The organism is Pseudomonas sp. MD330_10, assembly GCF_042610415.1.
GTDB lineage: Bacteria > Pseudomonadota > Gammaproteobacteria > Pseudomonadales > Pseudomonadaceae > Aquipseudomonas > Aquipseudomonas rhodesiae.
Window position 1 is genome coordinate 281,476 of the sequence record NZ_JBHGZU010000007.1, and the last position, 57,671, is coordinate 339,146.

At 63.2% G+C, this 57,671-nt stretch carries 42 protein-coding genes (2 of these 42 only partly in view); 15 read left to right on the forward strand and 27 right to left on the reverse strand.

What is annotated here, in order from left to right:
• On the reverse strand, nucleotides 1-261 hold the 5' portion of the coding sequence (locus ACFZPT_RS14280) for a hypothetical protein (protein ID WP_177449820.1). 189 nt of this gene lie to the left of the window's left edge; 261 of the gene's 450 nt are visible here — the first part of the coding sequence; its start codon is at nucleotides 259-261; the stop codon falls past the left edge of the window.
• A 555-nt stretch (nucleotides 262-816) separates the two neighbouring features.
• On the opposite strand from ACFZPT_RS14280, the gene ACFZPT_RS14285 reads away from it, so the two are divergent.
• Both ACFZPT_RS14285 and ACFZPT_RS14290 read left to right on the forward strand, forming a co-directional pair.
• Nucleotides 817-1,752: a chemotaxis protein CheV gene (locus tag ACFZPT_RS14285; protein WP_034099439.1), complete on the forward strand. Its 936-nt coding sequence runs from the start codon at nucleotides 817-819 to the stop codon at nucleotides 1,750-1,752.
• Nucleotides 1,753-1,792: 40 nt separating this feature from the next.
• Nucleotides 1,793-2,599, forward strand: a complete 807-nt coding sequence (locus tag ACFZPT_RS14290) for an MOSC domain-containing protein (protein WP_034114714.1) — start codon at nucleotides 1,793-1,795, stop codon at nucleotides 2,597-2,599.
• Nucleotides 2,600-2,665: 66 nt separating this feature from the next.
• Here ACFZPT_RS14290 and ACFZPT_RS14295 read toward each other — a convergent pair whose 3' ends face one another.
• The 8 genes from ACFZPT_RS14295 to ACFZPT_RS14330 all read right to left on the reverse strand — a co-directional run bounded on the left by ACFZPT_RS14295 (nucleotide 2,666) and on the right by ACFZPT_RS14330 (nucleotide 11,906).
• On the reverse strand, nucleotides 2,666-2,950 hold the full coding sequence (locus tag ACFZPT_RS14295) for a pyrimidine/purine nucleoside phosphorylase (protein ID WP_034099437.1): 285 nt from the start codon (nucleotides 2,948-2,950) through the stop codon (nucleotides 2,666-2,668).
• Between the two features lie 93 nt (nucleotides 2,951-3,043).
• On the reverse strand, nucleotides 3,044-3,586 hold the full coding sequence (locus ACFZPT_RS14300) for an exonuclease domain-containing protein (protein ID WP_379555402.1): 543 nt from the start codon (nucleotides 3,584-3,586) through the stop codon (nucleotides 3,044-3,046).
• A 90-nt stretch (nucleotides 3,587-3,676) separates the two neighbouring features.
• Entirely contained in the window at nucleotides 3,677-5,599 is a 1,923-nt protein-coding gene (locus ACFZPT_RS14305) for an acetyl/propionyl/methylcrotonyl-CoA carboxylase subunit alpha (protein WP_034114712.1), read from the reverse strand.
• Between the two features lie 89 nt (nucleotides 5,600-5,688).
• On the reverse strand, nucleotides 5,689-6,450 hold the full coding sequence (locus tag ACFZPT_RS14310; RefSeq protein WP_034099432.1) for an enoyl-CoA hydratase/isomerase family protein: 762 nt from the start codon (nucleotides 6,448-6,450) through the stop codon (nucleotides 5,689-5,691).
• A complete protein-coding gene (gene atuD, locus ACFZPT_RS14315; protein ID WP_034099430.1) occupies nucleotides 6,447-7,604 on the reverse strand; it encodes a citronellyl-CoA dehydrogenase in 1,158 nt (385 codons plus the stop codon). Before atuD ends, ACFZPT_RS14310 begins: the two co-directional genes overlap by 4 nt.
• A gap of 16 nt (nucleotides 7,605-7,620) precedes the next feature.
• The gene (locus ACFZPT_RS14320; protein ID WP_034114710.1) at nucleotides 7,621-9,237 is read right to left on the reverse strand and encodes an acyl-CoA carboxylase subunit beta; all 1,617 of its coding nucleotides are present in this window, start codon (nucleotides 9,235-9,237) and stop codon (nucleotides 7,621-7,623) included.
• 4 nt (nucleotides 9,238-9,241) lie between these two features.
• On the reverse strand, nucleotides 9,242-10,114 hold the full coding sequence (locus ACFZPT_RS14325; RefSeq protein WP_034114709.1) for an SDR family oxidoreductase: 873 nt from the start codon (nucleotides 10,112-10,114) through the stop codon (nucleotides 9,242-9,244).
• A gap of 13 nt (nucleotides 10,115-10,127) precedes the next feature.
• Nucleotides 10,128-11,906: an acyclic terpene utilization AtuA family protein gene (locus ACFZPT_RS14330; protein WP_034114706.1), complete on the reverse strand. Its 1,779-nt coding sequence runs from the start codon at nucleotides 11,904-11,906 to the stop codon at nucleotides 10,128-10,130.
• 152 nt (nucleotides 11,907-12,058) lie between these two features.
• On the opposite strand from ACFZPT_RS14330, the gene ACFZPT_RS14335 reads away from it, so the two are divergent.
• Both ACFZPT_RS14335 and ACFZPT_RS14340 read left to right on the forward strand, forming a co-directional pair.
• A complete protein-coding gene (locus tag ACFZPT_RS14335; RefSeq protein WP_034099426.1) occupies nucleotides 12,059-12,685 on the forward strand; it encodes a TetR/AcrR family transcriptional regulator in 627 nt (208 codons plus the stop codon).
• Between the two features lie 93 nt (nucleotides 12,686-12,778).
• Complete coding sequence (locus ACFZPT_RS14340) at nucleotides 12,779-13,567, forward strand: ABC transporter substrate-binding protein (protein WP_047881329.1); 789 nt, start codon at nucleotides 12,779-12,781, stop codon at nucleotides 13,565-13,567.
• Nucleotides 13,568-13,576: 9 nt separating this feature from the next.
• Here the strand turns inward: ACFZPT_RS14340 and ACFZPT_RS14345 are convergent, their stop codons facing one another.
• Complete coding sequence (locus ACFZPT_RS14345) at nucleotides 13,577-14,128, reverse strand: RNA polymerase factor sigma-70 (protein WP_034099424.1); 552 nt, start codon at nucleotides 14,126-14,128, stop codon at nucleotides 13,577-13,579.
• Nucleotides 14,129-14,430: 302 nt separating this feature from the next.
• Here ACFZPT_RS14345 and ACFZPT_RS14350 point away from each other — a divergent pair, with 302 nt between their 5' ends.
• Together ACFZPT_RS14350 and ACFZPT_RS14355 are read left to right on the forward strand one after the other, a co-directional pair.
• Nucleotides 14,431-15,183, forward strand: coding sequence for a thioesterase II family protein (locus ACFZPT_RS14350; protein WP_034114704.1), 753 nt, complete (start codon nucleotides 14,431-14,433; stop codon nucleotides 15,181-15,183).
• A 52-nt stretch (nucleotides 15,184-15,235) separates the two neighbouring features.
• Nucleotides 15,236-28,132 carry a non-ribosomal peptide synthetase gene (locus ACFZPT_RS14355; protein WP_034114702.1) on the forward strand — a complete coding sequence of 4,299 codons (12,897 nt, stop codon included), beginning with the start codon at nucleotides 15,236-15,238 and terminating at the stop codon, nucleotides 28,130-28,132.
• 61 nt (nucleotides 28,133-28,193) lie between these two features.
• Here ACFZPT_RS14355 and dsbG read toward each other — a convergent pair whose 3' ends face one another.
• From dsbG to dsbD, 3 genes are read right to left on the reverse strand one after another with little or no spacing between them, the layout of a single operon-like run.
• Nucleotides 28,194-28,955 carry a thiol:disulfide interchange protein DsbG gene (gene dsbG, locus ACFZPT_RS14360; RefSeq protein WP_034099418.1) on the reverse strand — a complete coding sequence of 254 codons (762 nt, stop codon included), beginning with the start codon at nucleotides 28,953-28,955 and terminating at the stop codon, nucleotides 28,194-28,196.
• On the reverse strand, nucleotides 28,931-29,782 hold the full coding sequence (locus tag ACFZPT_RS14365) for a TlpA disulfide reductase family protein (RefSeq protein WP_034099416.1): 852 nt from the start codon (nucleotides 29,780-29,782) through the stop codon (nucleotides 28,931-28,933). Before ACFZPT_RS14365 ends, dsbG begins: the two co-directional genes overlap by 25 nt.
• The gene (dsbD, locus tag ACFZPT_RS14370) at nucleotides 29,782-31,509 is read right to left on the reverse strand and encodes a protein-disulfide reductase DsbD (RefSeq protein WP_034114700.1); all 1,728 of its coding nucleotides are present in this window, start codon (nucleotides 31,507-31,509) and stop codon (nucleotides 29,782-29,784) included. The genes ACFZPT_RS14365 and dsbD overlap by 1 nt, the downstream gene beginning before the upstream one ends.
• Before the next feature lie 177 nt (nucleotides 31,510-31,686).
• On the opposite strand from dsbD, the gene ACFZPT_RS14375 reads away from it, so the two are divergent.
• The 5 genes from ACFZPT_RS14375 (at nucleotide 31,687) to ACFZPT_RS14395 (ending at nucleotide 36,663) form a co-directional block, all read left to right on the forward strand.
• Nucleotides 31,687-32,367: a response regulator gene (locus tag ACFZPT_RS14375; RefSeq protein WP_034099412.1), complete on the forward strand. Its 681-nt coding sequence runs from the start codon at nucleotides 31,687-31,689 to the stop codon at nucleotides 32,365-32,367.
• The gene (locus ACFZPT_RS14380; protein WP_034114698.1) at nucleotides 32,364-33,686 is read left to right on the forward strand and encodes an ATP-binding protein; all 1,323 of its coding nucleotides are present in this window, start codon (nucleotides 32,364-32,366) and stop codon (nucleotides 33,684-33,686) included. Before ACFZPT_RS14375 ends, ACFZPT_RS14380 begins: the two co-directional genes overlap by 4 nt.
• Nucleotides 33,687-33,810: 124 nt before the next feature.
• The gene (locus ACFZPT_RS14385; RefSeq protein WP_034114696.1) at nucleotides 33,811-34,578 is read left to right on the forward strand and encodes an N-acetylmuramoyl-L-alanine amidase; all 768 of its coding nucleotides are present in this window, start codon (nucleotides 33,811-33,813) and stop codon (nucleotides 34,576-34,578) included.
• 382 nt (nucleotides 34,579-34,960) lie between these two features.
• The gene (locus tag ACFZPT_RS14390; RefSeq protein WP_099312028.1) at nucleotides 34,961-36,355 is read left to right on the forward strand and encodes an aspartate aminotransferase family protein; all 1,395 of its coding nucleotides are present in this window, start codon (nucleotides 34,961-34,963) and stop codon (nucleotides 36,353-36,355) included.
• Between the two features lie 83 nt (nucleotides 36,356-36,438).
• Nucleotides 36,439-36,663: an MbtH family protein gene (locus ACFZPT_RS14395; protein WP_034099405.1), complete on the forward strand. Its 225-nt coding sequence runs from the start codon at nucleotides 36,439-36,441 to the stop codon at nucleotides 36,661-36,663.
• A 37-nt stretch (nucleotides 36,664-36,700) separates the two neighbouring features.
• On the opposite strand, the gene ACFZPT_RS14400 is transcribed toward ACFZPT_RS14395, so the two are convergent.
• The 7 genes from ACFZPT_RS14400 to minC form a co-directional block, all read right to left on the reverse strand.
• Entirely contained in the window at nucleotides 36,701-38,866 is a 2,166-nt protein-coding gene (locus tag ACFZPT_RS14400) for a mechanosensitive ion channel family protein (RefSeq protein ID WP_034114692.1), read from the reverse strand.
• A 72-nt stretch (nucleotides 38,867-38,938) separates the two neighbouring features.
• A complete protein-coding gene (locus ACFZPT_RS14405) occupies nucleotides 38,939-39,115 on the reverse strand; it encodes a hypothetical protein (RefSeq protein ID WP_016970148.1) in 177 nt (58 codons plus the stop codon).
• 124 nt (nucleotides 39,116-39,239) lie between these two features.
• The gene (locus ACFZPT_RS14410; RefSeq protein WP_034114690.1) at nucleotides 39,240-40,529 is read right to left on the reverse strand and encodes a M18 family aminopeptidase; all 1,290 of its coding nucleotides are present in this window, start codon (nucleotides 40,527-40,529) and stop codon (nucleotides 39,240-39,242) included.
• A 170-nt stretch (nucleotides 40,530-40,699) separates the two neighbouring features.
• Nucleotides 40,700-41,335, reverse strand: a complete 636-nt coding sequence (locus ACFZPT_RS14415) for an RluA family pseudouridine synthase (protein WP_034099399.1) — start codon at nucleotides 41,333-41,335, stop codon at nucleotides 40,700-40,702.
• Nucleotides 41,336-41,431: 96 nt separating this feature from the next.
• On the reverse strand, nucleotides 41,432-41,686 hold the full coding sequence (gene minE / locus ACFZPT_RS14420; protein ID WP_003175252.1) for a cell division topological specificity factor MinE: 255 nt from the start codon (nucleotides 41,684-41,686) through the stop codon (nucleotides 41,432-41,434).
• Nucleotides 41,687-41,689: 3 nt separating this feature from the next.
• The gene (gene minD / locus ACFZPT_RS14425) at nucleotides 41,690-42,502 is read right to left on the reverse strand and encodes a septum site-determining protein MinD (RefSeq protein WP_034099397.1); all 813 of its coding nucleotides are present in this window, start codon (nucleotides 42,500-42,502) and stop codon (nucleotides 41,690-41,692) included.
• A gap of 200 nt (nucleotides 42,503-42,702) precedes the next feature.
• The gene (gene minC, locus ACFZPT_RS14430) at nucleotides 42,703-43,440 is read right to left on the reverse strand and encodes a septum site-determining protein MinC (protein ID WP_034099395.1); all 738 of its coding nucleotides are present in this window, start codon (nucleotides 43,438-43,440) and stop codon (nucleotides 42,703-42,705) included.
• A 119-nt stretch (nucleotides 43,441-43,559) separates the two neighbouring features.
• Here minC and ACFZPT_RS14435 point away from each other — a divergent pair, with 119 nt between their 5' ends.
• Both ACFZPT_RS14435 and ACFZPT_RS14440 read left to right on the forward strand, forming a co-directional pair.
• Entirely contained in the window at nucleotides 43,560-44,495 is a 936-nt protein-coding gene (locus ACFZPT_RS14435) for a lipid A biosynthesis lauroyl acyltransferase (RefSeq protein WP_034114688.1), read from the forward strand.
• A 29-nt stretch (nucleotides 44,496-44,524) separates the two neighbouring features.
• Nucleotides 44,525-45,664, forward strand: coding sequence for a patatin-like phospholipase family protein (locus ACFZPT_RS14440; protein WP_034114686.1), 1,140 nt, complete (start codon nucleotides 44,525-44,527; stop codon nucleotides 45,662-45,664).
• A 57-nt stretch (nucleotides 45,665-45,721) separates the two neighbouring features.
• Here the strand turns inward: ACFZPT_RS14440 and ACFZPT_RS14445 are convergent, their stop codons facing one another.
• From ACFZPT_RS14445 to puuE, 7 genes are all read right to left on the reverse strand, one after another.
• Nucleotides 45,722-46,507 carry an outer membrane protein OmpK gene (locus ACFZPT_RS14445; RefSeq protein WP_034114684.1) on the reverse strand — a complete coding sequence of 262 codons (786 nt, stop codon included), beginning with the start codon at nucleotides 46,505-46,507 and terminating at the stop codon, nucleotides 45,722-45,724.
• Between the two features lie 233 nt (nucleotides 46,508-46,740).
• Nucleotides 46,741-48,087, reverse strand: coding sequence for a nucleobase:cation symporter-2 family protein (locus ACFZPT_RS14450; RefSeq protein WP_034114682.1), 1,347 nt, complete (start codon nucleotides 48,085-48,087; stop codon nucleotides 46,741-46,743).
• A gap of 178 nt (nucleotides 48,088-48,265) precedes the next feature.
• The gene (locus ACFZPT_RS14455; RefSeq protein ID WP_034114680.1) at nucleotides 48,266-49,555 is read right to left on the reverse strand and encodes a urate hydroxylase PuuD; all 1,290 of its coding nucleotides are present in this window, start codon (nucleotides 49,553-49,555) and stop codon (nucleotides 48,266-48,268) included.
• A gap of 51 nt (nucleotides 49,556-49,606) precedes the next feature.
• Complete coding sequence (locus tag ACFZPT_RS14460) at nucleotides 49,607-50,110, reverse strand: ureidoglycolate lyase (protein ID WP_034099384.1); 504 nt, start codon at nucleotides 50,108-50,110, stop codon at nucleotides 49,607-49,609.
• A gap of 120 nt (nucleotides 50,111-50,230) precedes the next feature.
• Nucleotides 50,231-51,226 carry an allantoicase gene (alc, locus tag ACFZPT_RS14465; protein ID WP_034114678.1) on the reverse strand — a complete coding sequence of 332 codons (996 nt, stop codon included), beginning with the start codon at nucleotides 51,224-51,226 and terminating at the stop codon, nucleotides 50,231-50,233.
• Nucleotides 51,227-51,266: 40 nt separating this feature from the next.
• Nucleotides 51,267-51,782 carry a 2-oxo-4-hydroxy-4-carboxy-5-ureidoimidazoline decarboxylase gene (uraD, locus tag ACFZPT_RS14470; protein ID WP_034099380.1) on the reverse strand — a complete coding sequence of 172 codons (516 nt, stop codon included), beginning with the start codon at nucleotides 51,780-51,782 and terminating at the stop codon, nucleotides 51,267-51,269.
• Nucleotides 51,779-52,705 (reverse strand): allantoinase PuuE, encoded by a 927-nt coding sequence (gene puuE / locus ACFZPT_RS14475; RefSeq protein WP_034099379.1) that lies wholly within the window; start codon nucleotides 52,703-52,705, stop codon nucleotides 51,779-51,781. Before puuE ends, uraD begins: the two co-directional genes overlap by 4 nt.
• Before the next feature lie 379 nt (nucleotides 52,706-53,084).
• On the opposite strand from puuE, the gene uraH reads away from it, so the two are divergent.
• Both uraH and ACFZPT_RS14485 read left to right on the forward strand, forming a co-directional pair.
• Nucleotides 53,085-53,438: a hydroxyisourate hydrolase gene (uraH, locus tag ACFZPT_RS14480; RefSeq protein WP_034114675.1), complete on the forward strand. Its 354-nt coding sequence runs from the start codon at nucleotides 53,085-53,087 to the stop codon at nucleotides 53,436-53,438.
• Between the two features lie 155 nt (nucleotides 53,439-53,593).
• Nucleotides 53,594-57,671: the 5' portion of a dermonecrotic toxin domain-containing protein gene (locus tag ACFZPT_RS14485; protein WP_256593232.1), read on the forward strand. It continues 1,199 nt past the right edge of the window; the window shows 4,078 of its 5,277 coding nt (coding positions 1-4,078); its start codon is at nucleotides 53,594-53,596; its stop codon lies off the right edge, out of view.

Consider the following 57,671-nt stretch of genomic DNA (forward strand, 5'->3'; position numbering starts at 1 on the left):
GTCGTGCAATTGCAACGGGTTTTCAGCGTTGGCAATCAGGCCGTGGATATGTCCGGAAAATTCGCTGATGGCTTGCAGCGCCAAGGTGTCCGCCTGTTCCGCGAGTCGGGCGAGGCTGAGTGTCATGCAGTCGATGGCGTCGCTGTCGTTACGAATCAGATGCAGATGGCTCAGGCATTCCTCTGACCGGTTCAACAGTTTTTCAGCCTCCAGCAGAAACGCCGAAAGTGCGAGCTGCCACTCTTTACCGTCGTTCATCATGCAAGTCTCCACAATATGGAATCGGGCGATGAGATGTCGCTGCGGGTCAATGGCTTAAAGCTAGCGCTGAAATATTGCTCTTGCTTGTAGGTTACTTCTGAGCTTTTGGTAGGAAGTTTATTGAAATGACGGCAAGGGCGCTGCCAAGCCCTTGTGAGCAGGCCCAGTTGCACACCTTCATTTGCCGCGACGTAAATGTCTGGAACACCCAGCGGGCGAGGACGTGAGATGGCAAACAAAAGCCTGACTCCATTCATGCAATGAGAATGGCGTCACATTAATGGCTATTAGATATTGCGAATATCAGGTTGGACCTGATTGCGCATAGGGGAATCCCTTACAAGCGGGAACTTTGCGTCGATTTGTGTGTCGCGCAATGCCGTCTTGCCCGCTTATGAAGCAGCGCGGCCAGTAAAGCATGATGTCAGTGTGACATCAATTAATTTACGTGGCATTTTAACGGGGTCAAGATCTGGCGCTTGCCGCCGATAAACAGCTTAGTGAACTGCACAACCCCTACGCGCAGCACTTACCCGCGCATATCAGGAGCTTCCAATGGCCGGCATTCTCGACACGGTAGATCAACGCACGCAACTGGTGGGTGAGAATCGCCTGGAGATCCTCATGTTTCGCCTGGCCGGGCGGCAGTTGTTCGCCATCAACGTGTTCAAGGTGCAGGAAGTCCTGCAATTGCCCAAGCTCACGCTGATGCCCCAGCGCCATCCGTTTGTGTGTGGCGTGGTCAACCTGCGCGGCCAGACCCTGCCGGTGATCGACCTGTCCCAAGCCATCGGCATGCGCCCGCTGGTGCCGGGCCCGAACAGCACCATCATCGTCACCGAGTACAACCGCTCGGTGCAGGCGTTCCTGGTGGGCGGTGTGGACCGCATCGTCAACATGAACTGGGAAGCCATCCTGCCGCCTCCGACCAGCGCCGGTCGCCAGCATTACCTCACCGCCATCAGTAAGGTCGACGACCAGTTGGTGGAAATCATCGACGTGGAAAAAGTCCTCGCCGAGATCGTGCCGTACAACGCCAAGGTCTCCCGGGAAAAACTCGAAGACCCAGTGCTCGAACGCGCCCGTGGCCGCGAAGTGCTGCTGGTGGACGACTCCAACGTGGCGCTGTCGCAGCTGCGTGACACCCTCGGCCAGTTGGGCGTGAAAATGCACATCGCCAGTGATGGCCTCAAAGCGCTGAACATGCTCAAGTCGTGGGCCGACGCCGGTCACGTGATGACCGACAAACTATTGATGATCTTCACCGACGCCGAAATGCCGGAAATGGACGGCTACCGTCTCACCACCGAGATCCGCAACGACCCGCGCCTGCGCAAACTGTATGTGGTGCTGCACACCTCGCTGTCTGGCAGCTTCAACGAATCGATGGTGAAGAAGGTCGGCTGCGACAATTTCCTGTCCAAGTTCCAGCCTGACAAACTGGTGGATGTGGTGCGCCAACGACTGATGCTGGACGAACAGTCGGCTTGACCTTAGGGTGATGGGCTTCGCCCCTCAGGAATGCAGGCCCATGCTCCGTCTCAGCGCGTTGTACCGTTACCCCTTGAAATCCGGCAAGGCCGAATCGTTGCAACACAGCGGCCTGGATAAGCTCGGGTTGGACGGGGATCGACGCTGGATGCTGGTGGACGAGGCCAGTGGCCGCTTCCTGACGCAACGCGCCGTCACCAAGATGAGCCAGCTGTCGGCCTTGTGGAACAGCGCCGGCGGCCTGACCCTGAGTTCGCCTGGCTATACCTCCCTTGACGTCGCATTGCCCGATGAAGACGCTGCGTTGCGCGGCGTGACCATCTGGCGCGACACCCCGCGCCTGCCGGATGCCGGCGACGCAGCCGCCGCGTGGGTCAGCGAGTTTGTCGGCGCGCCGACCCGGTTGGTGCACATGCCGCTCAAGCGGGCGCGCACCACTCAGTCCGGTTATGGCCGCGACGATGACCAGGTGGCGCTGGCCGACGGTTATCCCTTGCTGCTGATCGGCCAGGCCTCCCTGGAAGACCTGTCCGAGAAGGTCGGCCGCCCCATGGAGATGCTGCGCTTTCGCCCCAACCTGGTGATCGAAGGCGCCGACGCGTTTGCCGAAGATGGCTGGAAGCGCCTGCGCATCGGCGACGTGGAGTTCCGGGTGGTCAAACCGTGCGCGCGCTGCATCCTCACCACCATCGACCCGCGCACCGGCGAACGCAGCGCCGACCGTGAACCCTTCGCCACTTTGAATGGCTACCGCAAGACCGAGGATGGCGCGATGTTCGGCCAGAACCTGGTCAACGATGGCGTGGGTCATCTGGAAGTCGGCATGCCGGTGACGATCCTCGAATAATCCATCGCCCATAAAAAATGCCCGTCTCCTTCTAGGAAACGGGCATTTTTTTGCCTGGCTGAAACCTTAGCCGCGGTATTCGCACAGGTAAGCGGTGTCGACCTCGACCTTCAGCTGGAATTTGCTGTTGGCCGGTACGTTGAACTGGCTGCCGGCGGAGAAGGTCTGCCACTCGCTGGCATCCGGCAGTTTCACGGTCAGCGCGCCGGAGACGACGTGCATGATTTCACGCTGGGCAGTGCCGAACTCATATTCACCCGGGGCCATCACACCGATGGTCGCCGGACCTTCAGCGGTGCCGAACGCGATCGACTTGACGGTGCCGTCGAAGTACTCGTTGACTTTGAACATGGGCGAATCCTCGGAAAAAGTTGCCTTCCCTGTCGAAGCGAGGGCAGCGTTATGGAAAAGGTTGGCCAGTATGCCCAAGCCTTGCGAGGCTGCCTAGACCGGTAAAATCAGCGGTAGCAGGCGGGCAGTGTTGCGCGCGTCTTCCAGTGCCCGGTGCTGCTGGCCATGGAACTGCATCCCCGCCAGTTGCAGCGCGCCGTTGAGCCCCAGCGGCTTGTCCAGGCGTCGGGCCTTGGCGAAGCGCTGCTTGAGGTTGATATGGGGCGTGTGGGCCAGGGCGCTGTCCAGGCCATGGCGCTGCCACTCCAGTTCCAGTTGCTGGCGGTCGTAGTCGCCCCAACTGGCCCAGCCTTCCAGGCGCGTACGATGCTGGCCCAGCCAGCGTTCGAACAGCGGCCACACCTCGTTCAACGGGGTTGCCGCGTCGATATTGGCCTGGGTGATATGGGTAAGCTGGCGGCAGAACGGCGTCAGCAACGGGCGGCGCTGCGGGCGCACAAAGCGCTGGAAATGATCCACTTCGCGGCCCTGGCGGTTGACCAGGCTCGCGCCGATCTCGATGACTTCCATTTCCGTCACGGGCCAGCCGCCTTCATCCGTCGTGGCTTCAAGGTCAATAATCAGCCAATAAGGCATGGTGCAGGTTCCCGTACTCTTCCCGTCCTGGGGGATAGAGCGTAGACGGCCCGTGTAGTTCCGCGCTGTTTTTTCCAGGAGAGCCAGGGTTTATTCGATCTCCAGCAGAATCTGGCGATTGCGAACCTGATCGCCCGTCATCACCTGTATGCCCTTGACCACGCCCTCAACCCCGGCCTTGAGCGGATGCTCCATCTTCATGGCCTCCAGCACCAGCAGCAGTTGGCCTTTGCGCACACGGTCACCGACGCCCACACACACGTCGACGATTGCCCCATCCATCGGCGCCTTGAGCGTACCGCTGCCGGCGTCGTCCTGGCGCTGGGCAACCTGCTGGGTCACGTCGACCACCGTCAGCCCCGGCAGCCACAACCGGCTGCCATCAAGGTGATAGGCGAGGCGGCGACGAATGCCATCGATGACCAGGGTGAAGTGGCGGTCGTCGAGCCCGAGCGGCCGGATATCGATGCCGTTGATGCAAAGGGCGTTATCGGCCGACACGCTGACGCTGATCCCGTGCACCCTGTCGTTGACCAGCAAGCGATAAGCTCTGGGCGTCGTGGCGTTGTTGCACCAGCCCGACAGACCGGAGCCATGCCGCGCGGCACTGTGCTGGTAGAACAATGCGGCGGCGACGGCTAATTGTTCGTCAGTGGCCGGGTAGGGGGCGATCGCGTTGAAATACCGGGGGATAAACCCAGTGCTGAAGTCCCCGCGTACAAAGTCCGGATGTTCAAGTACCTCGGCCAGCAGCCGTTGATTGCTGGTCACCCCCAGCAGCAGCGTGTCTTGCACCGCGCGCAGCAGTTTGCGCCGTGCTTCTTCGCGGGTGGCGCCGTGGGCGATGATCTTGCCCAGCATCGCGTCATAGAACGGGCTGATGGGCTGGCCTTCCAGCACGCCGTGGTCAACCCGTACAGCGGCGGCCGGTTGCCAGCGCAGCACGTCGCCGGTCTGCGGCAGGAAGCCCTGGGCCGGGTCTTCAGCGTACAAGCGCACTTCCATGGCATGCCCGGTCAGGGTCACGTCGGCTTGGGTCAGTGGCAGTGGCTGGCCGGCGGCGACCTGCAGTTGCCAGGCCACCAGGTCGAGCCCGGTGATCAGCTCGGTGACCGGGTGCTCCACTTGCAGGCGGGTGTTCATTTCCAGGAAGTAAAAGCGCCCGTCGCGGTCGAGCAGAAACTCCACGGTGCCGGCGCCCACGTAGTTCACCGCGCGCCCAGCCTTGAGCGCGGCCTCGCCCATGGCCTGGCGCAGGTCGGGCGTCATCACTGGGCAGGGCGCTTCTTCGATGATTTTCTGATGGCGGCGTTGCACCGAGCAATCGCGCTCGCCCAGGTATATCAGCTGGCCGTGACGGTCGCCGAACACTTGGATTTCGACGTGACGCGGCTCGATCAGCGCCTGTTCCAGAATCAGCTCGGCGCTGCCGAAGGCGTTGAGCGCTTCGGAGCGTGCCGTACGCAATTGCGCCAGCAATTGATCCTGTTGATGGACCAGGCGCATGCCACGCCCACCGCCGCCGGCGCTAGCCTTGATCATCAACGGGTAGCCGATGCGTTCGGCGTGGCGTTGCAGGGTGGCGTCATCCTGATCGGCGCCCTGGTAGCCCGCAATGCACGGCACGCCGGCCTCCAGCATGGCCAGCTTGGACAGGCGTTTGCTGCCCATCAGCTCGATCGCTTCGGCGCTGGGGCCGATAAAGGTAAGCCCGGCGTGTTGGCAGGCGCGGGCGAAGTCGGGGTTTTCCGAGAGAAAGCCGTAGCCGGGGTGCACCGCGTCAGCGCCGGTTTTATGCGCGGCATCGAGGATCGCCGGGATATTGAGGTAGGACAGCTGCACCGCGGCGGGGCCGATGTGCACGGCTTCGTCGGCCATCTGCACATGCAGGGCGTCGGCGTCGGCATCGCTGTATACCGCCACGGTGCGATAGCCCAGGGCCTGAGCCGTGCGCTGGATGCGACAGGCGATCTCGCCGCGATTGGCGATCAGGATTTTGCTGAATGTGGGCATTGGAAGGTCCCTTGGTTATGCGCTGTTTGGTCTGGCCTTATCGGGGGCGAGCCCCCTCCCACATTTGGAACCAGTCCCCGGGGCTGGCGTCATTTGCACCAACCAGGCTTGCGCTTGTGTACAAAAGCCTGTGTCCCCTCAATGCCTTCTGCACTGGCCACCGCCTCGGCAAACCACTGCGCCGCTTGATCCAACAACGGTTCCAATGGCTGCTCGACGCTGGCCAGCAACAAGGCTTTGGTTCTTGCATTGGCCTCCGGCGCGCATTGCAAGACCTGGCCCAGCACCTCATCCACACGCTCGGCCAGGGCCTGGGGGTCGCGCTCGACAAAATGCACCAGGCCCAAGCGTTGCGCTTCCACGCCATCAAAGCGTGCGGCGGTCAGCGCCAGCCGCCGCGCCTGGGTCAGGCCGATGCGCTTGACCACAAACGGTGCGATCTGTGCCGGCAGTACCCCCAGGCTGGTCTCCGGCAAACCGAACTGTGCCTGGTGATCGGCAATCGCAATGTCGCTTACGCAGGCCAGGCCGAACCCGCCGCCCAGCACGGCGCCTTGCAGCACCACGATCACCACGCGTGGTGTGGCTTGCACCTCTTGCAGCAAGGTGCCGAATGCGCGGTTCAGCGCCTGCAATTGATCGCCCGCACTGACCAGATCCTTCACGTCGGCCCCTGCGCAAAAGTGCCCGCCCGCGCCGCTGATCACCACGGCACGCACCTGGCTGTCGAGCTGCGCCAGCACCGTGCGCAGTTCGTTGACCATCTGCAGGCTCATGGCGTTGCGGCTCTGTGGGCGGTTGAGGGTGATGTGCAGCACACCGTTGTGGGCTTCCAGCAACAGGGTGTTCATGGCTTTTTCCCCGGCAAGGTGCCCATCAGTTTGCAGATGATGCCCAGCATGATTTCGTCGGCGCCGCCGCCAATCGACACCAGGCGCACATCGCGATACGCCCGCGCCACCGGGTTGTCCCACATAAAGCCCATGCCACCCCAGTATTGCAGGCAACTGTCGCTGACTTCGCGGCCCAGGCGCCCGGCCTTGAGCTTGGCCATGGAGGCCAGCCGCGTCACGTCCTGGCCTTTGATGTACTGCTCGGTGGCCTGGTACACCAGTGCGCGCAGGCATTCGATTTCGGTGGCCAGTTCCGCCAGGCGAAAGTGGATCACCTGGTTGTCGATCAGTGCTTTGCCGAAGGTGTGGCGTTCCTTGCAGTAGGCGATGGTGCTGTCGATGCAGTACTCCAGGCCCTTGATCATATTGGCCGCGCCAAACAGGCGTTCTTCCTGGAATTGCAGCATTTGCATCATGAAGCCCGCGCCCTCCTGACCAATGCGGTTGCGTTGCGGCACGCGCACGTTGTCGAAGAACACCTGGGCCGTCTCGGAGCTGTGCATGCCAAGTTTTTCCAGGGGCGGGCTGAGGCTCACGCCGGGGGTGTTCATCGGCACCATGATCAGCGACTTGTTGATGTGCGGTTTGTCGTCGGAGGTGTTGGCCAGCAGGCAGATAAAATCGGCGCTGGGGGAGTTGGTGATCCACATTTTGCTGCCGTTGATCACGTAATCGCCGCCATCCTTGCGCGCGTGGGTCTTGAGCCCGGCCACGTCGGAACCGGCGCCGGTTTCCGAGACGCCGATGCAGCCGACCTGTTCGCCGCTGATGGCCGGGCGCAGGAATTCGTCGCGCAGCTCGTCGGAACCGAAGCGGGCGAGGGCGGGGGTGCACATATCGGTCTGCACGCCGATGGCCATGGGGATGCCGCCGCAAAGGATGGTGCCGAACTCTTCGGCGGCCACAATCGAGTAGCTGTAGTCCAGGCCCATGCCGCCGAAGCGTTCCGGTTTGGAAATGCCCAGCAGGCCGAGGTCGCCGGCCTTGCGGAAAACCTCGTGGATGGGAAAACGCCCGGCTTTCTCCCATTCGTCCACATGGGGGTTGATCTCGCGGTCGACGAAGGCGCGCACGGTGCGGCGCAGTTCCTGATGTTCCTGGGTGAAGATCATTTTTATTGTTCTCCTGTTAGAAACGCGCCACACCGAAGCTGTTCGGCTGTAGCTGTCGAGCCTCGGCCTCATGGCAGATATCCAGCACAAACCCCAGCACGGTGCGGGTATCCCGTGGATCGATCAGCCCGTCATCCCACACATTGGCGCTGCCGTAGAGCGCGGTGGATTGGCTGTCGAGTTTCTGTGCGGTGACCTGCTCCAGCATGTCCAGCACCTTTGGGTCGGGCACCAGGCCGTCCTTCAACTGCTTGGCCTCGGTGACGATACGCAGCACCTTGCCCGCCTGCGCACCACCCATCACAGCGGTGCGGCTGTTTGGCCAGGCGAAGATAAAGCGCGGGTCCAAGCCGCGACCGCACATTGCATAGTTGCCGGCGCCATAGGAACCGCCAACCACCACCGTGAGTTTAGGCACCCGTGCGTTGGCCACCGCCTGGATCATCTTCGCGCCGTGCTTGATCACCCCTTGCTGCTCCGACTCGGTGCCGACCATAAACCCCGTGGTGTTGTGCAGAAACAGCAGCGCCGTGCGGCTCTGGTCGCACAGTTGGATAAACTGCGCGGCCTTGCTCGCGCCCTTGGGCGTAATCGGGCCGTTATTGCCGATCACTCCCACCGCGTGGCCGTGAATATGCAGGTGGCCGCACACCGTGTGCGGGTCGAACTCGCTTTTGAATTCGAGGAACTGCGAGCCGTCGGCCAGGCGCGCGAGGATTTCGCGCACGTCGTAGGGTTTTTTGGCGTCAGCGGGGATCAGCCCGAGCACCTCGTCGATGGGGTACAGCGGCTCGGCGAAGGCACGCGACGGCGTCGGCGGCAGGTGCGCGTTCCACGGCAACAGGCTGACGATCTCACGCACGATGCGCAGGCCGTCGGCATCGTTTTCTGCCAGGTATTCGGCGGTGCCGGCTACGTGCGCGTGCATCTGGGCACCGCCTAATTCCTCGTCCGTGGCCACTTCACCGGTGGCGGCCTTGAGCAGCGGCGGCCCGGCGAGAAACAGTTTGGCCTTGCCGCGCACCACCACCACGTAATCTGACAACCCAGGCTGGTAGGCACCGCCGGCCGTGGCCGAGCCGTGCACCACGGTGATCTGCGGCAAGCCCATGGCCGACATGCGCGCCTGGTTGGCAAAGCTGCGTGCGCCTTCAACGAAAATCTCGGCGGCGTAGTTGAGGTTGGCGCCGCCGCTCTCGGCCAGGCTCACCACCGGCAGTTTGTTCTCCATGGCGATCTGTTGCAGGCGCAGGGATTTCTTCAAGCCCGAAGGGGAAATGGTGCCGCCCTTGATCGCACTGTTATTGGCCACCACCAGCACCCGCACACCGCTGACGTAACCGATGCCGGCGATCAGGCCACCGCCGGCGGCGCTACCGTCCTTGTCATCGTGCAGCTTGTAGCCGGCCAGGCTGGCCAGTTCCAGGAACGGCGCGCCTGGGTCCAGCAACGCACTGAGGCGCTCGCGCGGCAGCAACTGGCCGCGCTGCTCGAACTTGGCCTTGGCTGTCTGAGCCTTGTCGAGCAGGGCATTTTCCAGCTGGCGCAGGTGCTCGATGCTGGCGAGCAGCGCCGCGCGGTTCTGGGCGAACGCCGGGCTGTGCGGGTCGATCTGGCTGATTATTGTCGGCATGGCGTCAGTCCTGCGCCTTGAGCACATCGGGCAGATACGCGCGGTGAAAGCCATTGAACGGCGCGCTCGGCACGGCCGCTTTGTGCAGTGGCCAGGCCCGGTTGCCAAGGCTGGCGGCGCCATCGATGCGCAGGGTGCTGCCGCTGACGAAGGCGGCGGCGGGGCTGAGCAGGAACACGATCGCCGCGCTGACTTCCGACTCGGTGCCGATGCGCTTGAGCGGTACATGTTCACGCAAGGTGGGGATCACGGCCTTGAACGCGCCTTCGTAGGTGTCCATGCCGCTGGAGGCGATCCAACCCGGCGCCACGGCGTTAACCCGGACCCCGGCGTAACCCCACTCGAACGCGGCAGTCTTGGTGAAATTATCCATACCGGCGCGCGCCGCCCCTGAGTGGCCCATGCCGGGCATGCCGCCCCACATGTCGGCCAGCATGTTGACGATGGCGCCGCCGTGGGTGCTCATGCACTGGTTGAACACCTCCCGCGCCATCAAAAAACCGCCGACCAGGTTGGTTCGCAGCACGGTTTCGAAGCCTTTCTGATTGATCGACGCCAAGGGCGAGGGGTACTGGCCGCCGGCGTTGTTGACCAAGCCGTGGATTGCGCCGTGTTCTGCAATGATTTGGCCGACCAGCGCCTTCACCGCCACTTCATCGCGAATATCGCAGGCGTAACCATGGGCGCTGCCGCCGTCTTCGGCAATTTGCGCCGCGACCGCGTGGAGTTTTTCCGGCTTGCGCCCCACCAGGATCACGCGGGCACCGAGGGCCGCCAGTTCATGGGCGGTGCAACGGCCGATGCCGCTGCCGCCACCGGTGACCACCACGGTGTGCCCCTGGAACAGCTCGGCTTTGAAGATCGAGTCGAAGGCCATGGCCAGGCTCCTGTCAGTTGAATTGATCGGCGATGTGCTGCGGCACGGCGATGGGGATTTCCAGCAGTTGCTGGGCGAAAGCCTTGCCCTGGGGGTCGATGCGCAGGCTGGCGATGCCACCACCGCCCAGGGCGTTTTCCAGCAGGAAATTCAGGCTGTGACTGCCGGGCAAGTACCACCGCTCGACGCGACCATGCACGGGGTCGAGCACATGGCGCATCCAGTCGACGACCACTTCTGGGGTCAGCGTTTCGGCGATCCAGGGCAGGTACTCGGGCGCGCGGGCGATCACACCGATATTGCTGTGGTTGCCCTTGTCGCCGGCGCGCGCCACCGCCAGTTTCACCAGGGGGACGCTGGCGTCGGCGCGGCCTGTGGTTTTGGGTGGGTCGATCGGTGCCGCCGGTGTCACCAGTGCCTGGGCGGCGGGGAGGGCACAGGTATGCCGTTCGCCCTGCCAGTGGATACTCAGGTCGCAGGCTGATTTGTCGATCAGAAACGAAAACAGGCGGATCAGCGGGTATACCGTCGGCCGCCCGCCGACGATGCCGGTCAGCCCCGGCGCCATGCCGGTCGCCGCTTGGGCGATTTCGCGGGCAAACAGCACCAGCGCCTGTTTGCTTGGGTGGCGCACCGCCAGTTTGACCACCACTTCGCGGGTGTCATGGCGCTGCCCGTGGGCGCCGTAGGTCGCTTCGCTGCCCAGCAGTTCGATGTTCACGTCGGTGAAGGGCGCCCAGCCGCGCTGGCTGAACAACTCGGCGGTCTTGCCGATGATCGCCTGGCTGACCCGCTCGGCTTTGGCCACCGCGTCGATTCCGGCGATCAGGCAACTGGCGGTGCAGCGAAAACCATCCGGGTAGGTGGCGCTGACCTTGTAGCGGTCGGTCGGGGGCAAGCCTTTGGCGCCGTGCAGGCGCACCTGGTGCTTGCCTTGTTGCTGCAATTTGACCTGGCTGAAATCGCAGATCACATCCGGCAGCACATACGCGCGCGGGTCGCCGATTTCATACAGCAGTTGTTCGGCCACGCTGAGTTCGCTGATCAAGCCGCCGCTACCGTCGACTTTGTTTACGGTGAACTGGCCGTCGGCGCTGACCTCAACGATGGGGAAACCGATATGTTCGTAATCGGGCACGTCGCGCCAGTCGGTGAAGTTGCCGCCGGTACACTGCGCGCCGCATTCGATGATGTGCCCGGCCAGGGCGGCCTGGGCGAGGCGGTCGTAATCGTGCCAGGACCAGCCGAATTCATGCACCAGCGCCGCGCTGACCACGGCGCTGTCGACCACCCGACCGGTGATGACGATATCCGCTCCGAGGGCGAGGGCTTGGGCGATGCCCGGCGCGCCGAGGTAGGCGTTGGCCGATACGCATACCGGCGGCAGTGGCGTGCCGTCGAACATATCGGTGATGCCGTGCAGATTTTTCAGTTGGGGTTGCAGGTCATCGCCCAGCAGCACGGCGATTTTCAAGGGCACCTGGGCATGGTCGCAAGCCGCTTGCAGGGCGGCGGCGCAGGCCTGAGGGTGGATGCCGCCGGCGTTGCTGATCACCCGGATGCCCTGGCGCTGGATATCGGCCAGCAACGGCGTAAGCACCTCAACGAAATCCGTGGCGTAACCGGCCTGGGGATCTTTCATGCGCGCGCCGGCGAGGATCGACATCGTCACCTCCGCCAGGTAGTCGAACACCAGGTAGTCCAGGGCACCGCCGTGCACCAACTGCGCGGCGGCGGTGCAGGTGTCGCCCCAAAAGGCGCTGGCGCAGCCGATACGAACGGTCTTGCTCATGAGAAATCCTTCCTCGAATGGCTGTGGCCGAGACTACCAAGCAAGCGCTTGGTTTGTAAACGCCGCTGACAAGTTTTACCCAAGCGCTTGCTTGGGTGGCTGGCACGGCCTAAATTGCCGGCCAACACGTTCTGGCAGTAGAGGAGAGAAGCATGGATGAGCAAAAAGCCCTGCAGGTGATGCGCACCATGGTCGACGGCGGCCAATTGACCGACCCCGACAGCGCCCGGGGCAAGTTGCTGCAGACGGCGGCTCACCTGTTTCGCAACAAAGGTTTCGAGCGCACCACCGTGCGCGATCTGGCCGGCGCCGTGGGCATCCAGTCCGGCAGCATCTTTCATCACTTCAAGAGCAAGGACGAGATCCTGCGGGCCGTGATGGAAGAAACCATCCACTACAACACCGCGCTGATGCGTGCTTCGCTGCAAGCGGCGAGCAGCGTGCGCGAGCGCGTGCTGGCGCTGATCCGCTGCGAATTGCAGTCGATCATGGGCGGCAGCGGCGAAGCCATGGCGGTGCTGGTGTACGAATGGCGCTCGCTGTCAGCCGAAGGGCAGGCCCAGGTGCTGGCGTTACGTGATGTGTATGAGCAGATTTGGTTGCAGGTGTTGAATGAAGCCAAAGCGGCGGGCTACATCCGCGGCGATGTATTTATCACCCGGCGCTTCCTGACCGGTGCGCTGTCCTGGACGACCACCTGGTTCCGTGCCGAGGGCGGCAGCCTGACCCTCGAACAACTGGCGGAAGAAGCATTGTTAATGGTTCTGAAAGAGGACTGAGGCGCAAGCTATTAATTTGCCGGTAGAAAGTTGTCTCCCCAGGCAAAAACGCCTAGCTTATTGCCATCAGAGTGATGAACGGTGTGTGCCTTGATGTTATCGCCATGGCGGTTGGCTGCAGGACTTACTTTATCGGCACTGGGCACCGTAGCGTGGCTGCCTGTTTCAGCCGCGCAATTGGTGCGCATCGGCGCGGCGCATTTCCCGCCGTACACCGTGCGACCCGAGCAGGGGGCCGACACTGGGTTGCTGCCGCAGTTGGTGGAGGCGTTGAACGCCGAGCAGACCGAGTACCAGTTCGTGCTGGTGCCCACTTCGATTCCCCGGCGTTTCCGCGATTTCGACCAGGGCCGGGTCGACATGGCGATCTTCGAAAACCCCGATTGGGGCTGGCAGAAAATTCCCCATACCAGCGTCGATATGGGCTTGGAAGACGCGGAAATCTTCGTCGCTCAAAGTGCGCCCGGACGCGACCAAAGCTATTTCGCTGACCTGGTCGGCAAGCGTCTGGCGGTGTTCAGCGGTTATCACTACGCCTTCGCCAACTTCAACCCAGATCCCAAGCTCATGGCCGAACGCTTCAACGCGACCTTGACCTATTCCCACGACAGCAACCTGCTGATGGTCGCCCGCGGGCGCGCCGATATTGCGCTGGTGACCCGCTCTTACCTCAGCGATTTCATGGTACGCAATGCCGACACCGCCACGCAGTTCCTGGTCTCGGAGCGTATCGACCAGATCTACCACCACTACGCACTGCTGCGTCCCAAAGCGCCGATCACAGGCCCAGCGTTTGCCGCGCTGCTCAAACGCCTGCGCGACAACGGCGAAATGCTGAAGATTTTCGAGCCTTACCGCATCGATGTGATGTCGGTGCCTTGATCGAGCGTTTCAAACCCGCCGCGCAAACGTATCGCTGTGGCTGCCCGACACCTTGCGGCAGTGCACCAGCGCGTCGCGAATCATAAAGTTCACCAGGGTCGGCGAGACGCCCAGTTCCTTGGCGATGTCCTTTTGTGGCACGCCGTGCAAGCGATACATCTCGAATGCATAGCGGGTGCGCTGCGGCAGTTGGGTCAGGGCGTCGGCGATGGTTTCCAGGGTATTGAAATTGATGTGGGAGGTTTCCGGTGAAGCACCGTGAATCACCACATTCAAGCCTTCCTCTTCCGTGCCGGAGTATTTCAGTTCAAGGGCCTGCTTGCGGTAGTGATCGATCGCCAGGTTGCGCACGATCTGGAACAGGTAACTGAGCTGGGCTTTGAACGATGAAGTAATGGTTGGCGCCGACTGCAGGCGAAAGAACGCATCTTGCACGACGTCTTCGGCCCGCGAGCGGCAGCCGGTAATGCGTGCCGCAATCTTCACCAGAATCGTTCGATTGTCGACGAACGCCTGAAGAAGAGGTGAATCGCACCTGCCTGTGGTTACTGGTTCCGTCATGGAAATCACCTTGTCGCAAAAGAGGTTAGGGGAGGGCTTCCTTGCTAAGGCCTCCTACACATCGGGCAACAAATTAGGATGAATGATAATGATTGTCAAATGAGAAGACGAACTAATCTTATGCTCTTCGCTTTGATGTGAAGTGCCTCACGCGCTGCCCCGGCGACTAATTATTTGCCGGGGCCGTCCGTTCTCATGGGTGACAGGTCCGTTCCCGCAGCGGCCAAGGATCAGCACCCGCAGGAGGACGAGATGGGTTTTTATCGTGCACACAGCGTGTCTCACATCGGAGCACTCCAGGGATGAGTGCAGCGACCCGATTGCGCCTGTATTGCCTGCCCTATTCCGGCGCCAGCGCCATGGTCTATGTGCGCTGGCGCCGTGCGTTGCCGGACTGGCTACAGGTCTGCCCACTGGAATTGCCCGGTCGCGGCATGCGCATGGACGAGCCCTTGCAGCGCGACATCAAGGCCCTGGCGGCGCAGCTCGCGCAGGAAATCAGCCGCGACCTGCACACCCCCTACGCCTTGTTCGGCCACAGCCTGGGTGGTCTGCTGGCGTTTGAACTGGCCCACGCGCTGAACGCCCGCAATCTGCCGGCGCCGCTGGCGCTGTTCGCATCCGGGACTGCCGGGCCGGCCCGTCGGGACGTCAGTGAATACGCGGTTGAAAAGACTGATGAACAGCTGATCGCCCGTCTGCGCGAACTACAGGGCACCGCCGAGGAGGCCCTGGTCAACCCCGAATTGATGCAGTTGATGCTGCCGATCCTGCGCGCCGATTTTCTGCTGTGCGGCAGTTTCAGCTATGGCGAGCGCCAGCCCCTGGGCATGCCGATCCATGTGTTCGGCGGCAAGCAGGACAGCGTGCGCGCCGACCAATTGCTCGACTGGCAATTGGAGGCCGCCAGCGGCTTTTCCCTAGACCTGTTCGACGGTCACCACTTCTTCATCGTGCAGCACGAAAGCGCGGTGCTGCGCTGTTTGCGGCGTTATGCCGAGGAACACCTGACGCGCTGGCGCAATGGCGCGACGCGGCAACTGGCCGCCGGCTGAGCGCAGCCCATTTTTCCGATTTCCCCGTAAGCCGATTTCAGGCAGGAACCCCATGATGGACGCCTTCGAACTTCCCCGCACACTGGTCCAGTCCCTTCAACATCGCGCCGCGCACACCCCGGATCAGGTGGCGTTGCGCTTCCTCGCCGAGTCGGCCGAGCACAACGTGGTCCTCAGTTACCGCGAACTGGACCAGCGCGCCCGCACCATTGCAGCCGCGTTGCAGGCGCAGGCGAGCTTGGGCGACCGCGCGGTGTTGTTGTTCCCCAGCGGCCCGGACTACGTCGCAGCGTTCTTTGGTTGCTTGTACGCCGGGGTGATCGCGGTGCCGGCCTATCCGCCGGAGTCCACGCGTCGCCATCATCAGGAGCGCCTGCTGTCGATCATCGGCGACGCCGAGCCGCGCCTGTTGCTGACCATCGCCAGTCTGAGCGACGGCCTGGCGCAACTGCACAACGCGCCGCCGGTGTTGAGCGTCGACACCCTTGACGCGCAGCTCGTTGAGCAGTGGGTCGCGGTCGACCTGCAAGCCGACGATATCGCCTTTCTGCAATACACCTCCGGTTCCACCGCGTTGCCCAAAGGCGTGCAAGTCAGCCACGGCAACCTGGTGGCCAACGAAGTGCTGATCCGCCGTGGTTTCGGCATCGACCTCAACCCGGACGACGTGATCGTCAGCTGGCTGCCGCTGTACCACGACATGGGCTTGATCGGCGGCCTGCTGCAACCGATTTTCAGCGGCGTGCCGTGTGTGTTGATGTCGCCGGCGTACTTTCTCGGTCGGCCGTTGCGCTGGCTGGAAGCGATCAGTGAATACGGCGGCACCATCAGCGGCGGTCCGGACTTTGCCTATCGCTTGTGCAGTGAGCGGGTCAGCGAGTCGGCCTTGGAGCGTCTCGATCTGAGCCGCTGGCGCGTGGCCTATTCCGGTTCCGAACCGATCCGTCTCGATACCCTGGAACGCTTCGCCGAAAAATTTGCGGTGTGCGGCTTCAGCCCCAACAACTTTTTTGCCTCCTACGGCCTGGCCGAAGCCACGCTGTTTGTGGCCGGCGGCCGTCGTGGCCAGGGCATCCCGGCGCTGCGGGTGGACGACGCGGCGCTGGCCGCCAACCGCGCCGAGCCAGGGCAGGGCAGTGCGATCATGAGCTGCGGCACGGCGCAGCCGGACCACGCGGTGTTGATCGTCGACCCCCACAGCCTGAGCGAACTGGCTGACAACCACGTCGGCGAACTCTGGGCCAGCGGGCCGAGCATCGCCCACGGCTACTGGCGTAACCCCGAAGCCACCGCCAAGACCTTTGTGCCGCACGCCGGGCGCACCTGGTTGCGCACCGGTGACCTGGGCTTTCGGCGCGACGGCGAGGTGTACATCACCGGCCGCCTCAAGGACCTGTTGATCGTGCGCGGCCACAACCTCTATCCCCAGGACATCGAGCAGACCATCGAGCGCGAAGTGGAAGTGGTGCGCAAGGGCCGGGTGGCGGCGTTCGCCGTCAGTGATCAGGGCCTGGAAGGTATCGGCATCGCCGCCGAAATCAGCCGCAGCGTGCAGAAAATCCTGCCGCCCGAAGCGTTGATCAAAGCGATTCGTCAAGCGGTGGCCGAGGCCTATCAAGAAGCCCCGTGTGTGGTGGTGCTGCTCAACCCCGGCGGGTTGCCCAAGACTTCCAGCGGCAAGGTGCAGCGCGCCGCCTGCGCACTGCGCCATGCCGATGGCAGTCTCGATTGTTACGCGCAATTCCCTGATCGGCAGGTGTTGGCCGTTGAGGCGAGCTTGGAATCCGAACTGCAGCGCCAGATCGCCGCGATCTGGTGCGAGCAACTGCAGGTCGCGAGCGTGGCAGCCGACGACCACTTCTTCTTGCTCGGTGGTAACTCCATCAGCGCCACCCAGGTGATTGCGCGCCTGCGTGAAAGCCTGGGCCTGGAGCTGGACCTGCGCCTGTTGTTCGAGGCACCGACCCTGCAGGGTTTTGCCGCACAGGTCGCGCACCTGCAACAGGACGGCGGTGTGGCTCAAGGGGCCATCCGCGCCTTGTCTGCTCACGACGAACGGCCTCAGTCCCTGGCGCAGAATCGCCTGTGGATCACCTGGCAACTCGACCCCCAGAGCAGCGCGTACACCATCCCCGGCGCCCTGCGCCTGCGCGGCGAACTGGATGAAGACGCGGTGCGCGCCAGCTTCGCGCAGTTGATCCAGCGCCACGACGCCCTGCGTACGCGCTTTTACGAGCGCGACGGCCAGGCCTATCAGCGCATCGACGCCGCAGTCACGTTCGACTTGCAACTGATCGACCTCAGCGATTTACCCGCCGCCGAGCGTGAAGCCCGCGCGCAGCAGATTCGCGAGGACGAAGCGCGCACCGTGTTCGATCTGGAGAAAGGTCCGCTGCTGTGGGTAACCCTGGTGCGCCTGGACGACGAAGACCACCAGTTGCTGGTGACGCTGCACCACATCATCGCCGATGGCTGGTCGTTGTCGATCCTGCTCGACGAGTTCGCGCGCCTGTATTCGGCCGCTGTTCAGGGCCAAACCCTGACGCTGCCAGCTTTGACCGTAAGCTACGCCGACTACGGCAGTTGGCAGCGCCAATGGCTGGCCGACGGTGAGGGCTCGCGTCAACTGGCGTACTGGAAGGCGCAACTGGGCGATGAGCACCCGGTGCTGAGCCTTGCGACCGATCACCCACGTGCGGCCCAGCACCGCCGCAGCGCATCGCGGCATAGCGTGCGCTTGAGCGCGAGCCTCAGCGAAGCGCTTCGCCAGACTGCCCAGACCCATGAATCCACGCCGTTCATGTTGCTGCTCGCGGCGTTCCAGACCTTGCTCTACCGCTATAGCGGCCAGCGCGATATTCGTATCGGCGTGCCCAGCGCCAACCGCCCGCGCCAGGAAACCCAGGGCCTGGTGGGCTTCTTTATCAACACCTTGGTGCTACGCGCCGAGCTGGATGGGCGCCTGCCGTTCAATGAGTTGCTGGCCGCTACCCGCCAATCCGTGTTGGGCGCCCAGGCCCATCAGGACCTGCCGTTCGAACAACTGCTGGAAGCCTTCCCCCAGGCTCGCGAACAGGGGTTGTTCCAGGTGATGTTCAACCATCAGCAGCGGGACTTGAGCGCGCTGCGCCGCCTGCCGGGCATGCTTGCCGACGAGTTGCCATGGCACAGCCGCGAGGCCAAGTTCGACCTGCAACTGCACAGTGAAGAGGACCGCAACGGGCGTCTGAGTCTGTCGTTCGACTACGCCGACGAACTGTTCGAGGCGGCGACTATCCAGGGTCTGGCCGAACACTTTATCCACCTGCTGCACGGCGTGTGCGAACAGCCGCACATGGCCCTCGGCGACCTTGCGCTGCTGCCGCACGATGAACAGCAGGCATGGAACGCCGCGCCCTGCGCACCGGCGCAACAATGGCTGCCCGAAGCCCTCAACCAGCACACCTCGGACGCCACCGCGCTGGTGTGGGACGGCGGCAGCCTGAGCTTCGCCCAACTGCATACCCAGGCCAATCGCCTGGCCCATTACCTGCGCGACAAAGGCGTCGGCCCGGACGTGTGCGTGGCCATCGCCGCCGAGCGTTCGCCGCAGTTGCTGATCGGTCTGCTGGCGATCATCAAGGCCGGCGGCGCCTACGTGCCACTGGACCCGGACTACCCGGCCGAGCGCCTGGCCTACATGCTCAAGGACAGCGGCGTGCACCTGCTGCTGACCCAGACCGCACTGCTCGATCGCGTGCCGAGCGCCGAGGGCGTGTGCGTGATCGCGATGGACAGCTTGCACCTGGACAGTTGGCCGACCCAGTCGCCGGGCCTGCACCTGCACAGCGACAACCTCGCTTACGTGATCTACACCTCCGGCTCCACCGGCCAGCCCAAAGGCGTGGGCAACACCCACGGGGCTCTGGCCGAGCGCTTGCAATGGATGCAGGCCACCTATCGGCTCGACGCCAGCGATGTGCTGATGCAGAAGGCGCCGATCAGTTTTGACGTGTCGGTATGGGAGTGCTTCTGGCCGTTGTTCAGCGGCTGCCGCCTGGTACTGGCCGGGCCCGGCGAACACCGCGACCCACATCGCATCGCACAGTTGGTGCAGACCTACGGCGTGACCACGCTGCACTTTGTGCCGCCGCTGTTGCAGCTGTTTATCGACGAGCCGCTGGCCGCCGAATGCACCAGCCTGCGCCGCCTGTTTTCCGGTGGCGAAGCCTTGCCCGCCGAGCTGCGTAATCGCGTGTTGGCGCAGTTGCCGGCGGTGCAGTTGCATAACCGCTATGGGCCGACCGAAACCGCGATCAACGTCACCCATTGGCACTGCCAGGCCGAGGACGGCGAGCGCTCGCCGATTGGTCGGCCGCTGGGTAATGTGATCTGCCGCGTGCTCGACGAGCACCTCAACCCACTGCCGGCCGGAGTGCCGGGTGAGCTGTGCATCGCCGGCATCGGCCTGGCGCGCGGTTACCTGAGGCGTGCCGGGCTGACCGCCGAACGCTTCGTTGCCGACCCGCTGGGCGAAGCCGGCACGCGCCTGTATCGCACCGGCGACCGTGTGCGTTGGAGCCGCGACGGTGTGCTCGAATACCTCGGTCGCCTCGACCAGCAGGTCAAGCTGCGCGGGTTCCGCGTGGAACCGGAAGAAATCGAAGCGCGCCTGCTGGCCCTGGACGGCGTCGCCCAGGCCGTGGTGTTGGTGCGCGACGGGCAATTGATCGGTTACTACACCGCGCACACCCCATTGGATGAACGTGACGTCAAAGCTGCCCTGGCCGCCGAGTTGCCGGAGTACATGGTGCCCGCGCAGGTGATGCACCTGGATGCCATGCCCCTGAGCCCCAGCGGCAAACTCGACCGTCGCGCGTTGCCTGAGCCGTTGTGGCACACCCGCGAACATGTGGAGCCCGCGACGCCGTTGCAGCAGCAGATCGCCGCGATCTGGCGCGAGGTGCTCGGGGTGACGCAGGTGGGCCTGCGCGATGATTTCTTCGCCCTCGGCGGCCACTCCCTGCTGGCCACCCAGATCGTTTCCCGCACCCGCCAGGCCTGCGATGTCGAGCTGCCGTTGCGTACCCTGTTCGACGCCAGCGAGCTTGAAGCATTTGCCACACAGGTCGCGCTGATCCAGGCGGCCGGTCAGCGCAATCAGCACACCGCCATCGCCAGGGTCGACCGTCGCCAGCCGGTGCCGCTGTCCTATTCCCAGCAGCGCATGTGGTTTCTCTGGCAGATGGAACCGGACAGCCCGGCCTACAACGTCGGCGGCATGGCGCGCTTGCGCGGGGTGCTGGATGTGGGACGTTTCGAAGCCGCGTTGCAGGCCTTGATCATGCGTCACGAAACCCTGCGCACCACGTTCCCCAGCGTCGACGGCGTGGCCTGCCAGCACGTCGCGGCGCAGACCGGCGTGCGCATGGACTGGCAGGACCTGTCCGCCCTCGGTGCTGCCGAGCGCCAGCAACGCCTGCAGCAGTTGGCCGATCACGAAGCCCATACACCGTTCAACCTGGAAACCGGGCCGTTGCTGCGTGCGTGCCTGGTCAAGGCCGGCGAGCAGGAGCATTACCTGGTGCTGACCTTGCACCACATCGTCACCGAAGGCTGGGCCATGGACATTTTTGCCCGTGAACTCAGTGCGCTGTACGAAGCGTTTATCGACGAGCGCGAGTCGCCGCTGGCGCCGCTGCCGGTGCAGTACTTGGACTACAGCGTGTGGCAACGCCAATGGCTGGAGAGCGGCGAGCGCCAGCGCCAATTGGATTATTGGACCGCGCAACTGGGCAGCGAACACCCCTTGCTGGAACTGCCCGCCGATCGTCCGCGGCCGCCGGTGCAAAGCCATCGGGGCGAGCTGTATCGCTTCGACCTCAGCGACGAACTGGCCGCGCGGGTGCGGGCGTTCAATGCAGAGCGCGGCTTGACGCTGTTCATGACCATGACCGCGACCCTGGCGGTGCTGCTCTACCGCTACAGCGGCCAGACCGACCTGCGCATCGGCGCCCCCGTGGCCAACCGCATCCGCCCGGAAAGCGAGGGGCTGATCGGCGCGTTCCTCAACACCCAGGTGCTGCGATGCCAGCTCGATGGGCAGATGAATGTCCACGAATTGTTCGAGCACGTTCGTCACACCGTGATCGAAGGCCAGTCCCATCAGGACCTGCCGTTCGACCACTTGGTCGAAGCCTTGCAACCGCCGCGCAGTGCAGCGTACAACCCGCTGTTCCAGGTGATGTGCAACGTGCAGCGTTGGGAATTCCAACAGCGCCGCCAACTGGCCGGCATGACCGTCGAGTACCTGGCCAACGATGCGCGCGCCACCAAGTTCGACCTCAACCTGGAAGTCACCGACCTCGACCATCGCCTGGGTTGCTGCCTGACCTACAGCACCGACCTGTTCGACGAACCGCGCATCGCGCGCATGGCCGAGCATTGGCGCAACCTGCTCGAAGCACTGATCGCCGACCCGCACCAGCGCTTGAGTGAATTGCCGTTGCTGAGCGCCGCTGAACAACGCCACTTGCAGCGCAGCCTGGGCGCCGAGCCCGGTGTGCATCGCCTGGATCAATGCCTGCATCCGCTGTTCAGCCAACAGGCACGACAACGTGGCGACGCCCCGGCGCTGACCTTTGCCGGTGAAACCCTCAGCTACCGCGAGCTGGAAGCGCGCGCCAACCGCCTGGCCTGGATGCTGCGCGAGCGTGGCGTGGGCCCCCAAGTGCGGGTCGGCCTGGCATTGCCCCGGTCCTTGGAGATGGTGGTTGGCTTGCTGGCGATCCTCAAGGCCGGCGGCGCCTATGTGCCGCTGGACCCGGAATACCCCCTCGATCGCCTGCACTACATGATCGACGACAGCGGCATCGGCCTGCTGCTCAGCGATGCGGCGATGTTCGAAGCCCTCGGCGAACTGCCGGCCACGGTAGCCTGCTGGTGCCTGGAAGATGACCTGCCGGTGCTGGGCCATTACCCGGCCGAGGCGCCGCCGTGCATCAACCTGGCGCAGCATCAGGCTTATCTGATCTACACCTCCGGCTCCACCGGCAAGCCCAAAGGCGTGGTGGTGTCCCACGGTGAAATCGCCATGCACTGCCAGGCGGTGATCGAGCGTTTCGGCATGCGCGCCGACGATTGCGAATTGCACTTCTATTCGATCAACTTCGACGCCGCCACCGAGCGTTTGCTGGTGCCGTTGCTCAGCGGCGCACACGTAGTGCTGCGGGCTGAGGGGCAATGGGATGCCGAGCAGATCTGTGGGTTGATACGCAACCATGGCGTGACGGTGCTGGGCTTTACCCCGAGCTACGGCAGCCAGTTGGCGCAATGGCTGGCGACCCAGCGGCAGACATTGCCGGTGCGCATGTGCATCACCGGCGGCGAAGCCCTGACCGGCGAACACTTGCAGCGCATCCGTGGGGCGTTCCAGCCCGCGCTGTTTTTCAACGCCTATGGCCCCACCGAAACCGTGGTGATGCCCCTGGCCAGCCTGGCGCCGCCGCAGTGGGAGGAGGGCGCTGGCAGCGTGCCGATCGGCAGCATTGTCGGTGAGCGCGTGGCGTACATTCTGGATGCCGATCTGGCCCTGGTGCCCCAGGGCGCGAGCGGCGAGTTGTACATTGGCGGGGCCGGTCTGGCCCAGGGTTACCATCAACGTCCGGGCATGACCGCCGAGCGCTTTGTGGCCGACCCGTTTGCCGCCGATGGCGGGCGTCTGTACCGCACCGGTGACCTGGTGCGCCAGCGCGCCGATGGCCTGGTGGAGTACCTGGGGCGAATCGACCATCAGGTGAAGATTCGCGGTTTCCGCATCGAGCTGGGGGAAATCGAAACCCGTCTGTTGGAACACAGCCAGGTGCGCGAAGCGGTGGTGCTGGCGCTGGATGCGCCGAGCGGCAAACAACTGGTGGCGTACCTGGTCAGCGACGCCGAGCACGGCCCCCTGCGCGAGGCCCTCAAAGCCCACCTGAAGGCGCAACTGCCGGACTACATGGTGCCCGCGCATCTGATCGTGCTCGACAGCATGCCGCTGACTGCCAACGGCAAGCTCGACCGCCGTGCGTTACCGCAACCCGACCCGGAGGCCAACCGCCAACATTACGTGGCGCCAAGCAACGCCCTTGAAAGCAGCCTGGCCGCGATCTGGTGCGCCGTGTTGAATGTGCAGCAAGTGGGCCTGGACGATAACTTCTTTGAACTGGGCGGCGATTCGATCCTGTCGATCCAAGTGGTGAGCCGCGCACGCCAGGCCGGGATTCATTTCAGCCCGCGTGACCTGTTCCAGCACCAGACCGTGAGGGCCTTGGCCGCCGTGGCCACGCGCACCGAGCACATCCGCGCCGAGCAAGGCGTGCTCACCGGTCGTTCGGGGCTGACGCCGATCCAACGGTGGTTCTTCGAAACGCCGATGCCCAACCGTCAGCACTGGAACCAGGCGCTGCTGCTCAAGCCGCTGCAACTGCTCGACCCGCACCGTCTGGAGCAAGCGCTGCTGGCGGTGCTGGAGCACCACGATGCGCTGCGCCTGAGTTTTACCCGGCGCGACGCCCAGTGGCACGCCGAACACCTGGCCGTACCCCATGGCGGTGTGCTGATGCAGGCCCAGGTACGCGACATGGCGCAGTGCACCGCGCTGTTCAACGACACCCAGCGCAGCCTCGACCTGCAACACGGCCCGCTGCTGCTCGCGCTGCTGGTGGACGGGCCCGAGGGCCAGCAACGCCTGCTGATCGCGATCCATCACCTGGTGGTGGACGGCGTGTCGTGGCGTGTGCTGCTCGAAGATTTGCAAACGGTGTACCGCCAGTTGAGCGCCGGCCAGTCGGTCAGCCTGCCGGCCAAGACCAGCGCGCTGCGTGACTGGGCCGCGCGCCTGCAGGCGTATGCCGGCAGCGAATCCCTGCGCGAAGAACTGGCCGTATGGCAAGCGCAGTTGGCCGGGCCTGACGTGGCGTTGCCGGTGGACCGTGCCCATGGCGCGCTGCGCAATCGCGATGCCGACAGCGTCAGCTTGCGCCTGGACGCCGAGCGCACCCGCCAGTTGCTGCAACAGGCGCCCAGCGCATACCGCACCCAGGTCAATGACCTGCTGCTGACCGCCCTGGCCCGCGTACTGTGCCGCTGGAGCGGCCACGCCTCGGCGTTGATCCAATTGGAAGGCCACGGCCGCGAACCGCTGTTCGACGATATCGACCTGACCCGCAGCGTCGGCTGGTTCACCAGCGCGTACCCGCTGCGCCTCACGCCCCAAGACGGGCAGGGCGATTCGATCAAGGCGATCAAGGAACAGCTGCGCGCGGTGCCCCACAAGGGCCTGGGCTATGGCGTGCTGCGCTACCTGGCGGACGCCGGTTGCAAGCGGCAGATAGCGGCGCTGCCGAGCGCCGAAATCACCTTCAATTACCTTGGCCAGTTCGACCAGAGCTTCGGCGCCGATGCGCTGTTCCATCCGCTGGATGAGCCGGCCGGCCAGGCCCATGACCCGGACGCGCCGCTGCCCAATGCTTTGAGCGTGGACAGCCAGGTCTACGGCGGTGAATTGCTGCTGCGCTGGACCTTCAGCCGCGAACGCTATGATGCGCGCACCATCGACGCACTGGCCGAGGCTTACGTGGCCGAGTTGCACAGCCTGATCGAACACTGCCTCAGCGACCAGGCCGGTGGCCTGACTCCGTCGGACTTCCCTCTGGCGCGTCTGACTCAGGCACAACTGGACAGCCTGCCGGTGCCCGCCCATGTGATCGAAGATGTCTACCCGCTGACCCCGATGCAGGAAGGTTTGCTGCTGCACACCTTGTTGGAACCGGGCACTGGCCTGTACTACATGCAGGATCGCTACCGCATCAATAGCGAGCTGGACCCCGAGCGTTTCGCCCAGGCCTGGCAAGCGGTGATCGCCCGTCACGAAGCCTTGCGCGCGTCGTTCTGCTGGAACGTCGGCGAAGACATGCTGCAAGTGATCCACGCACCGGGTAGCACCCCCATCGAGTACCTGGACTGGCGTCACGCGCCGGAGGCCGAGCATGAGCCGCGCCTGCAAGCGCTGCTCAAGGCCGAGCGCGAGGCCGGTTTCGATCTGCTCAACCAGGCTCCGTTCCACCTGCGGCTGATTCGCGTGGGCGAGGCGCGCTACTGGTTCATGATGAGCAACCACCACATCCTGATCGATGCCTGGTGCCGTTCGTTGCTGATGAACGACTTCTTCGAAATCTACCTGGCGCTGGGTGAAGGCCGCGACGCGCAGCTGGCCACGCCGCCGCGCTATCGCGACTACATCGCCTGGCTGCAACGCCGCAACCTGAGCGAAGCGCGCCAGTGGTGGCAACAGAACCTGAAAGGCTTCGAACGCACCACGCCGATCCCCAGCGACCGCCCATTCCTGCGCGAACACGCCGGCCACAGCGGCGGCATGGTGGTGGGCGACTGCTACACCCGCCTCGATGCGCACGACGGCGCACAGCTGCGTGAATTGGTCCAGGCCCATCAACTGACCGTCAACACTTTCGCCCAGGCGGCCTGGGCGCTGGTGCTGCGTCGGGTGAGCGGAGACCGTGACGTGGTGTTTGGCGTGACCGTGGCCGGTCGTCCGGTGGACATGCCCGAGATGCAACACACGGTCGGTCTGTTTATCAACAGCATCGCCCTGCGGGTGCAACTGCCCGAGGACGGCCAGCCCTGCAGCGTGCGGCAGTGGTTGAACGGCCTGCTCGACAGCAATATGCAATTGCGCGAGTACGAATACCTGCCGCTGGTGACTATCCAGGAACACAGCGAACTGCCCAAGGGCCAGCCGTTGTTCGACAGCCTGTTCGTGTTCGAAAACGCCCCGGTGGACACCACGGTACTGGACCGCGCCCATAGTCTGAACGCCACCTCGGATTCCGGGCGCACCCACACCAATTTCCCGCTGACGGCCGTGTGCTATCCGGGCGATGACCTGGGCTTGCACCTGTCCTACGACCAACGCTATTTCGACGAAAGCACCGTGCAAGGTTTACTTGCCGAGTTCAAACGCCTGCTGCTGGCGCTGGTGCAGGGCTTCCATGGCGACATGGCCGACTTGCCGCTGATGGGCGAACAGGAGCGCGATTTCCTGGTGCACGGCTGCAACCAGAGCGAACACGCCTACCCACTGGAGCGCAGCTATGTGGAGCTGTTCGAAGCCCAGGTAGCCGCGCATCCACAGCGTATCGCCGCCAGTTGCCTGGATCGGCACTGGAGCTACGAGGAACTGAATCGCCGCAGCAATGGCCTGGGGCACGCACTCATCGCGGCGGGTGTCGGCCTGGATCAACCGGTGGCGTTGCTGGCCGAACGCGACTTGGAGTTGCTGGGCATGATAATCGGCAGCTTCAAGGCCGGGGCCGGCTACTTGCCGCTGGACCCGGGCTTGCCGAGCCAGCGTCTGCGCCGCCTTATCGAGCTGAGCCGTACGCCGCTGCTGGTGTGCAGCGAGGCGTGTCGCGAACAGGCCATCGCGTTGTTGGACGGTATCGACTGCCAGTTGCTGGTATGGGACGAAGTGCCGGCCCGTGGTGAGAACCCGGGTGTCTACAGTGGCCCCGACAACCTCGCCTATATGATCTACACCTCCGGCTCCACCGGCCTGCCCAAAGGCGTGATGGTGCAACAGCGCGGCATGCTCAATAACCAGTTGAGCAAAGTGCCGTACCTGGACCTGACCGCAGCGGATGTGATCGCGCAAACCGCCTCCCAGAGTTTCGATATTTCCGTGTGGCAATTCCTCGCCGCGCCGTTGTTTGGCGCGCGGGTGGACATCGTGCCGAACAGCATCGCCCACGACCCGCAAGGTTTGCTGGCCCATGTGCAGGCCCAGGGCATCAGCGTGCTGGAGAGCGTGCCGTCGTTGATTCAGGGCATGCTCGCCCAGGAGCGCCTGCACCTGGACGGCCTGCGCTGGATGCTGCCGACCGGCGAGGCGATGCCGCCTGAACTGGCGCACCAGTGGCTGCAACGCTACCCCGAGATCGGCCTGGTGAATGCGTACGGTCCGGCGGAATGTTCCGATGACGTGGCGTTCTTCCGAGTCGACCTGGCCTCGACCCGTGGCACTTATCTGCCGATTGGCACACCCACCGACAACAACCGCCTGTACCTGCTCGATGGCGCATTGGAGTTGGTGCCCCAAGGCGCTGTCGGCGAGTTGTGCGTGGCGGGCACCGGAGTCGGGCGCGGCTATGTTGGCGACCCGTTGCGTACTGCGCCGGTCTTTGTGCCCGACCCGTTCGGCGCGCCGGGCGAACGCCTGTACCGCACCGGCGACCTGGCGCGGCGGCGCAGCGATGGGGTGTTGGAATATGTCGGTCGGATCGACCATCAGGTGAAGATTCGCGGCTACCGGATCGAGCTGGGGGAAATCGAAGCGCGTCTGCACGAACAAGCCGACCTGCGCGATGCCGCCGTCGGCGTGCAGGACGGCGTCAACGGCAAACACTTGGTGGGCTACCTGGTGGCGGCCGATGGCGCGCTCGACCCCAGCGAACGTCTGGACCGTATCAAACAGCGCCTGCGCGCCGAACTGCCGGAGTACATGGTGCCGCTGCATTGGCTATGGCTTGAACGCCTGCCGCTCAACGCCAACGGCAAACTCGACCGCAACGCTCTACCGGTCCTGGAAATCGGCCAGTTGCATCGCCAGGATTACCTGGCGCCACGCAACGAACTGGAAACCACCCTGGCCGTCATCTGGGCCGAAGTGCTCAAAGTCGAGCGGGTCGGTGTGCAGGACAACTTCTTCGAGCTGGGCGGGCATTCGCTGCTGGCCACACAGATTGCCTCGCGTGTGCAGAAAACCCTGCAACGGGACGTACCGCTGCGCGCGATGTTCGAGTGCAGCAGCGTGGCGGAACTGGCCGAGTACATCGACGGGCTGGCGGGCAGTGAGATCAGCGTGGAGAAGGTGGATCGGTTGAGTGATTTGATGGCGGAGTTGGAAGGGCTTTGATTTCGCTGTCTGTGAGGGCGTTATCGGGGCTTGCCCCCGATAACGTCAGTCCAGCCAGCGTTTATTTTGGCCCAAGTATCTTCACCAACTTATCCGGCGACGGCGCACCTTGCTGTTGCTGCAACCCGCCCTTGTCATCCAGATAGAAAATCGCCGGTGTAGCCGACAGTTCCAGCTCGTCCATCAACTTCATATTGGCATCGAGCTTGGCTTCGATATCCGCCGGGATCTTGGCCAGCGCCTGCAACTTGCTGCCTTTGCCGGCGGCTTCGTGTTCTTCCAGGGCTTTTTGCGGGTCCTTGGCGGCGAACAGCGCGGCGGATTTGCCGGGGCTGTCTTCGCGGATGATGCCGACCATGATGTGGCGCAGTTGCACCTTGCCGGCCTTCACCCAGGGTCGCGCCTGTTCCCAGAACATGTTGCAGTAAGGGCAGTTGGGGTCGCTGAACAGGTAGACGATGCGCGGTGCCTTAACGTCGCCGTCCTGGATCCAGCTGCTGTGTTCCATCTTGGCCCAGACTTCCTTGGCCATCGGCGCATACACCAGTTTTTCCAAGGGCGCGTTGCTCAGGTCGTTGCCCTGGGCGTCGTAGAGGCTGCCGGCGATTACGTGTTTGCCATCGGCGGTGAGATACAGCGCCATGCCACGGTTCTGGTATTGCGCGGCGTAGCCGGTGAGGCCGCTGGGGGCGTCGAATTTGCCGATGATCTTGGCGCCCTTGGCTTCGATCTGCTTGATCGGCGCTGGCCAGTCTTCGGCTTGGGCCAGGGAGGCCGCCAGCGTCAGCGGCAGCAGGGTCAGCAGGTGGCGGAGGCGGGGCATGTCGGTTTCCTTGTGGCGGTGGGGACGGTGTCGAAGGGCTCCATGGCACGGGCCAGGCTGGCCTGGGACAACTCGCCCAAATGGCTGTTGATCAAGCGTCCGTCGGGTGTATAGAACAGCGTGGTCGGCAGGGCCATGGAGCCCACGGCCTGGCCGAGGCGGCCACTGGCGTCGAACAAGACGTTGTCCAGGGTCAGGCCCTGGGTGGCTAGGAAGGTACTGACGCTTTGCATGCTTTCGGCCTGGTTGACGAACAGGAAGGTCACGTCGGGGCGCATGCGTTGGGCGCTTTCCAGCACCGGCATTTCGCGCCGGCACGGCGGGCACCAGGTGGCCCACAGATTGATCACCAGCGGCCCGCCCTGGTAGTCGACCAGTTGCACTACGTCGCCATTGGCATTGCGCAAGGTGATATCCGGCAGGCGCGTGCCTTTTTCATACACGCTCAATGAGAGGCTGGTCATGCTCCAGAACAGCAGGCCGGTGATGACGCCGGCGCTCAGCGGCTTGCGCAGCGCCGGGCGGCGCCAGCCGTAGAGCAGGGCGCCGAGGATCAGTGCGACCACGCCCGGCCAAGCCAGGAAACCGCCGTCGCGCAGGTCGACCATTTGCAGTGGGTCGTTGCGGTAGTAGCTCCAGTACATCAGCACGAAGCTGATGCGCGCGGTGAGCATGCCTAGTAGAAACAGGCTGAACAGCACCGACTCCGGGTTTTCACCGCCACGCTTGGCCACGCGCCAACCCACCAGGGTGGCGAGAATCAGCGCGCCGATCAGCAGGATGTGATTCAGGGCGATGGCGAAGGTGCCGATGGTCAGGGTCAGCATCAGAGGGCGTCCCGGGCTTGGGTCCAGCGTTGCAGGAAGGTCATCGCGTCGACTTCACCGGTAATGCGGTGGGCGCGGCGTTCCTGGCCGTCCGGGCCGATCCACACGAAACTCGGCGGCCCTGGCACCTGGTAGCGGCCCAGCAGTTCGCGGCTGGCGGGGTTGTCGGCGGTGACGTCCAGGCGCAACAGGCGCACATCTTTGAGGGCGGCGAGGACTTCGGGGCGGCCGAACACCTGTTTCTCCATGATCTTGCACGACACGCACCAGTCGGCGTAGTAATCCACCAGCACCCATTGGCCCTGGGCCTTGGCACTGTCGAGTTGGCTTTGCAGCGCGGCTGGGTCGTTGAGGGTCAGGAAGGCGTCGTGGGCCGTCGGCGCGGCTGCGCTACTCGAGCCGTTGTACACCTTCAACGGCTGCCACGGTTCGTCGCTGCCACCGGCGGCGCCCACCAGCATCAGCGCGCCCCACAGGCCCAGCACCACGGAACCGGCGCCGAACAGCATGGCCACTCGCCCGAAATCCTGGGCCAGGCGCCAGCCGCAATAGGCCATGGCCATCGCCAGCGCGCCCCACAGGGCGAGCCACAGGCTTTCATCCACCACCGGGCGAATCATCAGCACGGCAGTGCCCAGGAACAGGAAGCCGAATACCCCCTTGAGCACGTTCATCCAGGTGCCCGGCTTGGGCAGGAAGCGATTGCCCACGGTCACCAACAGCAACAGCGGGACGCCGATACCGATGCCCATGGCGAACAGGATCAACCCACCGTGCAGCGCATTGCCGCTCTGGGCGATGTACAACAGCGCGCCGGCCAGGGGCGCGGTCATGCATGGCCCCACCAGCAGGCCGGACAATGCGCCGAGCACGCCCGCGCCGACCAGGCTACCGCCGCTCTGGTTGCGGCTGACGTTATCCAAACGATCCCGCAGGGCCACTGGCAGTTGCAGCTCGAAGAAGCCGAACATCGGCAGGGCCAGGATCACGAACAATGCCGCGAAACTGCCGAGGATCCAGGGGGTTTGCAGCAGCGCCGCGAGGTTGGCGCCGAGCAGGGCGGCCAGCACGCCCAGCGCGGCATACACCAGCGCCATGCACACCACATAGCTGCCGGCCAGGGCAAAGCCGCGACGCGGGCTGGCGCCGCTGCCGACCACCAGGCCGGCGAGAATCGGCAGCATCGGCAACGAGCAGGGTGCGAACGCCAGCAGCAGGCCCAGGCCAAAGAACACCAGCAGGCTCCAACCCAGGCTGCGTTGTTGCAGGCCGCTGGCCAGGCTTTGATCCTGCGCCTGCGCAGTGGCGGCTACCGCCGGGTTGCCGCCCAGGTCCACGGTGATCGATTGCGGCGGGTAGCACAGGCCGGCGTCGGCGCAGCCCTGCCAGCCCAGCTTGACCTGGCCGGTGGTGCCCGCCGGCAGCTTGACTTCCAGGCCCTGGCGATACACCTGCTGCTCGCCGAAGAATTCATCGCTATGGGCTTCGCCCTGGGGCAGCACGGGCTTTTCGGCGAGGCCGTCGAACTTCATGCGTTGCTGGTACAGGTAGTAGCCGTCGGCAATCTGCCAATACAACTGGGTCTCGCCACTTTCAAGGCGCTCGGAAGTAAAGGTGAAGGCCTTGCCCACCGGGAGGAACTCGGGTTTGGTGTCGAAGGGGTTACCCGGCGCGGCCTGGGCGAACCCGGCGAACATCACCAGTAGAAAGGTCAACAGAAGCCGCATGGTCAAGCCTTAGTTCGATACAAGTGAGGCACACAATGTGTGGCGTTGATTAACCGATGATTAACCGGGCGCTATTCTAAAGTGTAGGGAATATCTGAGGGTGCATCTTTTCACGGCATAATCCGCGCTTAATCGGTTGGTTCTTTAATCTCCCCCATCTTTGACGAAGGGTTCTCCATGCACGTATTGGTCTGCGAAGACGACGAACTGATCGCCAGCGGCATCGTGGCCGGCCTCACCGCCCAAGGCTTTACGGTCGAGCGCGTGGCCACGGCAGCGGCCGCGCGCGCGATGCTCAAGGCCGCGACCTTCGACATCATGGTGCTCGACCTCGGCCTGCCCGACGAAGACGGCCTTAAGCTGTTGCAGCAACAGCGCAGCCAGGGCCTGGAGATTCCGGTGCTGATCCTCACCGCGCGGGATTCGGTGACCAACCGCGTCGACGGCCTGCAGGCCGGGGCCGACGATTACCTGCTCAAGCCCTTTGACCTGCGCGAATTGGCCGCACGTCTGCAAACCCTGCTGCGGCGGGTGGCCGGGCGCAGCGTCAACCTGATCGAACATGGCCGCCTGACCTACGACCCCAGCAGCCGCGAAACCTTCCTGGGCGGTCAGCCGGTAGACCTGTCGCGCCGGGAACAGGCGTTGCTGCAAGCGTTGCTGCACAACAAGGGTCGTGTGCTGTCCAGCGAGCAGCTCAAGGACAGCGTCTACGGCTTCAATGACGAGTTGGAAAGCAACGCCCTCAACGTGCATATCCACCACCTGCGGCGCAAATTGGGCAACGGCATCGTCGAGACCGTGCGCGGCCTGGGCTACCGCCTGGGGCCGGCGGACGGGGGAGAGAACGCGTCGTGAAGAGCCTGCGCCTGCGCCTGACCTTCAAGTTGGGCGCCGCGTTCGTGTTGATCTGGGCCCTGGCGGCAGCCTGGATGCTCAATGACCTGCGCAACCAGATGATGTTTTCCCTCGACCAGCGCCTGGTGGCGTCGGCGCGCATGGTGGCCGGGCTGACCGAGCAGATGCCGGGCCTGGCCAGCGTCAGCGGCGGTGCGCATTTCAGTGCCGAACAACTCAATGTGCCGGGCGGCATGGCCTGCCAGGTCAGTTCCTTGCGCGGGGAAATTCTCGCGCGCAGCCACACCACCCCGGATGAAGGGCTGGAGTCGCGCAAAAGCGGCTTTCGCGATCAGGTTATCGACGGCGTGGGTTGGCGCAGCTTTACCTTGTCCCGTGGCGACCTGCTGATCACCACCGCTGACCGTCAGGTGGAGCGCGAGGCGTTGAACCTGTCGATCCTGCTGGCGGCGTCGGTGCCGGTGGGCGTGGCGATGCTGGGCTGCCTGTGCCTGCTGTGGCTGGGCATCGGCCAGAGCCTGCTGCCGCTTAACCGCATGCGTGATGCGCTGATGCGGCGCAGCGCCGATTCCCTCGAACCGCTGCAAATCCACCCCCTGCCCAGCGAACTCAAGCCGCTGCTCGACACCCAGAACCAACTGTTGCAGCGCATCGCCAAGACCATCGAGCGCGAACGCCGCCTCACTGGCGATGCGGCCCATGAACTGCGCAGCCCGCTGACGGCGATCAAGACCCACCTGCAAGTGGCGCGCATGACCGACGGCGCCGCGCGCGACCAGTCCCTGGCCCATGCCGAGGAGGGCGCCGACCGCCTGCACCGCACCTTGGAACAATTGCTGTTGCTGGCGCGGGTGGAAGGCAGCCTGTCGTTTGACGATGGTTTGCAGTCCAGCGCCGAAGAGGTCGCGCGCCTGGCAATTCAGGACGCCAGCGCCGGCGACAACGGGCGCATTGATCTGATCCTCTCGGACAACCTCTGCGGCGCCCCGGTGGACATGCCGGTGGGCCTGGCCGTGGCCGCGCTGCGCAACTTGCTGGACAACGCCCTGCGCCACACACCAGCCCACACCCGCGTGGAACTGAGCCTGTTCAACGACGCCGACAAGGTAGTGTTCCGCGTGCGTGACCATGGCGAGCAGATCTCCAGCGAAGACCTGCAATACCTCACCCAGCGTTTCTGGCGCAACGGCAGCAGCGAAGGCTGTGGCCTGGGCCTGGCGATTGTGCAGGCGATCGTGCAGCGCTGTGGTTGCTCACTGAACTTCGACAGCCAGCCCGATGGCCTGCGAGTGGAGCTGGGCATGCCGCTGCGACGCTGATCCCTTTTCTTTCCGGTGCCAAATAGTTACCGCCCGCTTGAAGTGGAAGGCTTCAGGATGGCGGTAATTTTTTTGCGCTTGAACGGGCCGAAAGACTCGGCCTGAATTGAAAAGGATGCTTCTTATGTTGGTCATCGACACCAGTTTTTCCGCCACGGGCTGCAACGAACGTAACGGCGAGCCCGTGCGGCAGGTGATCCTGCATTACACCGCGGCGCCGTTTGCCGCGTCTCTGCGCACCCTGACCCAGGCTGCCGTGAGTGCCCACTACCTGTTGCCCGACCCCAACGACCCCGGCTACCGCGCCGCCGGGTACGAGGAACTGCGCGTGTTCCGCCTGGTGGACGAACGTCAGTGCGCCTGGCACGCCGGGGCCAGCCAATGGGGTGGGCGCGACAACCTCAATGCACGGTCGATTGGCATCGAGATCGTCAACCTGGCGCGGGATGAGGCGGGTGTGTTTGTTTTTCCCGGGTTTGCCGAAGCACAGATCGAGGCGCTGACTGCGCTGCTGCATGATGTGCTGGGGCGTTATCCGCAGATCGAACCGACGGACATCCTCGGCCATAGCGACGTCGCCTACTGGCGCAAAAGCGATCCAGGGCCGCGACTGCCGTGGCAGCGCTTGTCCGAGGCGGGCCTGGGCGCCTGGTTCGACGAGTCGACCCGGGCCATGTATCAACGCCGCTTCTGCGTCGGCTTACCCCCTGAGGTAGAGGTGGAGCGTGCGTTCCAGCGCTACGGCTACAAGCCGGCGCAGAACCGCCAGGCGTTCGAATCGCGGACACGGGCCTTTCAGATGCACTTTCGGCCACGGGACTACCGTGGCGTGCTGGATGCCGAGACCTGCGCGATTCTGTATGCCTTGAATGAAAAATACCGCGGGCTCTGAAGCCCGGCGCAGGGCAAGCCTGGTCATCACAAGAACCTCATTTTCTCAGGTTATGTTTTCGCCGAAGGTTCATAGATACCTATGGCCATCGGGGGCAAGCCCCCTCCCACAGTTTTGACCGCTTTCACTTTAACCGACCCATTGCTCCATTTCGAAAACAAAGGTCATCCCAATGTGGGAGGGGGCTTGCCCCCGATGGCACTGGATCAGCCAATCGAGTTGCCGATTGATTCCCTGCTATCAGGGGCAATCATCACTGCCGCCTAAATCCTCTACTCGCTGGTGCGTTTCCAGAACAGGAAATCCGTGCGCATGCCCTTGGGCCAGACGCCAACGGATCGGCAGTTTGGTCACCATCATCCGCGTATTGAGGGATCGAGAGATGTCAGTCGCTATCAGCCGTATTGAAGATACCCAAGTGCATGAAACGCTTTATCAGTTCGACGAAACCCCGCTGCTGGCCCGTCAGCGTCAGCAAGAGTCCAATGCGCGCAGTTATCCGCGGCGTATTCCCCTGGCGCTGAAGCGGGCCAAGGGCATTTACGTGGAGGACGTGGAGGGCCGACACTTTATCGATTGCCTGGCCGGCGCCGGTACGCTGGCGCTGGGGCATAACCACCCCGTGGTGATCGACGCCATCCAGCAGGTGCTGAGCGATGAACTGCCGCTACACACCCTCGACCTGACCACGCCGGTCAAGGATCAGTTTGTGCAGGACTTGTTCGGCCTGCTGCCGGCTGAGCTGGCGCAGCAAGCCAAGATCCAGTTCTGCGGCCCCACCGGCACCGATGCGGTGGAAGCCGCGCTGAAACTGGTGCGCACCGCCACTGGGCGCAGCACGGTGTTGTCGTTCCAGGGCGGTTACCACGGCATGAGCCAAGGCGCGTTGAGCCTGATGGGCAGCCTGGGGCCGAAGAAACCGTTGGGTGCCCTGCTCGGCAATGGCGTGCAATTCCTGCCGTTCCCCTATGACTACCGCTGCCCGTTCGGCCTGGGCGGCGCGGAGGGCGTGCGGGTCAACCTGCATTACCTGGAAAACCTGCTCAACGATCCCGAAGCCGGCGTGCTGCTGCCGGCGGCGGTGATTGTGGAAGTGGTGCAAGGCGAGGGCGGCGTGATTCCGGCCGACCTCGATTGGCTGCGAGGCCTGCGGCGTATCACCCAACAGGCGGGCGTGGCATTGATCGTCGATGAGATCCAGAGCGGCTTCGGTCGCACCGGCAAGATGTTTGCGTTTGAACACGCCGGCATCATCCCGGACGTGGTGGTGCTATCCAAGGCCATCGGCGGCAGCCTGCCGTTGGCGGTGGTGGTGTACCGCGACTGGCTCGACACCTGGCTGCCGGGCGCCCATGCCGGCACGTTTCGTGGCAACCAGATGGCAATGGCGGCGGGCTCGGCGGTAATGCGCTACCTCAAGGCCCACGATTTGCCGGGGCACGCGGCGGCGATGGGCGAGCGCCTGGGTGAACACCTGCGCCTGTTGCAGCGCGACTACCCACACCTGGGGGATATCCGTGGGCGTGGGTTGATGCTCGGCGTTGAGCTGGTAGACCCCCACGGCGCGCTCGACAGCCAGGGCCACCCCCCGGTGCATCGCCAGTTGGCGCCGTTGGTGCAGCGAGAATGCCTCAAGCGTGGCTTGATCCTGGAACTGGGCGGTCGCCACGCCAGCGTGGTGCGCTTCTTGCCGCCGCTGGTAATCACCGCCGGCGAAATCGACCAAGTAGCCGATATTTTCGGTCGCGCCCTGGCGGCAGCCGTCGCCAGTCTCTAATTTTTTGCGCGCCCGCTACGTTTCTACAGATATCGATGCTGCGCGTGGTGCGCAGCCCAGCCTTTGAACGATGGAGAACAGCAATGACCTCAGTATTTGACCGCGACGACATCCTGTTTCAGGTAGTGGTCAACCATGAAGAACAGTATTCCATCTGGCCCGATTACAAGGCCGTGCCGGACGGCTGGCGTACCGTGGGCAAGAGCGGTTTCAAGAAAGAATGCCTGGCCTACATCGAAGAAGTCTGGACCGACATGCGCCCGTTGAGCCTGCGCCAGAAGATGGATGGCGCGGCACTGGCCGGTTGACCTCTCTCGCCTCCCGATCCCGCCATGGGATCGGGAGTTAGACGCTCTTGTCTTTTTCCTGCCCTGACGCCGCCGTCACCACCTGCACGCTCAAGCGCGGCGTGGCCAGGTCCAGGCCGGCTTCATCCAGTTGGCGCTTGAGCGACAGGTTGAACGCCCGCGACACCTCCCACTGTTTGATCGGCGCGGTCTTGAACCGGGCGCGCAGGATTGCACTGCCGGACTCAAAGCTCTCCACCCCTTGAATCTCCAGAGGCGACCAGATATTGCGACGCTGCATCGGGTCGTTGCGGATTTTCTGGCCCACGTCGCGGATCAGCTTGATCGCGTCGTCGATGTCCATGTTGTAAGGGATCGCCACGCGGAAGATCGCGTAGCCGAACTCCCGCGAGTAGTTCTTGATGCTCTTGATTTCGCTGAACGGAATGGTGTGCACGATGCCGTCGATGTCGCGCAGGCGCACGGTGCGGATGGTCAGGCCCTCGACCGTGCCCAGGTGGCCGCCGACGTCCACGTAGTCGTCGATGGCCAGGGAGTCCTCGATGATGATGAAAAGGCCGGTGATCAGGTCCGCCACCAGCGATTGCGCACCGAAGCCGATGGCCAGGCCGATCACACCGGCACCGGCCAGCAGCGGCGTGACGTTCATGCCCATATTCGCCAGGGCGACGATGGCGGCGATGATGAAAATGGTCACGAATAGCACGTTGCGGATCAACGGCATCATGGTCTGCGCGCGGGCGTTGGCCAGGCCTTTGCGCGAGCGGGTCAAGGCGTGGTGGATCGCGGTGTCGCTGAGAATCCAGATCAGCCAGGCAAACAGCAGCGTGCCGCCCAGGCCGAACAGCTTGACGCTGATTTCATGGCCGTCGCCTTCGGTAAAGCGAATCAACGACAGGCCCCAGACCCGCAGACCCAGTTCGATAAACGCCAGCCATACCAGCAAGTGGGCGAGGGTGTAGAAAAAACTCTTCAGGCGCTCGGAATACAGCGCATGGCGCTTGTGCCCGCGCTGGGGCTTGAGCGAATGGCGGCGTACCAGGCCGTTGATCACCATGCACAACACCAGCAGCACCGTGCACAGCAGCGACTGGCGCAGGGCGGTGCTGGTGTCGCCGGCCGACAGAAACGTGGCGAACAGCGAGATGCCCACCAGCAACAGCGCCGGCAAGTACCAGAACGTGCCGATGATCGACAGCGTGTCGCTGAGGGTGCGCCGTGTGAGGCGGCGCGACAGTGGCTGGTTGCGGATCAGATGCGCGATCGGCCGACGAAAACGCAGGATAAACACCCCGGTGGACAACGCCGCCATCACATTGGCCACGGTCGCGGCGGTGTGAGCCAAGTGCTGCCCTAGGGATTGCACTAGACGCGGGTCGCTCAGGGCTTCGCCGAAGGCGGCGAAACTGCCGATCAGCCACAACGGACGAAAGGCCTGATGGCGCAGGATGTACAGCGCACGATGGCGATGCGGGCCGTCGAGCAGGGAGAACGCAATCACACAGATTGCGGAAAAACAGGTGCCCACCACCAGCGCATAGGCCAGCACCATCGCCAGGGATTTGCCCAGGGACGAGGGCAGGGCGTAGCTCAGGTACACGGTGATCACCAGCGCGATCAGCCACGGCCCGAGTTTGCGCAGGGCAAAGCGCAGCATGTCCCAGGTGCGTGGGTGCTGCGGCAATTCTTCGGGCAGGCCGAAGCGCTCGCGCACGCGGTGGCTGAGCCAGATCAGCGCGGCAGCGAGCAGGCTCCACACCGCCAGAATCAAGGCAAAGCCGAAAATGATCGGTAGCCATTCGCTGGCCGGCAGCATCAGGGCTTCAAGTTCGTCCTTGGCCTGATCGACTTCATCGGACCAACGCCCCAGTGGGCTGTCGCTGCCGGAAAATTGCTGTTCCAGGCCTGACAAGGTGCTGCCGATCAAGCCGAGTACGCCTTGCTCGGCGGCCGGCTGAGCCTTTTGCGTGGCGGCGCGCAGTTTCTTCAGGTCACTGAGCAATTGGGTGCGCTGCTGGTCGTTCTCCAGGGTTTTGATCACCTCGTCCAACGACTGCCCCAGCGGTACTTCGGCCTGGGGTTGGGCTTTATTGCCGCCGTTGAGCAACCCCGGCAGGCCCGCTGCGTGGGCAGGCGTGGTCGGCAGCAGGATAAGCAGGGCAAGCAACAGGGAACAGGGCAGGGCAAACAGACGGGAAAGCACGAGGCGGTCAACCTTGGAGACGACGAATTGACCGAGTGTACGAGGGCGCTATGCCAGATGCGAGTGCAATTCTTATTCAGCCAGTTTGGCGAGGATTTTGTACACCACGGTGCCGAGGATCAGCAGCATGCCGACCCACATGCCGAACACGCCCAGGGGCTTGTCGCGAAAGTTGAAACCCACTGCCAGCATGATCATGCCGATCAGGATAGGGATAAGCATGGCGTGGAACGAGGACATGGAAATCATGGAACGACGGCCTTGTCTGACGGGGAATATCGACCAGTCTAGGTCGGATTGCAGAAAGTGCAGATGATGCAGATCAGCTTTAGGCAAAACCCAATGAGGGAGGGGCTGCCCCCTCCCTCATTGATCAGGGCAGGTCGTGGCTGGCGTAGAACGCGCCCAGCACCTTCACCAAATGCGCCAAGTCATGGCTGCCGCACAGTTCGCGGATCGAGTGCATGGCAAATGTCGGCAAACCGATATCCACGGTGCGCACACCCAGGTGGCTGGCGGTAATCGGGCCGATGGTCGAGCCGCAGCCCATGTCGCTGCGCACCACGAAGCTCTGCACCGGTACTTCCTGGGCCATGCACAGATGGCGGAAGAACCCGGCGGTTTCGCTGTTGGTGGCGTAGCGCTGGTTGCTGTTGACCTTGATCACCGGGCCGGCATTGAGCTTGGGGCCGTGGTTGGCGTCGTGCTTGTCGGCGTAATTCGGATGCACGCCGTGGGCGTTGTCCGCAGACACCAGCAGGGATTTCTGGATGGTGCGTACGAATTCATCACCTTCAGGCAACAGGCGACGCAGGGTCTGTTCCAGCATCGGGCCGTCGGCGCCGCAGGCCGAGCAGGAACCGACTTCTTCATGGTCGTTGCATACCAGCACGCAGGTTTCGTCGCTGTCGCTGGTGAGCAAGGCTTGCAGGCCGGCGTAGCACGACAGCAGGTTGTCGAGGCGCGCACCGGCGATAAAGTCGCCGTTGAGGCCGATCACCGCAGCGCTTTGGGTGTCGTAGAAGCTCAACTCGTAGTCGAGCACCACGTCGGCATTGAGCCCATGCTCGCGGGCCAGTTGGTCGGTGAGTACGGCGCGGAAATCCACGCGCTCGTCACCGGCAAACTGCGCCAGGATCGGCGGCAATTCGGTCTGGGCATTGATCGCCCAGCCTTGGTTGGCTTCACGGTTCAGGTGAATGGCCAGGTTGGGGATGATTGCGATCGGCAGCTTGAAGTCGATCAATTGGCTTTCTACCTTGCCGTCGCGGCGGAAAGTCACGCGGCCGGCCAGGGACAGGTCGCGGTCGAACCACGGCGCCAGCAACGCACCGCCGTAGACTTCCACGCCCAACTGCCAGAAGCCCTGGCGCTGCAACTCCGGCTGCGGCTTGACCCGCAGGCACGGGCTGTCGGTATGGGCGCCGACCAGGCGAATGCCGCCCTGCAGCGGCGACTGGCGGCCGAGCTTGAAGGCGATGATCGAGGAGTCGTTACGGGTAACGTAGTAGCGCCCGTTGGCTTCGGTGGCCCACGTTTCGCGCTCGTCGAGACGCTGGTAACCGGCCGCTTCCAGGCGCTGGGCCAAGGCGGCGGTGGCATGAAAAGGAGTAGGGGAGGCCTTGAGAAAGTCGATCAGGCCTTGATTCAACGCTTCGCGCATAAATAGCTCCAGACAGCAATGCGCGGAGTTTACCGTTCGATGACGGCAAGTGCACATAACAAATGTGGGAGACGGCTTGCCCCCGATTGCAGTGTGTCAGTCAGTACAGCTGTCACTGATACGCCGTCATCGGGGGCAAGCCTTTTCCCACATTTGCCTGTGTTGACCACTTAAAAGGGTGCAGGGCACTCGAAGCGTAAGCGCTCGCCGCTTTGCGGATGGGTAAAGCTGAGCATGCTCGCGTGCAGGCACAGGCGCGGCCACGCAGCCAGGGCTTGTTCGTGGGCGTACAGGCCATCCCCCAACAGAGGGTGGCCGATGGATAGCATATGCACACGCAATTGGTGCGAACGCCCGGTGATCGGCGTCAGCTCAACGCGACACCAATCGCCACAGCGCTCCAGCACCTTCCAGAAGGTCAGTGCATGCTTGCCGAATTCGTGGTCCACCACATGCCGGGGCTTGGTGGGTGGGTCGTAGCGCAAGGGCAGGTCGATGCTGCCGCTGTCCAGTGCCGGTTGGCCCCAGGCCAGGGCGGTGTAGGCCTTTTCGGTTTCACGGTCGTGAAATTGACGGGACAGCTCGCGGTGAGTATCAGCGTCGCGGGCCAGCAGGATGATGCCCGAGGTTTCCCAGTCCAACCGGTGGACGATGCGTGCTTCGGGGTAGCCGTTTTCCTGCAGGCGCGTGATCAGGCAGTCCTTGTTGTCATCGGCGCGGCCAGGCACCGAGAGCAGGAGGGTCGGCTTGTTCACCACCAGGACCGCGTCGTCCTGGTAGAGGATATGAATGTTGGACAACGGCATTAAACAGCCTCGTAACAAACGCCAACGGCGGCTGGGGCGTCCGCTTCCCGTAAAGGGAGCCGCACGCCCCAGCCGCCGTGGCGACCGCCCGTTCGATCAACGATCGGGCAGGGTGATATTGAGTTCCAGAATCGAGCAGCTGCCGTCATTTTCCAGGGCGACATGCACGTCATCGTTGCCGATATTGACGTACTTGCGGATCACTTCGACCAGTTCCTTCTGCAAGGCTGGCAGGTAATCCGGGGTGCTGCGTTGGCCGCGTTCGTGCGCCACGATGATCTGTAGACGCTCTTTCGCGACCGACGCGGTGCTTGGCTTTTTGTTGGCGCGAAAGAAGTCGAGAAATTTCATTGTTTAGTTGCCTCCAAAGATACGCTCGAAGAATCCCTTCTTCTTGACATCGAGGAAGCGATGTTCCACGGACTTGCCCAGCAGGCGATCGACCGCATCGCTGTACGCCTGGCCGGCGTCGCTCTGGTCGTCGAGAATCACCGGAACACCCTGGTTGGAGGCTTTGAGCACCGCCTGGGATTCTGGAATGACGCCCAGCAGGGTCACCGCCAGGATTTCCTTCACGTCTTCAACACCGAGCATTTCGCCGTTGCTGACGCGCTCAGGGTTGTAGCGGGTGAGCAGCAAGTGCTCCTTGATCGGGTCCTGGCCTTCTTCGGCGCGCTTGGATTTGCTGGCCAGCAGGCCGAGCATACGGTCCGAGTCACGTACCGAGGAGACTTCCGGGTTGGTCACGACGATGGCTTCGTCGGCGAAGTACATGGCCAGGTGCGCGCCAGTCTCGATACCCGCTGGGGAATCGCAGACCACGTATTCGAAGGTTTCCTTCAGCTCAGCAAGGACTTTGCCTACGCCTTCTTTGGTCAGGGCGTCTTTGTCGCGGGTCTGGCTGGCGGCCAGTACGTACAGGTTCTCAAGGCGCTTGTCCTTGATCAGGGCCTGTTGCAAGTTGGCTTCGCCGTTGACCACGTTGACGAAGTCGTACACCACGCGGCGTTCGCAGCCCATGATCAGGTCGAGGTTACGCAAACCCACGTCGAAGTCGACGATGACTGTCTTGTGGCCGCGCAGTGCGAGACCGGTACCGATAGCGGCGCTGGTGGTGGTCTTACCCACACCACCCTTGCCGGATGTAACCACGAGAATCTTGGCCAAGGTGTTTCACCCCTAAGGAAAAAGGACTTTTCAGCCCCTGAAAAACATCTCTTGGAACTCGCTGCAGGCGGACAGCTACTGTAGGAAAAAGCTGTGGTTTCCGCGGGGAAACGCCAGCTTTCAGTTATTCCTACACAAGTCTTGCCGGTTTCGCTGTGCTATCAGAGTCTAGAGATGCTTGGAAAATGCGGCAGTATCCGTTAAAGCCGAATGATGTTCAACACATCGCCCGACAGGTTGACCTGAACGGCGGCCCCCCACAGCGGGTCGCGGCGCAAATCCTCGGAAACCTTGTACTGGCCGGCGATGGACACAAGTTCAGCGGTCAATTGCTGGCAAAAAATACGGGCCTTGGTGTCACCCTTGATACCGGCGAGGGCGCGTCCGCGCATCGGGCCGTATACATGGATGTTGCCATCGGCCAGAAGTTCCGCGCCGGGACTGACCGAAGAGACCACCACCAGGTCGCCGCCCTGGGCGTAAATCTGCTGCCCGCCGCGTACGGGGGTGGTAATGATCTTTGTAGGCTTTATCGTCGGCTCGGGCGGTTTTTCCGGTTTTTTCTTTACGTCGCCTTCCGTCGGATCCAACGGACGTTCGCGCGCGCCGGACGGCGGCAGTACTGGCAGTTCAATGGCGATGGCGGCGGCAATGTCTTCGATGCGGCTGGCGCGGATGGCCAGGGTGCGCAGGCCATGGGAGCGGCACACGCGCATCAGACCAGGCAGGTCGATGGCGCCCTGGCCGGCGGGCAGTTTGTCCAGAGCCAGCACCAGCGGGGCGTTGTTGAAGAAGTTCGGGGCCAGGGCGACCTTGGCGGCCAATTGGCGGTCCAGGGCATCGAGGTCATTGCGCGCCAGTTCCAGCACGGTGATGGCGAGCATGCTGCCTTTCAACTGGAACACGGGATCTTGGTCTAGCGGTTCGGTTTGGCTCATGGTCGGCAAAAGCGGCTTGTCACGAAAAGTGTCGAGACTTATAACGAGAACACTCACTGGCCGCAAGCCGAGTCGAACCGTTGTAGAATGCGCGGCCCTTGTCTTTACCGGAATCTGTAATGGATCGCCCGCGTTTTCGAGCTGTATTTTTTCACCCGCGATTTTGGCTGTTATGGCTGGGACTCGGCCTCCTATGGCTGGTGACCCAATTGCCGTACCGCGCCCTGCTGACCATCGGTCGGTTGTTGGGCGCGGGCATGTACCGCGTGGCCGGCGAACGCCGCCGCATCGCCGCGCGCAACCTGGAGCTGTGCTTCCCGGAAAAAACCGCCAAGGAACGCAAGCGCCTGCTCAAGGAAAACTTCGCCTCCACCGGCATCGCCTTTTTTGAAATGGCCATGAGCTGGTGGTGGTCGCGTCAGCGCCTGGCGCGTCTGGCCCATGTTGAAGGCCTGGAGCATCTCAAGCAGGCACAGTTGGATGGCAAGGGCGTGATCCTGATGGCCCTGCACTTCACCACTCTGGAAATCGGCGCGGCATTGCTCGGCCAGAAGCACACCATCGACGGCATGTACCGCGAGCACGGCAACCCGTTGTTCGACTATATCCAACGCCGTGGCCGCGAGCGCCATAACCTCGATTCCCTGGCCGTGGAGCGCGAAGACGTGCGCGGCATGCTCAAGCTGCTGCGCGCCGGCCGTGCCATCTGGTACGCACCGGATCAGGACTACGGCGCCAAGCAAAGTATTTTCGTGCCGCTGTTCGGCATCCAGGCCGCCACCGTGACCGCCACCAGCAAGTTCGCTCGCTTGGGCAAGGCGCTGGTGGTGCCGTTCACTCAGGAGCGTTTGGCCGATGGCAGTGGCTATCGCCTGGTGATCCACCCGCCGCTGACCGACTTCCCCGGCGAAAGCGACGAGGTGGACTGCCTGCGCATCAACCAGTGGGTCGAAGCCTCCGTGCGCGAATGCCCGGAGCAATACCTGTGGACCCACCGCCGCTTCAAGAGCCGGCCACCGGGTGAACCCAAGCTGTACGAAAAACGCCGTCGATAAGAACGACCTTCCCCCAATGGAGTGATGCGATGCGCCCAGCTGAACCGGTTACAGGTTTGATTCTTTCCGGCGGCGGGGCGCGAGCGGCGTATCAGGTAGGGGTGTTGGCGGCGATTGCCGAGCTGCTGCCGCCAGGGGCGCCCAACCCGTTTCCGGTGATCGTCGGCACCTCGGCCGGGGCGATCAATGCGGTGAGCCTGGCCAGCGGCGCCATGGATTTTCGCGCGTCCATCGAGCGCCTGACCGCCTTCTGGCAGGGCTTTCGCAGCCACTTGGTGTTGCGCAGCGACTGGCCCGGCGTGGTGCGCCAGGCCGCTCGCTTCCTGATCCACAGCCTGTTGGGCCTGGGCCGCCGGGTGCCGGTGGCGCTGCTCAACAGCTCGCCGCTGCGCGATTTGCTGCAAGACAAACTGCACCTGCAAGGCATCGATGAGGCCATCCGGCAAAACCACCTGCATGCAGTGGCGATCACGGCGTTCGGCTATGAGTCTGGGCAAGCCGTGACGTTCTATCAGGGCGGGCGCGCCATCGACGCCTGGCTGCGCCACCGTCGCATTGGCGTGCCGACCCAACTGACGGTAGAGCACTTGCTGGCCAGTTCGGCGATTCCGCTGCTGTTTGCGCCGGTGAAACTCGATCAGGAATATTTCGGCGACGGTGCCGTGCGTCAGTCGGCCCCCATCAGCCCGGCCCTGCACCTGGGCGCCAACCGCGTGCTGGTGGTGGGCGTCAGCGGCAACCCGCGAGGCAACGAACCGGCGGTGCAGCGCGCCTTTACCGGGCAGCAACCGACCCTGGCCCAGATCGGTGGGCATATGCTCAACAGCACCTTTATCGACAGCCTGGAAAGCGATATCGAATTGCTGGAACGCCTCAATCAGTTCAGCCATTTGCAGCCGGCCGACAGCGCGGCGCGCGGCCTGGCGCCGGTGGAAGTGCTGGTCATCGCGCCCAGCCAGCCCATCGACGAAATCGCCGCGCGACATCGCCAGGAAATGCCGGCGGCGTTGCGTGTGTTCCTGCGCGGGCCGGGTGCGACCAAGACCAGCGGGGCAGGGGTGCTGAGCTACTTGTTGTTCGAGGCGGGGTACTGCAGCGAATTGATCGAGTTGGGCAGGAAAGATGCGCTGGCCAAGCGTGAAGAGATCACCCGATTCTTGGGTCTGTAGCCGATCTAACGGTGGGAGGGGGCAAGCCCCTCTCACACGCTGACCTGGGGCGTTCGGTCAGAAGTGGTACTTGACCAGGAAGCTCGCCGTGTCCTGAGTCGTCTTGAACGCGCCGGAATCTTCGATGCCGTACTTGTTTTTCCAGTAGTCGTATTCGAAACCGACATACAGCTGTTTCTCGCCCCAGTTCATCGCCTTGCCCAGGTCGTATTTCACTTGCGGGTTGAAGTGCAGGTTGGCGTGGTAGGTGCCGCGGGCGTTCTTGTCGTTGTCCACCACCCAGTCCATAAAGCCATCGATCAGGATGTTCGAGTTGCCCACCGGGATCGTGTACGACCACACCGGGGTGATCTGCCACACGCCGTCGCCGGGGCGATTGCCTTCGGTCTGGCGCTGGTAGAAGTTCAACTGGAAGTAATCGAAACCGGGGATGTTCAAATCGAAGCCTGGTCCGACCAGGTATGACTCGTTGTCGCCTTCGCCGAACTCATACGTCATCGCCAGCAACACGTCTTTGATCGGGCCGAAGGACAAGTCCTGGTCGAGGATCTTACCGAACGACAAGCGCGGGCTGAACTCACCGTAGTAGGTGTTCGGGCCGACGTTGCCGTCTTCCTCGCCGTTATAAAAGATGCGGTCGAGGAAGAAGAAGTTGTCGCCGTACTTCCAGGCGTCGGCATGTTCGAACGTGACCGTTTGCTGGATCTGCGGGTTAACGGTGAAGTTCTTGCCCCACAAGTAGGTCAGGCTGTTGTTCTGCCACTGCAACAAGTCACCGGCCACGGCCTGGCCGCCGGCCAGCAGGGATCCCGCCAGCATCAGGCCTTTGAACATAGGTTTCATTCGGTTGCTCCCGAGTTAAAGTTTTTTTGGTTTTTCTTCTAATGCAGGCGCTCTGATGTGGCGCCTTTGGTTCGCTGTGAATATCGTCTGATCGGTCAGCTTTTATGGGTTTAGCAAGAGCCGCGCCAACGCGTTGAAGAGCAATCGATTCGAGCGGGCGCGGAGAATACTGATAACCCTGCCTGGGCTCAAGCGCGCTGTTACAGGGCGTACAGCGCGATGATGGGGCACGCTCAGGTGTGCGCGTGCTCGACGACCGCCCGCTCGGAACCGCCGAGGATGTTGAACAACACATTCAGCGACAACGCGCTGAGGGTGGCCATGGCGATGCCGCTGTGGGTGATCGGGCTCATCCACAGCGGCAGTTGAGCGAAGAACTCCGGGCGCACCACGGGAATCAGGCCCATGCCGATGCTTACCGCCACCAGCAACTGATTGCGGCGATCGGCGATGTCGGCCTCCTGGAGAATCTTGATGCCGGTGGCCGCCACCATGCCGAACATGGCAATCGCCGCGCCGCCCAGCACCGCCGGCGGAATCGAGGCCACCAGGTAAGCGGCTTTGGGCAACAGGCTGAGCACGATCAGGAACGCGCCGGCCATGATCGTCACCGAGCGGCAGCGCACGCCGGTCATCTGCACCAGGCCGATGTTCTGGGCGAACGAGGAATGGGTGAAGGTGTTGAAGAACCCGGCCGCGAACGACGCGCCGGCGTCGCACAGCAGGCCACGACGCAGCATCTTGGGCGTGACCTCGCGGTCGGTGATCTTGCCCAGCGCCAGGAACATCCCGGTGGACTCAACGAAGATGATCACCACCACTAGGCACATCGACAGAATCGGCGCCAACTCAAAGGTGGGCATGCCGAAATGCAGCGGCGTCACCACCTGCACCCACGGCGCCAGTGCCAGGCCGCTAAGGTCGACCATGCCGAGAACGCCGCACAGGGCGTACCCCAGGCCCATGCCGATCAGCACCGAGATGTTGACCCAGAAACCGCGCATAAAACGGTTGATCAGCAGGATGGTGGCCAGCACCAAAGCGGCAATCGTCAGGTAGATCGGTGAGCCGAAGGTGGCCGCCGCGCTGCCGCCACCGGCCCAGTTCACGGCCACGGGGAACAGCGACAGGCCGATGGCAGTGATCACGGTGCCGGTCACCAGCGGTGGGAAAAAGCGCACGACCTTGGACATGAACGGCGCGATCAGCATGCCGAAGAACCCGGCGGCGATGGTGGCGCCGAAGATCCCCTGTAAACCGATACCGGGCATACCGGCCATGGCGACCATGCTGCCAACGGCGGCGAAACTGGCGCCCATCATCACCGGCATGCGGATGCCCAGGGGGCCGATGCCGAACGACTGCACCATAGTGGCGACGCCGGCCACCAGCAGGTCGGCGTTGATCAGGAAGGCGATTTCTTCACGGCTCAGGCCGGCGGCCTGGCCAATGATCAGAGGCACGGCGACGGCGCCGCCGTACATCAACAAGACGTGTTGCAGGCCGACCAGAATCAGTTGCAAGAGGGGTAGCCGCACCATGGCGGGCGCGGCAGGAGTCTGCGGTTCTAACGGGGACATGCAACACCTCGAATCTTTTTTATTTTTGTATTGTGTGGAACGCAATCTCTAAACCACTGCAAGTCATCTGTGGGAGGGGGCTTGCCCCCGATTGCGTTGGTTCAGTCACTGATGTTTTGAATGACATACCGCTATCGGGGGCAAGCCCCCTCGCACATTTTGGAGTTGCACCAGGCTGTTAGTTGGTATGCGCCCCCTGGTTGATCCAGGTGCCGATCAGGTCGCGCTCCTGCTGGGTCATCTGAGTGATGTTGCCCAGCGGCATGATCTGGCTGGCCACAGCCTGGGCCTGGATGCGTGCTGCTTGTTGCTGGATCTGCGCCGGTGTATCGAATATCACGCCGGCCGGCGCGGTGCTGAACAACGGGCTGGTGGGCTTGGCCGAATGGCACACGGCGCAGCGTTCCTGGATCACTCCGTGGACCTTGTCGAAATCAATGGTCGCCTGGGCCGGTGCAGGTGCAGCGGCGGGTTCGGTTGCCGCAGGCGCGGCAGGTTTCAAGCCACCGCCCAATGCGGTTTCCGGCAACGGTTGGTACTCGATGGCCGCCGGCGCCTTGGCAATCGGTTCGGCCGGCTTGGGGCCGGTCACATAAGCCAGGCAGATCATCGCCAGCGCGCCAACCGGCAGGGTCCACGCGTACTTCTGGCTGTTGTGCCGGGTGTTGAAGTAATGCCGCACCAACACCGCCGCCACCGCGATACCGGCCAGGATCAGCCAGTTGTAATGGCTGCCGTAGGTGCTCGGGAAGTGGTTGCTGATCATGATGAACAGCACCGGCAAGGTGAAGTAGTTGTTATGACGCGAGCGCAGCAGGCCCTTGGCCGGCAGCGCCGGGTCAGGTGTACGGTTCTCGGCGATGGCCGCCACCAGCGCGCGCTGCGCCGGCATGATGATGCGGAACACGTTGCCCACCATGATGGTGCCGATCACCGCACCTACGTGCAGGTAGGCACCACGCCCGCTGAACACTTGGCTGAAGCCATACGCGGCGGCAATCAACAGTACGAACAGGATGAAACCGAGCAGGGCAGGGCGTTTGCCCAGGGCCGAGTCGCAGAGGAAGGAGTAGATGAACCAGCCGACGAACAGCGAGCCGATGCCCAGCAACACGCCTTGCGGACCACTGAGGCTGCTGCCCGGCGCCAGCAGGTACAAGGTCGGGTTGGAGTAGAACACCACGCACAGCAGCGCGACGCCCGACATCCAAGTGAAATAGGCTTCCCATTTGAACCAGTGCAGGTTGTCCGGCATGGTCGGCGGGGCCAGTTTGTATTTTTCCAGGTGGTAGATGCCGCCACCGTGGATTGCCCACAAGTCGCCGGCCAGGCCGTCCTTGGGGTTGACGCGGTTGAGGTTGTTTTCCAGCCAGACGAAGTAGAACGAAGCGCCGATCCAGGCGACGCCAGTGATCATGTGAACCCAGCGCACGCTCAGGTTCAGCCATTCCAACAGATGTGCTTCCACAGTCTTTACCTCTCGCCTGTCACCCTTGTTGTCGGGTGATCAGACCTTCTCTTATTGGTGGGGGGCGAGGATCAACCGCTCATCCTCTTGGAAAAAATGCTCATCGCAGTTATTGCCTGTGCCACTGCGATCAACCACCAGGAAGTCATCCCGCTTTTCGATCGTCAGCACCGGGTGGTGCCAGACGCCGCGATGGTAATTAATGCCCTGCCTGCCGTTGGTGACGAAGGCGCGGACCAAGCCCGATACAGGTACATCGCCAAGTGGCGCGACCACGATCAGAAAGGGGTTGCCGAGCAGCGGAATGAAAGCCTGGCTGCCCAGCGGGTGTCTCTCCAGCATGCACACGGTCAGCGGCATGTCCTGCGCGTCGGCGCGGAAGATGCTGATGATGGCGTGGTCTTCCGGCTTTGCGGTTTCGACCGTGGCCAATTTGTGAAAGCGCATGGTCGACCCGTTGTTGATCATGAAGTGATCGCTGCCGTCGGTTTCGATAACGTCTCCGAAAGGGGCGAAGGCTTCTTTGGTCAGGGGTTCGATCACTAGTGTGCGCATGGCTGTCTTCTTATCCGAGTTCTGTGTTGTCTGGTCTATTGCAATCGCGGGCAAGCCCGCTCCCACATTTGGAATGCATTGCCCTGTGGGAGCGGGCTTGCCCGCGATTAGGTTCACCGCTTATTTAGCGACCTTGCCCAGCACGCGCAGGCGGCTTACACCACCGTCCGGGAATACGTTCAGGCGGATATGGGTAATCGGCCCCAGCGCCTTGATTTGCTCGGCGAAGGTGTGTTCGGCGTGCATTTCCAGCTTCTGCGCCGGCAGCAATTCGCGCCAGAACAGCGACTGGGTTTCGATCTGGCTGTCGGTGCCGCCTTTTACGAAAGCACCTTGGATCGAGCAGGTATCCGGGTAGTTGCCCTTGAAGTGCAGGGTGTCGACGATGATCTTCTCGATCTCTCCCGGATGGCCCAGGGCGACGATCACCCAGTCATTGCCTGGCGTGCGGCGACGCGCGGTTTCCCAGCCGTCGCCCATGTTGATGCCACGGCCTGGGTTAAGGATGTTGCTCATGCGGCCGAAGTGTTCGTCGGAGCACGCCAGGGCGCGGCCGCCGTTGAGCGCCGCGGCCAGGTCGACCTGTTCGTTGTCGCCCACCGCCGACCAATCGCGGAACGGCACGCCGTACACACGCAGACGCGCCACGCCGCCATCCGGGTAGATGTTGAAACGCAGGTGGCTGAACGCCTGGTCGTTGTTGATCTCATGGTAGTGGTGGCTGTTGCCCTGCAGCTCGACGGCCGACAGCACTTCGGTCCACTGAGTATTTTCGTCCGGCTCGCCCGAGGCCAGGAAGCAGGCTTCCAGGGAGGCCGACGGCGGGTAGTTGCCGGTGAAGAATGAAGTGTCGATGTCCACGCCTTTGATCGAACCCGGCACGCCCAGGCGGATTACCGCGCTGTCGTAGCCTTCGAAGCGCTTGCGGCGCGACTCCCAGCCGTCCATCCACTTGCCGTTGTCATCGAACACGCCCTCCTTCCACACGGCCGGGGTCGGCTGGAACAGGCGGTTGGCGTCGGCGAACCAGTCATCGGTCACGGAGATGATCTTGGTGCCCAAGCGGGCGTCGGCCAGGTTGACGAACTTTTCGAAAGGTACGGGTTGCGCTTTCATTCTTCTTGTCTGCCTTAGATAGAGTGGCTGGGGATGGTGTTTAGAGGGTCAGTAAACGGAACAACGCGATCTTGTTGATCTCGTCCAGCGCGCACTTGAACTCGGCGTCCGCCGAGTTGTGAATGCGCGTTTCGAACGCGGCGAGTATCTGATGCCGGTTGCTGCCTTTTACCGCCATGATGAAGGGAAACTTGAACTTGGCTTTGTAGGCTTCGTTCAGCTCGGTGAAGCGAGAAAACTCTTCGGCCGTGCATTGGTGAATACCGGCGCCGGCCTGTTCGTTAGTGCTGGCTTCGGTCAGTTGGCCCTGGACGGCGGCTTTGCCGGCCAGGTCCGGGTGAGCGTTGATCAGCGCCAGTTGACTGGCGTGATCAGCGCTCAACAGGATATCGCTCATGCGCTGGTGCAGGGTTTCGATCTGATCGATCGACGCGTCCTGGCCCAGGTCGAAGGCCTTTTCGGCCACCCATGGCGAATGTTCATAGATATCGGCAAAGGCGCGGACGAAGGCGTCACGGCTCAAGGTCGAGGGTTGCAGGGTTTGGAACGCAGTCATTTCGCCGCTCCCTTGTACGGGTGGGTGGCTTGCCAGTGACGGGCGATGTCGACGCGGCGAGTGAACCACACCTGTTCGTGGCTTTTGGCGTATTCGATAAAGCGTTTGAGCGAGGCCAGGCGCGCCGGGCGACCGATCAGGCGGCAATGCAGGCCGATGGAGAGCATTTTCGGTGCCTCGGCGCCTTCGGCGTAAAGCACGTCGAACGCATCCTTGAGGTACTCGAAGAAGTCATCGCCTTTGTTGAAGCCCTGCACCTGGGTGAAGCGCATATCGTTGGTGTCCAGGGTGTAGGGGATCACCAGGTGCGGCTTGCCGGTGGGGGTGTTGGGTTCCCAGTAGGGCAGGTCGTCGTCGTAGGTGTCGCAGTCGTAGAGAAACCCGCCTTCCTCCATCACCAGCCGCCGCGTGTTGGGGCCGGTGCGCCCGGTGTACCAGCCCAGCGGGCGTTCGCCGGTCAGCTCGGTGAGGATGCGGATGGCTTCGAGCATATGCTCGCGTTCCTGGGCCTCGTCCATGTATTGGTAGTCGATCCAGCGGTAACCGTGGCTGCAGATCTCGTGGCCGGCGGCGACCATGGCGCGGATCACGTCCGGGTGACGCTGGGCGGCCATGGCTACGGCGAAGATGGTCAGCGGGATATCGAATGCTTTGAACAACTTAAGGATGCGCCACACGCCGGCACGGCTGCCGTATTCGTACAGCGACTCCATGCTCATATTGCGTTCGCCTTGCAGCGGCTGGGCCGAGACCATTTCCGAAAGGAACGCCTCCGACTCTTTATCGCCGTGCAAGATGTTGCGTTCACCGCCTTCTTCGTAGTTGAGTACGAACGACAAGGCAATGCGCGCCTTGCCTGGCCAGTGGGGGTGAGGAGGGTTACTGCCGTAACCGATCAGGTCGCGTGGGTAGTCAGCGCTCACTGCAGTCTTCCTTCTTGTGCGTGGTAACAAGTGCGTGGCGGCCAGCGGAAAGACTGGGTGGCGTCACAGCGATGGACTGATTGTATACAACTTGCTGGTCACTTTGTAAGCCTGTATTTCCGCATTTTTTCCAAGCCATCTGCACGGCTTAACCCTGCAAGAAACTTGCCCGGTTGGTCAGTAAATGTATAGCAGTCCTTTTAACCGCAAGGTTTACCGAGGATTCACCAGCGCGAAAAGCGCTGCGGAGCGTGCTGAAAATTTTGTGGTTTTTATTGTGTACAATTTTTATCAAAAGTGTCTTAATCAGCCATCGCCGTCTTTTTCTCGCCCTGAAAAGGTGCGGCCTTTCTCACTCGACTGAACGGAGCCCCGATCCATGGGACGACTGACCACACACGTACTCGACGCGGCCCACGGCTGCCCCGGCAGCGCAATCAAGGTTGAACTGTACCGCGTCGAAGGCACGCAGCTGGAACTGGTGGCCAGCGCTGTGACCAACAGCGACGGTCGTTGCGACACGCCATTGCTGCAAGGCGACGACTATCGCAGCGGCGTCTACCAGGTGCAGTTCAGCGCCGGTGACTACTACCGCGCCCGCGGCGTACAACTGCCGGAGCCGGCCTTTCTGGACGTGGTGGTGCTGCGCTTCGGCATCAGCGCCGAACAGGATCACTACCATGTGCCCTTACTGATTTCGCCTTACAGCTACTCCACTTATCGCGGTAGCTGAGTCGTCCCCGCGCTTCACACCCCCAAAGCTCTTCGTTGGTTTTTCGCCCGCTCACACTGCGGGCTTTTTTTTGCTCGGGCGGCGTTCAATTATCTAGCGCCTGCGCGAGCTTGGCCCTGCCTAGGCTAGGTGTTTTCCTCGACGAAGATACCGCCGTGACCTCACTTAACGACGACCCTACCGCGTTGCCTGCCGAGGCGGACGACCCGGCCCGCGCCGCCCACGAAGCGCGCCAGGCCCTGCGCGCCCAGCTGACCCAGCGGATCAACAGCAGCCCCCATCCCAGCCGTCTGATCAACCAGCTGGCGACGGCCGATCTGCGCTGCGCCGACGCGGCACGCCGCGTGTCAGGCCTGATTGCGCGCGCGCCCAAGGTGCTGCGAGTGATTCGCGCCGCCCTGCGCCAGGCCTTCGATCTGGACCCGGATACGTTGCTGTTCACCGAACCCTTGCCGCCGGCCACCGCGAGCAAGGTGGAGTGCTTGACCGACCGCGCCCTGCAGTTGCTCGTGCTGCCGTCGGTGCCGCTCAATATCAATCAATTCACCGCCCTCAGCCTCAAGGACGAGCCGACGCGCCGTTTGCCGTTCACAGCGCTGGAAGCACTGCAGCGAGTTGTCGCACTCAAGTTGTTCGAGCGCCTCAACACCGCTCAGACCGAGTACTGGCAGACCCTTGCCACGGGTTCCTGGCAGACCCGCGAGGAGCGCTGGGTGGAACTCCACAGGCAATTGTTCGCCGACCGGGCGCTGGTGGCGCGGCAATTGGACGAGCTGTCCAGCGCTGGTGCGGTCATGGTCCAGGCCCTGGTGGACGCACCGACCGCCGAAGCCCGCCAACGTGCGGGGCAGCAGTGGGCCAGCGTACAGGCCTGCCAATTGATGTGGCCGGGAGTGGGGCCGCGACTGATGCCCATCCCCAGTGCGTTGCATCTCTACCGGCAAGGCGACCCGGTGGGCATGCCCCATGTAATGTATCTGCCGGGGCTGAATCGCCCCTTTTACGAGTATCCGTCCTTTGCTCAGTTGCAGTGCGGCCTGGTCGCGCTGATCCGCAGCACGTTATTTGACGACCTGTGGCAATGCCTGCCGTTGCGACGTCGACACGAGCTGTGTCAACCCGGCATGGCGTTGACAGCGGCTCGCGGCTCGGCGCTGCATGGCGATGCCTTGGCTCTCAGCGCCCTGGCGATTCGCGACGGGCAATGGGAAAACGAGTTGGCCTGTGCCGTGTCGATCAACCTTGCGCAGGTGTTTTCCGCTGCGCGGCGGCCGGCTGTGACCGATAAGGCGCGGTTTCTCGCCCAGATCGAGCGGGGTCGGCGTCACAGCATCGGCAAGTCGCGCCTGGGGCCAATCCGCCGCGAGCTGTTGGACTGGGACCAGCAGCGTCGCCGTCAGGAAATCAATTTCGCCAGCACGGCGCCGGGCCTGGCGTTGAACACCGTGCAGCAGCAGGTCAAGCGTTATGAGAAGGGCCTGACTGCGCTGCTGGACCCCCACGACCCCGGCCAGGACACCCCGGCCTGGCAGGAATCAGTCACGCTGGAAAACCAACTCAACAGTCACGCTAACGGCCTGCGCACGCTGCTGCACGATGCTCAATTGAAACTGTTCGACGTGGCGTTCTGGGCCGCGCGCGCCGACGGTACGGCCCGGCGGGTGGCATGCTTTATCGCTGTCTGGCGCGAGCTGCTGCGTGACGAGGTTCAGTTGCAGCATCGACTGCGCTTGCTGCGCACGCCCCATCGCGATCTGCTGCTTGAGGTGCTGGACGCTCCGCTGACCCGTCAGCGTGAGGGCAGTCAAGCCCGGGTGTTGTCGGTGCGAGTGGGCGGCGAGCCGCTGCATAGTCTGTTTGTGGTGACCGAGGCGGCGGCCCTCGACGATGCGCAGCGACGTGCGCCGGTGCTATTGTGCGCGTTCGGACAGGAGGGTGGGGTGGCGAGCTTTGTTCGTCTCGACGCGCTGACCGAGGGGGTCAAGGCCAGTTTTGCCAGCCGTGACGCCTCACTGATGTGGCAGTACGTCGATCGTCAGCACCGTGGTGCGGTGCGCGCAGCGGTGGCCGGGCAGACTCTGGCCGTCAGCTATGCCCCCATCGACGGCGACCCGCTGCTGTTCGCGCTCAAGCGGCTGCTCAAGGGTTATATGCGCGTGTACCGAGGGATCGGGCGCACTCCCCCGGTATTCAGTGAAGTCAGCGATGTGCACCTGAGCGGTCTGTTGCTGGCCCAAGAGCTGGCGCAGCAGCTCACGGCTCCGGCCAGCGCAGCGCGGGGGCGGGCGCGGGCCCATGTCGATCTGGTGCGCCAGGCGATGGGCGCGCAGCCCACACTGCCGGCGTGGCTGAAAGAGGCGTCGGCCGCGCAGCTCGACCGATTCAAACGCCTGCAAGGCCACTACCTGAGCAGCACTTTTGCCCTGCAGGCACGTATGGAACAGTGCCTGCCGGATTTGCCCAGCTTCGCCCGCCGCGTACTTATTGCCCGTTTACGCGAGGACGGCCTCCCTCCGGCGGTGGACATCGACACGCCGTTTATCGAAATGCCCGACCATGTCGACGGTCGTTTCTGTAGTGCAGATGCCACCTGCAGTGTGGGCGATCGCAAGGAAATCCTCACTCCCAGCACCGGGCGCACTCAGTTCACTTTGCTGCAACTGGCGCTGCATAACCTCGATCCCCAGATGTTGCCCACTTGGTGGCGATTTAAATATGCGCAGTACCTGAAGCCCGAATGGAAGGGGCTGCTGAGTCCGCCCTACCTGATCGCCATGGTCTCCTCGCTGGATATCGGCGGTCAGTATGAGGCGCTGATCAATGGAGTGTTTTACCCGCGCGACGAGGCGCCACGGCGCTTGACTGAGGGGCGCGTGCCCACCTTGCTCAGGCGCGCGCTGGTCACAGGCGCTGACGCGCACCTGTATTCGGCGACTCAACAGGGGCTGACGCCCAGCGCTCAGCGCCTGTTCAGCCTGGCCATGGCGGCGCGCACGCCGAACGACTTGCGCCAGCAGGGCTTTCACCTGCAACTGTATGTGGTGCATCTGGTGGGTCACACGTTGCAGCACGATCGCTACATTGCCGGCATCGTGGTGATTCACGACCTGCTGTCCCAAGCCTGCGTGGTTTACTGGCCCGCTGCGCCGGATGGCAATGCCATCAGTGAGCACAGCAGCCTGCAACTGGCGCGGGAATATCTGAATCGCATTGGCGCAGTACCGCCTAATACCAAAGCCTTGGCGCGGCACATCGCACCCGGCTGGGCATTCGAAGCCATCGCGCACACGCCTGACGAAGCCTGCGCGCAGCCGCCGCAGTTCCAGGCGGTGTATCTGTTGCCGGGGTACGTCATGTTGCAAGGGCTCTGGCGCGGCGCCGAGTTTGTGCGCTCGTTCAGTGTCAAGCATCAGGAGCCGACGGCGCTGGCCGCGGAAGCCGAAGCGCAGACCCTTGAGCAGATCGCCAGCGATCCCTTGAACTGGTTGGCATTGGTGCCCACCTCCCAGTGCGATGCCCAGGCCCTGTTGTACCAGGCGCGGGTGCTTGAACTGCATCGTCAGGCCCAGGCCGGCAGCCACTCCGGTAAAACCCTGGAAAAGTACCGCACCCAACGCTTGCAAGCGGAAAAAGACCGCCGCGACCGGGCATTGCTGTCGCTTTTCGTGCCCTGGTTCGGCTTGGTGAACCAGCTCTACGAGGTGTTGTTGGCGGCACGGCGTTATCACCATAGCGGTGACCCACGGGATGCGGTGGATGTGGCATTTGGCGCGGTATTCCTGCTGGTGGATCTGATACTGAGCGTTATGCCTGGGCCAAAAGCGCGCAAGGGCGTACCGCTACGCTCCATGGGGATAGGTCTGAACCGCCTGCATCGCACCACGCTCGTCGAGGTTGGCCGGTTGCCTCGGCTGGGCCGGTCGGCTTCTCCCGCTGGTCAGCTCAAACTGCTGGAGCGATTCAAGAAACCGGGCGTGCCAGCCGACGCCGTGCCGCTCAGTGGGCCCGGCGAAAAAGGCCTGTACGTCAAACACGGTGAGCCATTCATGTTGGTAGGCGAGGACCGTTACCCGGTTTACCGACGCGGCGACGAGCAGTTTTTGCGCCTGAGAAACCAGGACGCGCCGGGCCAGGATGAACTGATCCTGACGATTCACGCGCCCGGTGAATGGCTGCTGGGTGCGGACGCTCCGGTGGCCGGCCCCAGCTCTGGGGTGCTCAATCCGTGGCGGT

Excerpts from the sequence above, each read along its gene's own strand:
- ACFZPT_RS14365 (WP_034099416.1), bottom strand. The coding sequence starts at position 29,782 with ATGCTGACCCTGACCATCGGCACCTTCGCCATCGCCCTGAATCACATC.
- dsbG (WP_034099418.1), bottom strand. The coding sequence starts at position 28,955 with ATGCCCCGCCTCCGCCACCTGCTGACCCTGCTGCCGCTGACGCTGGCG.
- ACFZPT_RS14435 (WP_034114688.1), top strand. The coding sequence starts at position 43,560 with ATGGATCGCCCGCGTTTTCGAGCTGTATTTTTTCACCCGCGATTTTGG.
- ACFZPT_RS14390 (WP_099312028.1), top strand. The coding sequence starts at position 34,961 with ATGTCAGTCGCTATCAGCCGTATTGAAGATACCCAAGTGCATGAAACG.
- ACFZPT_RS14305 (WP_034114712.1), bottom strand. The coding sequence starts at position 5,599 with ATGCCCACATTCAGCAAAATCCTGATCGCCAATCGCGGCGAGATCGCC.
- ACFZPT_RS14325 (WP_034114709.1), bottom strand. The coding sequence starts at position 10,114 with ATGGCCTTCGACTCGATCTTCAAAGCCGAGCTGTTCCAGGGGCACACC.
- ACFZPT_RS14330 (WP_034114706.1), bottom strand. The coding sequence starts at position 11,906 with ATGAGCAAGACCGTTCGTATCGGCTGCGCCAGCGCCTTTTGGGGCGAC.
- ACFZPT_RS14335 (WP_034099426.1), top strand. The coding sequence starts at position 12,059 with ATGGATGAGCAAAAAGCCCTGCAGGTGATGCGCACCATGGTCGACGGC.
- ACFZPT_RS14385 (WP_034114696.1), top strand. The coding sequence starts at position 33,811 with ATGTTGGTCATCGACACCAGTTTTTCCGCCACGGGCTGCAACGAACGT.
- ACFZPT_RS14320 (WP_034114710.1), bottom strand. The coding sequence starts at position 9,237 with ATGCCGACAATAATCAGCCAGATCGACCCGCACAGCCCGGCGTTCGCC.
- ACFZPT_RS14415 (WP_034099399.1), bottom strand. The coding sequence starts at position 41,335 with ATGCCGTTGTCCAACATTCATATCCTCTACCAGGACGACGCGGTCCTG.
- minE (WP_003175252.1), bottom strand. The coding sequence starts at position 41,686 with ATGAAATTTCTCGACTTCTTTCGCGCCAACAAAAAGCCAAGCACCGCG.
- ACFZPT_RS14450 (WP_034114682.1), bottom strand. The coding sequence starts at position 48,087 with ATGTCCCCGTTAGAACCGCAGACTCCTGCCGCGCCCGCCATGGTGCGG.
- ACFZPT_RS14395 (WP_034099405.1), top strand. The coding sequence starts at position 36,439 with ATGACCTCAGTATTTGACCGCGACGACATCCTGTTTCAGGTAGTGGTC.
- atuD (WP_034099430.1), bottom strand. The coding sequence starts at position 7,604 with ATGATCTTCACCCAGGAACATCAGGAACTGCGCCGCACCGTGCGCGCC.
- ACFZPT_RS14355 (WP_034114702.1), top strand. The coding sequence starts at position 15,236 with ATGATGGACGCCTTCGAACTTCCCCGCACACTGGTCCAGTCCCTTCAA.
- uraH (WP_034114675.1), top strand. The coding sequence starts at position 53,085 with ATGGGACGACTGACCACACACGTACTCGACGCGGCCCACGGCTGCCCC.
- ACFZPT_RS14375 (WP_034099412.1), top strand. The coding sequence starts at position 31,687 with ATGCACGTATTGGTCTGCGAAGACGACGAACTGATCGCCAGCGGCATC.
- ACFZPT_RS14290 (WP_034114714.1), top strand. The coding sequence starts at position 1,793 with ATGCTCCGTCTCAGCGCGTTGTACCGTTACCCCTTGAAATCCGGCAAG.
- ACFZPT_RS14410 (WP_034114690.1), bottom strand. The coding sequence starts at position 40,529 with ATGCGCGAAGCGTTGAATCAAGGCCTGATCGACTTTCTCAAGGCCTCC.
- ACFZPT_RS14405 (WP_016970148.1), bottom strand. The coding sequence starts at position 39,115 with ATGATTTCCATGTCCTCGTTCCACGCCATGCTTATCCCTATCCTGATC.
- minC (WP_034099395.1), bottom strand. The coding sequence starts at position 43,440 with ATGAGCCAAACCGAACCGCTAGACCAAGATCCCGTGTTCCAGTTGAAA.
- ACFZPT_RS14340 (WP_047881329.1), top strand. The coding sequence starts at position 12,779 with ATGTTATCGCCATGGCGGTTGGCTGCAGGACTTACTTTATCGGCACTG.
- ACFZPT_RS14300 (WP_379555402.1), bottom strand. The coding sequence starts at position 3,586 with ATGCCTTATTGGCTGATTATTGACCTTGAAGCCACGACGGATGAAGGC.
- ACFZPT_RS14345 (WP_034099424.1), bottom strand. The coding sequence starts at position 14,128 with ATGACGGAACCAGTAACCACAGGCAGGTGCGATTCACCTCTTCTTCAG.
- dsbD (WP_034114700.1), bottom strand. The coding sequence starts at position 31,509 with ATGCGGCTTCTGTTGACCTTTCTACTGGTGATGTTCGCCGGGTTCGCC.
- ACFZPT_RS14310 (WP_034099432.1), bottom strand. The coding sequence starts at position 6,450 with ATGAACACCCTGTTGCTGGAAGCCCACAACGGTGTGCTGCACATCACC.
- uraD (WP_034099380.1), bottom strand. The coding sequence starts at position 51,782 with ATGACTGCGTTCCAAACCCTGCAACCCTCGACCTTGAGCCGTGACGCC.
- ACFZPT_RS14460 (WP_034099384.1), bottom strand. The coding sequence starts at position 50,110 with ATGCGCACACTAGTGATCGAACCCCTGACCAAAGAAGCCTTCGCCCCT.
- ACFZPT_RS14285 (WP_034099439.1), top strand. The coding sequence starts at position 817 with ATGGCCGGCATTCTCGACACGGTAGATCAACGCACGCAACTGGTGGGT.
- ACFZPT_RS14350 (WP_034114704.1), top strand. The coding sequence starts at position 14,431 with ATGAGTGCAGCGACCCGATTGCGCCTGTATTGCCTGCCCTATTCCGGC.
- ACFZPT_RS14445 (WP_034114684.1), bottom strand. The coding sequence starts at position 46,507 with ATGAAACCTATGTTCAAAGGCCTGATGCTGGCGGGATCCCTGCTGGCC.
- ACFZPT_RS14440 (WP_034114686.1), top strand. The coding sequence starts at position 44,525 with ATGCGCCCAGCTGAACCGGTTACAGGTTTGATTCTTTCCGGCGGCGGG.
- ACFZPT_RS14295 (WP_034099437.1), bottom strand. The coding sequence starts at position 2,950 with ATGTTCAAAGTCAACGAGTACTTCGACGGCACCGTCAAGTCGATCGCG.
- alc (WP_034114678.1), bottom strand. The coding sequence starts at position 51,226 with ATGAAAGCGCAACCCGTACCTTTCGAAAAGTTCGTCAACCTGGCCGAC.